The following is a 57,671-nucleotide window of genomic DNA, read 5'->3' as shown; positions in this document are numbered from 1 at the left end:
GCGGCGCCGAGGTCTACGTCTTCACGCCGAAGGGCGAAGTCATGGCGCTGCCCGCGGGGTCGACGCCGGTCGACTTCGCCTACGCCGTGCACACCGAGGTCGGGCACCGGACCATGGGCGCGCGCGCAACGGGCGCCTCGTCCCGCTCGACTCGACGCTGGAGAACGGCGACGCCGTCGACGTGCTGACGTCGAAGTCGGAGAACGCCGGACCCAGCCGGGACTGGCTCGCGTTCGTCAAGAGCCCCCGCGCGCGCAACAAGATCCGCCAGTGGTTCTCCAAGGAACGCCGCGAGGAGGCGGTCGAGCACGGCAAGGACGCGATCGCGAAGGCGATGCGCAAGCAGAACCTGCCGATCCAGCGCCTGCTGTCCCACGAGTCCCTCGTCGCGCTCGCGAACGAGATGCGCTACGCCGACGTCACGGCGCTCTACGCGGCGATCGGCGAGGGCCAGGCGTCCGCCGCGAACGTCGTGTCCAAGCTCGTCCAGTCGATGGGCGGCGAGGAGGGGACGGTCGAGGACCTCGCCGAGACCGCCCGGCCGGGCCAGACGGCGCGTCGCGTGCGCACGGGCGACCCCGGCGTCATGGTCAAGGGCGTCGAGGACATCTGGGTCAAGCTCGCCAAGTGCTGCACCCCGGTGCCCGGCGACGAGATCATCGGGTTCGTCACCCGCGGCCAGGGCGTGAGCGTGCACCGCGCCGACTGCGGGAACGTCGTGGGTCTGCGCACCCAGCCCGAGCGCATCGTCGACGTCGCGTGGACCACGGGCAGCAACACAATGTTCCTCGTCCAGATCCAGGTCGAGGCGCTCGACCGGGCGCGCCTGCTCTCGGACGTCACGCGCGTCCTGTCCGACCATCACGTGAACATCCTGTCGGCGACCGTCTCCACCTCGAACGACCGTGTGGCGCTCTCGCGCTTCGTCTTCGAGATGGCGGAGCCGGGCACCTCGCGCAGGTCCTCAGCGCGGTCCGCAAGGTCGACGGCGTGTTCGACGTCTACCGCATCACCGGGTCGCGGGCGGAGCAGGCGCCGCCGCTGCCGGCCTGACCCGGGCGGCGTCGCCGTCGGGCGGCCGTGGGTCCCCGGTGGCAGCATCGGGCGCATGGACCTGCCCGTGATGCCGCCCGTGCTGCCCATGCTCGCCAAGTCGGTCCCCGACGTGCCCGAGCCGGACGCCGTGGCGGGCGGCTACGTCTACGAGCCAAGTGGGACGGGTTCCGGGCGATCGTCTTCCGCGACGGCGACGAGGTGCGTCTCGACAGCCGCAACGCGCGCCCGATGGAGCGGTACTTCCCGGAGCTGGTGGACGCGGTCCGCGCCGCGCTGCCGCCGCGGTGCGTGGTCGACGGCGAGATCGTTGTCGCGCAGGGCGGGCGGCTGGAGTTCGAGGTGCTCCAGCAGCGCATCCACCCGGCCGCGTCCCGGGTGCGGCTGCTCGCCGAGGAGACGCCCGCGAGCCTCGTCGTCTTCGACGTCCTGGCGCTCGGCGACGACGACCTCACCGGTGAGCCGCTCGCGCGCCGCCAGGAGGCGCTCGACACCCTCGGTCTCGACGGTCCGCAGGTGCACGCGACGCCGCGCACGGGCGACGTCGACGTGGCGCGCGAGTGGTTCGACACGTTCGAGGGGGCCGGCCTCGACGGTGTGGTCGCCAAGCCGCTCGACGGCCGCTACCAGCCGAACAAGCGCGCGATGGTCAAGGTCAAGCACGGGCGCGACGCCGACGTGGTGCTCGCCGGGTACCGGCTGCACAAGACCTCGACCGCCGCGAAGCCCCTGCTCGGCTCGCTGCTGCTCGGGCTCTACGACGACGCGGACCAGCTGCAGTTCGTCGGTGTCGCCGCGTCGTTCCCCGCCGCGCGGCGCGCCGCCCTGGTCGACGAGCTCGCGCCGCTCGTCGTCGAGCCCGGGTCTCCGCAGGCGGACGCCCACCCGTGGGCGGGCTGGGAGAACCCGGCCGCCGAGACGGGCGACCGCAGGCCCGGCGCCCAGTCGCGCTGGAGCGCGGGCAAGGACCTGTCGTTCACGCCGTTGCGACCCGAGCGCGTGCTGGAGGTCGCCTACGACCACATGGAGGGCACGCGCTTCCGCCACACCGCGCAGTTCCGGCGCTGGCGCGAGGACCGCGAGCCGCGCTCGTGCACGTACGAGCAGCTCGAGGAGCCGGTGCGCTACGACCTCGGTGGGCTGCTGCCCGGCGCGCCGGGCGTCTGACCCGGCGCCGGCCCGTCGGCGGGCCTGCCGCCGCCGGCGTCGCTCAGGTCCCGGGCACCGGGGTCGGTCGCGGTCCTTGCTCGGCTGCACCCGCTTGGGCTCGCCGGGCATCTTCGGGTACTCCGGGGGGTAGGGCAGGTCGCCGAGCCCGTGCTCGGCCTCGTCGCGGCGCGAGAGCTCCAGGGCGGGCTCGAGCGAGGCACCGGGGTCGTCGCGGTCAGCGCGCAGCGGCGCGAACAGGTCGCCGACCTCGGCGAACCGGGCCGCATCGTCAGCACGTCGAAGTCGTCGGGATGGACGTCGCCGAGCTCGTCCCAGCGCAGCGGGGCCGAGACCGTGGCCCGCTGGTTCGCGCGGATCGAGTAGGCCGACGCGATGGTGCGGTCGCGCGCCATCTGGTTGTAGTCGACGAAGATCTTCGCGCCGCGCTCCTCCTTCCACCACTTCGTCGTGACGCGGTCCGGCATCCGCCGCTCGAGCTCGCGTCCGATCGCGATCGTCGCCCGGCGCGCGGCGACGAAGTCCCACTCCGGCGCGATCGGCACGAACACGTGGATCCCGCGCCCGCCCGACGTCTTGGGGTGACCGGGCAGCCCGAGCTCGTCGAGGAGCTCGCGCAGGTGCGGGGCGACGCGCACGGCGTCGTCGAAGTCGGTGCCAGGCTGCGGGTCGAGGTCGATCCGCAGCTGGTCGACCGCCTCGACGTCCTCGCCGCGCACCGGCCACGGGTGGAACGTCAGGGTCCCGAGGTTCGCGGCCCACGCGACGACGGCGAGCTCGGTGGGGCACACCTCGTCCGCGGTGCGCCCGCTCGGGAACGCGATCCGCGCCGTGCGCACGTAGTCCGGCGCGCCCTTCGGGATGCGCTTCTGGTAGAAGGCGTCACCGCTGTTGTCGGTGCGCGTGCTCATCCGGGCACCCTCGAACACGCCCTTCGGCCACCGTTCGAGCGTCGTGGGCCGGTCGACGAGCGCACCGAGGACGCCGTCCCCGACGGACAGGAAGTACTCGACGACGTCGAGCTTGGTGACCCCCCGCGCGGGGAACACGACGCGGTCGGGGCTCGTCACCCGGACGGTGTGTCCTTGGACGTCGAGCTCCACCGGCGGCGTCGTGGCAGCGGCCATGGCGACCAACCTAGCCCGGGTGGCCCTCCGCGGCGAGCAGGCGGGCGAGCACGATGCGTGCCCGGTCGCGCCCCGCCCAGCGGTAGCGCAGCTCGAGCGCGCGCGACACCGCTGCGAGGTCGAGACCACGGGCGTCGCGCAGCCGCCCGAGCAGCGTGGCCGCGTGGTCGGCGTCGCAACGGCTCGCGACGTCGAGCGCGGTGCGCCGCGGGTCCGTCACGCGCACGCCCGCGACGAGCTCGGTCTCGGATGCCAGCAGGGCGGCCTGGCGCGGGACCCGGCCGTGCCGCGGGGCAGGGCGGTGCGCCCCCGGGGGGTACACGACCTCGAGGCGCGGCGGCGGCGGGCCTCCGCACAGCACCCAGGCGGCGCTGGCCCCGGCGACGACGCACGACGGCGGGACGTCGTCGCGCACCGCGAGCGCGCGCAGCGTCGGCGTGACGGGCACGCGGGCCGGCGCGGCGACGCCGTCCCGGACGGCGACGAGCGAACCCCGACGCAGCAGCTCCTGGTACGCGCCCGCGCCCCCGACGTCCGCCGGGCGCACGAGCAGCCCGACCTCGGTGTCGCGCGGCGCGAGCAGGCGGTCCAGCGGCGGGTAGACGGTCACGCCCCTACAGTGCCGCACACCGCGCGGCACGAGGAAGGGGCCGGCGCCCGCCTGTGGACGAGCGCCGGCCCCGGGACACCGGTCACGGCATGTCTCAGCCGCGCGAGTCCTCCGCCGCGCGCACGACCTGCTCGAGCCACGCCCGCCGGGCGGTGAGCGCGGTCTCGAGCTCGGCCACGGTCCGCGAGTCGCCGCGGTCGCGGGCCGCGGCGAGGTCCGCCTCGAGCGCGGCGATCGCCGACTCGAGCTGGGCCGCGGCGCCCTCCGCGCGGGCGCGCGTCTCCGGGTTCGACCGCGTCCACTGCGCCTGCTCGGCGTCGCGCACCGCGTTCTCGACCGCGCGCAGACGGCCCTCGACGCGCTGGAGGTCGCCGCGCGGGACGCGGCCGGCCTCCTCCCAGCGCTCCTGGATGTCGCGCAACGCGTTCTTCGCCGCCGCGAGGTCCTTGACCGGCACGAGCGCCTCCGCCTCGGTCAGCAGCGCCTCCTTGACCTCGAGGTTGGCGGCGTACTCCGCGTCGGTGGCCGAGTTCGCGGCGTCGCGCGCCTGGAAGAACGTGTCCTGCGCGGCGCGGAACCGCGCCCAGAGCGCGTCGTCGTCCTTGCGGCTCGCGCGGCCCGCCGCCTTCCAGCGGGTCATGAGGTCGCGGTAGGCGCCGGCGGTGGGGCCCCAGTCCGTGCTCGACGACAGCGACTCCGCCTCCTCGACCAGCTTCTCCTTGGCCGCCTTGGCGGCGGAGTTGCGCTGCTCGAGCTCGGCGAAGTAGTGGCGGCGCTCGCGGTCGAACGCGGTGCGCGCGTGGCTGAACCGCTTCCACAGCGCCTCCTCGCTCGCGCGGTCGATGCGCGGGCCGGAACGCTGCGCCTCCTTCCAGCGCTCGAGCAGGGCGCGCAGCTCCTCGCCGGCGGGTCGCCACTGCATGCGCGCGGGGTCCGTCGCCGCGATCTTCTCGGCGGCCTCGATGATCTCGGTGCGCGCGGCGAGGGCGGCGGCCTTGGCGGAGGCGCGCTCGGACTCGATCAGGGCGCGCCGCTCGGCGGCGACGCCGCGCAGACGCTCGACCTGGGTGCGCAGGGCGTCGAGATCGCCCACGGCCGACGGCTCGGCGGTCTCCTCGCCGAGGCGCGAGAGCGTCTGGTCGATCTCCCGCACGGACAGGTCGGTCGCGGTGAGCCGCGACTCGAACAGGGCGACCTTCGCCTGCAGGTCGAGGTAGCGGCGCACGTAGAGCGTGAGGGCCTCGTCGGCGTCGACGCCGGGGAACTGCCCGACGGCGCGCTCGCCGGCCTCCTCGCGCACGTACACGGTGCCGTCCGCGTCGACGCGCCCGAACCCGGCCGCGGCCCTCGCCGCCGCGGAGTCGTCCGCGAGGGCCGGGACGGCCGGGACCTCGGGCGCGCAGCGGCCGGGGCGGCTGACCCGGGCGCCGCGGCGGGTGCGGGCCGGCGCGGCGGGTGGGGGACCGCCGAGGGCTTGGGCCGCGGTCCGGGCCGCGGCGCTGCGGCGGGTGCCGCGGCGGGAGCTGCGTCCTGGACCTCGGGAGCGGCAGCGGGCGCAGGAGCGGGGTCCTGGGGCTCGGCCGGCTCGGCGGGCTCGGCCGGCTCGGCGGGCTCGGCCGGTTCGGCGGGCTCGGTGCTCGTGCCGGCGGCGGTCGCCCGGTCTCCGGCTCGGTGCTCGTGCCGGCGGCGGTCGCCCCGGTCTCCGGCTCGGTCGCCTCCGTCCCGGTGGTCTCCACCTCGCTCGTCTCCACCTCGCTCGTCTCGACCCGTTCGGTCGCGTCCGCCTGCGCGGGCTCCGCGGCCGGGACGCTCGCCTCGTGGTTCGCGGGATCGCTCACTGGGTCTCAACTCCTTCGATGGTGACCGGGGTGGCGGGGGATCCGTCGCCGGATCCGTCCACCGTCCCCGCGTCAGCGACTGCCTGGACGACGTCCAGGCCGGACGTGATGGTGCCGAACACCGTGTAACCACCCGCCGCGTCGGACGGGATGGTCGAGTCCTCGTAGACGAGGAAGAACTGGGAGCCCATCGACTCGGCGTCACCGCCCTGCCGGGCCATCGCGACCGTGCCGGCCGGGTAGACGTCGTCGGCCGGGGCGTTCTCGATCGGGCCGAAGCCGTACCCGGGGCCGCCGGTGCCCGTGGCGGTCGGGTCCCCGCACTGCAGGACGAAGATCCCGGACGTCGTCAGGCGGTGGCAGCGGGTGTCGTCGAAGTAGCCCGCGTCGGCGAGAGCGACGAAGCTCGCGACGGCCTGCGGCGCGGCGGCGCCGTCGAGGCTCAGCGTCAGGTCGCCGGCGCTCGTCGTCACGGTGGAGGTCCACTCGCGCCCCTCGGCCGCCGACGGCGGGGGCAGCGTGTACTGGCCGGGCGTGGCGTCGGCGCGCGGGGCGGGCTGCCCCGCCGGGTCGGTCCCCGTGTCGGGGTCCTGCGCCGCGGACAGCGCCCACCAGACCGCGACGCCGACGAGCGCGAGGGCGACGACGACGCCGACGAGGGTCCAGGTGCGCTGACGCCGTGCCCGGAGCTGGGCGACGTGGCGCTCCCACTTCTCCTCGCGGCGGCGTGCCTGCTCCCGCTCCTTGTTCTTCGTCGACACCCCAGCTCCTTCGTCGTCCGCCGTGGCGGCGCGCGTGCGCGACCGCGGTCAACCCGCGGTCGGTACCGGACAGTCTAGGCACCGCCCACGCGATCCCCCCGTGGTTTCGGGCCCCGGAGGTCACGGTCCGGTATCGACCGGTGCTGGACGGGGCAACCGGAGGGCTAGGCTCGGCGGTCGTGGACGAGCACGCGGACGAGCACGTGGACGGCGGCCCGGTCGGGGACGACGAGCGGGCGGCGGGCGGCTCGGCCGCCGTCGCGGTGCACGTGGTCGTGGCCCCGGTCTTCGGCACGAACTGCGCGGTCGTCGTGCTCCCCGAGGGCGAGTGCGTCGTCGTGGACGCCGGGGCGGGCGTCGCGGACCGGGTGGTCGCGCTCGTGGAGCGCGAGGGGCTCGTGCCGCGCGCGGTCCTCGCGACGCACGGGCACGTGGACCACACGTGGGACGCCGCCGTGGTGTGCGAGCGCCTGGGGGTCCCGCTGCTGCTGCACGAGGCGGAGGCGTACCGGCTCGCGGACCCGTTCGGCACCATCGAGATCCCGGAGCGGGGCGCGGGCGCGGCGACCGGCCTCGTGTCCGGGCCGCTCGGCGCGGCGCTGCGCGACGCCGGCGCCCGGCCGGAGGACTACCGCGAGCCCGCCGACGTGCGAACGTTCGACGGCGCGCCCGGTGCGACGGTCCCGCTCGGCACCCCCGCCCTGCGCGCGGTGCCGGCCCCGGGGCACACCGAGGGATCGAGCCTCTACCTCGTGGGGGAGCCGGCCGCCGGCGTCGTGCTGAGCGGCGACGTGCTGTTCGCCGGGTCCGTGGGCCGCACCGACCTGCCCGGCGGGGACGGCGCGACGATGGCTCGGACGCTGCGGGACGTCGTCGGGCGCCTGGACCCGCGGTGGGACGTGCTCCCCGGCCACGGCCCCGCCACGACCGTCGCCCGCGAGCTCGCGGGCAACCCGTACCTGGCGCGCGGCTGACCGACGGAGCCGACGCCGCGGGGGTCGCCACGCGACCGCGATTGCCCCGCCCGGCGGCCGGTCTGGAAAGATCGGGTCCCATGGCCAGGCCCACACCCCTCTCCGGTTTCCCCGAATGGCTCCCCGACGGGCGCGTCGTCGAGCAGCACGTCCTCGACACGCTGCGCCGCACGTTCGAGCTGCACGGGTTCGCGGGGATCGAGACGCGGGCCGTCGAGCCGCTCGACCAGCTCCTGCGCAAGGGCGAGACGTCCAAGGAGGTGTACGTCCTGCGCCGGCTCCAGGAGGAGCCGGGGGAGGGCGACGACGGCCGCAGCGGCCGACCGGACAAGCAGCTCGGCCTCCACTTCGACCTCACCGTGCCGTTCGCGCGCTACGTGCTGGAGAACGCCGGGCACCTCACGTTCCCGTTCAAGCGGTACCAGATCCAGAAGGTCTGGCGCGGCGAGCGCCCCCAGGACGGCCGCTTCCGCGAGTTCGCCCAGGCCGACATCGACGTCGTCGGCGCGGGTGAGCTGCCGTACCACTTCGAGGTCGAGCTGCCGCTCGTCATGGCCGAGGCGCTGGGCGCCCTGCGGGACGTCGGCGTGCCGCAGGTCCGCGTGCTCGTCAACAACCGGCGCGTCGCCGAGGGGTTCTACCGCGGCCTCGGGCTCGACGCGGTCGACGACGTGCTGCGCCAGATCGACAAGCTGGACAAGGTCGGCCCGCAGACGGTCGCCGAGCTCCTCGTCGCCGAGGCCGGAGCGACGCCGGAGCAGGCCGACGCCTGCCTCGCGCTCGCGTCGATCAGCGGCTCGGACACCTCGGTCGTCGACCGGGTGCGGGCGCTCGCGGCCGAGCACGGCGTGACGAGCGAGCTCATGGACACGGGCCTCGCCGAGCTCGCGGCCGTCGTCGAGGCGGCGAGCGTGCGGCGCCCGGCGTGGTCGTCGCCGACCTGAAGATCGCGCGCGGCCTGGACTACTACACGGGCTCGGTCTACGAGACGGTGCTCGTCGGCCACGAGCAGCTCGGCTCGATCTGCTCCGGCGGCCGCTACGACACCCTCGCGTCCGACGGCGCGACGACGTACCCGGGCGTCGGGCTGTCGATCGGGGTCTCGCGCCTCGTGTCGCGACTGCTGTCGGCGGGCCTCGTGCGTGCGACGCGGTCCGTGCCCAGCGCCGTGGTCGTCGCCGTGACCAGCGAGGAGACGCGGCCGGCGTCCGACGCCGTGGCCACGGCCCTGCGCGCGCGGGGGATCCCCGTGGAGGTCGCACCCAGCGCCGCGAAGTTCGGCAAGCAGATCCGCTACGCGGACCGGCGCGGCATCCCGTTCGTCTGGTTCCCGGGCGGGACGGGCGAGGACGGCGCCCCCGAGCCGGACCAGGTCAAGGACATCCGCTCGGGCGAGCAGGTGGACGCCGACCCGGCGACGTGGGAGCCGCCGGCCGAGGACTGGTGGCCGCGGGCGGTCCCCGCCGGGGCATGACGGCGCGGGACGCGGCGGCACCGCCGAGGGGCGCTGCTTGACTCGCTCTCGAACACCTGTTCGAATGCTGTCGTGCGATGGGACGGCCAGGCGATCGGTGCGGACGACGGCGCGCTCCCGGGTCTGGAGCGCGCCGGGCTCGTGCGCAGCGTGCGCACGCCCGAGTTCGCGGGGATCACGTTCCACGAGGTGACGGCGAAGAGCGCGCTGTCGAAGGTCCCCGCGATGTCGCGGATGCCGTTCCGCTGGACGATCAACCCGTACCGCGGCTGCAGCCACGCGTGCTCCTACTGCCTGGACCCGGCGACGCCCGTGCTCCTCGCGGACGGGACGCACCGGCCCGTCGGCGAGCTGCGCGTCGGCGACGAGATCGTCGGGACGCAGTCGCACGGGCACTACCGCCGCTACGTCCGCACCCGGGTGCTCGACCGGTGGACCACGCGCAAGCGGGCCTACCGCGTGTCGCTCGCCGACGGGACGCGACTCGTGGCGAGCAGCGACCACCGGTTCCTCACCGAACGCGGCTGGCGCTACGTCGTCGGCGGCGCGGGGCGACGTGAGCACCTCGCGCTCGGCGACGTGCTCGTCGGGCCGGGCCGCCGCGCCACGCACGGCCCCACCGACGGCGAGGCCGCCCTCCTCGGGCAGGACGTCACCGGTGGTGGCGCGCTGCGGGTCGAGGCGCTCGAGGCCCTGGGCGGCGCGGACGACCTCGTCGAGCTCGTCGACATCACGACGGGGACCCGCGACTTCGTCGCCGACGGGGTCGTGAGCCACAACTGCTTCGCCCGGCCCACGCACCGGTACCTCGACCTCGACGCGGGGGCGGACTTCGACCGCGAGGTCGTCGTCAAGTTCAACGTGGACGAGGTGCTCCGCGCGGAGCTGTCGAGGAGGAGCTGGGCGCGCGAGGCGGTCGCGCTCGGCACGAACACCGACCCCTACCAGCGCGCCGAGGGCCGGTACCGGCTCATGCCCGGGATCATCACGGCGCTCGCGGACTCCGGCACACCGCTGTCGGTCCTGACCAAGGGCACGCTGCTGCGCCGCGACCTGCCGCTGCTCGCGGACGCGGCGACGCGCGTCGAGGTCGGCGTGGGCGTGTCGCTCGCGCTGCTCGACCCGGAGCTGCAGGCGTCGGTCGAGCCCGGGACGCCGACGCCCCGCGCGCGGCTCGACCTGATCCGGGAGATCCGCGCCGCCGGCCTGCCGTGCGGCGTCATGGTCGCCCCCGTGCTGCCCTGGCTCACCGACTCCACCCGCGCGCTGACCGCGCTCCTCGACGCCGTGCGCGACGCGGGAGCGACCGGCGTCACCGTCCTGCCGCTCCACCTCAAGCCGGGCACGCGCGAGTGGTTCATGTCCTGGCTCGCGCGCGAGCACCCCCGACTCGTCCCCGGGTACGAGCGCGTCTACGGCCGCGGCACCTACGCGTCGAAGGCCTACCGCTCCTGGCTGTGGGACCGCGTGCGGCCGATGCTCGAGGCGCGCGGATTCGGCGTGTCGGGCCACCGCGGGCCCGCCGGGGTCGAGGGTCGCTACCGCCGCGGCGAGCTCGGAGGCCTGGGCGACGGCGGTCCACCCGTCGACGGGGCGTATCCCCGCGGCAGCCTCACCGGGTCTGCGTCGCCGGCCGGCCCCGGCGCACCGCCGGCGCAGCACCCCGGCGCGCTCGCAGGCATGCCCGTCGACGGCGGCGGGCTCGACGTCGCCGGGGCCGGCGTCGAGCAGGTGCTCTTCTGAGGCTCGCCCGTCAGCCGTCCGCGAGGCGCGCAGGGAACCCGCCCGTGGCGACCGGCCCCCAGCGCGTGATCGTCACGCGCAGCAGGCACTTGCCCTGCGCCACCATCGCGGCGCGGTACTCGTCCCAGTCCGGGTGCTCGCCCGAGATCGCGCGGTAGTAGTCGACCAGAGGCTCGACGGCCTCCGGCAGCTCGATCACCTCGGCGGTCCCGTCGACCTGCACCCACGGGTCGGAGAAGCCCGGTCCGAGCGACAGCAGCGACGCCTGCGGGCGGCGGCGCAGGTTCACGGCCTTGGCCCGCTCCGGGTACGTGGACACGACGACGCGGCCCGCGTCGTCGACCCCGTACGTCACCGGGCTCAGCTGCGGCGAGCCGTCGGAGCGGGTGGTGACGAGCACGCCGTCGTGACGCGAGCGCAGCAGCTCGACGAGCTCCGGACGGTCGAGGCGGCGGGTGGTGGCGATCGTGCGCGGCACGGAGGTCTCCCTGGGTCGGGCGTGGACGGTCAGCGACTAGACTCGCACGGGCGCTCGACGCGCCCCACCCCACGCGACCCCTCGCACCCGGACCGTCGCACCACAGACCCTCGCCACGACATGGAAGGACGAACTCCGTGCTCCGCACCCACACGGCCGGCTCACTGCGGGCCGAGCACACCGGTCAGACCGTCACCCTCACGGGCTGGGTCGACCGTCGCCGCGATCACGGGGGAGTGGCCTTCATCGACCTGCGCGACGCGTCCGGCATCGCCCAGGTCGTCATCCGCGACGAGGCCGTCGCGCACCCGCTGCGCAGCGAGTTCGTGCTCCAGGTCACCGGCGAGGTCTCCCGCCGCCCCGAGGGCAACGAGAACCCGAACCTGCCCACGGGCGAGATCGAGGTCCTGGCGAGCGACGTCGTCGTGCTCAACACGTCCGACGCGCTGCCGTTCCAGGTCTCCACGGCGCTCGCGGACACCGAGACGATCGGCGAGGAGGCACGGCTCAGGCACCGCTACCTCGACCTACGCAGGCCTGCGCCGTCTGCTGCGATGCGCCTGCGCGCCAAGGTCAACCAGGCGGCGCGCCGCGTGCTCGACGCGGAGGACTTCGTCGAGGTCGAGACGCCGACGCTCACGCGCTCCACACCCGAGGCGCGCGCGACTTCCTCGTCCCCGCGCGCCTGTCCCCGGGCTCCTGGTACGCGCTGCCGCAGTCGCCGCAGCTGTTCAAGCAGCTGCTCATGGTCGCCGGCATGGAGCGCTACTACCAGATCGCACGCTGCTACCGCGACGAGGACTTCCGCGCCGACCGCCAGCCCGAGTTCACCCAGCTCGACGTCGAGATGAGCTTCGTCGAGCAGGACGACGTCATCGCGCTCGCCGAGAAGATCCTCGTGGCGCTCTGGGAGCTGATCGGCTACACGGTCCCGACGCCGATCCCGCGCATGACGTTCCACGACGCGATGCGCCTGTACGGCACCGACAAGCCCGACCTGCGCTTCGGCAACCCGCTCGTCGAGCTCACGGACTACTTCGCGGACACCCCGTTCCGCGTGTTCCAGGCTGAGTACGTCGGCGCCGTCGTCATGGCCGGCGGAGCCTCGCAGCCGCGCCGCCAGTTCGACGCGTGGCAGGAGTGGGCCAAGCAGCGCGGCGCCCGCGGTCTCGCGTACGTGACGTTCGGGGAGGACGGCACGCTCGGCGGCCCGGTCGCCAAGAACCTGTCCGACGCCGAGCGCGACGGGCTCCGCGAGGCCACCGGCGCCCAGCCCGGCGACGCGGTGTTCTTCGCCGCGGGGAAGACCTCCGAGTCGCGCGCGCTGCTCGGCGCGGCACGCCAGGAGATCGCCCACCGCACCGGCCAGGTCGACGAGGACGCGTGGGCCTTCGTCTGGGTCGTCGACGCCCCGCTGTTCAAGCCGACGGGCGAGGCCGCGAGCGAGGGCGACGTCGCGCTCGGCAGCTCCGCGTGGACGGCGGTGCACCACGCGTTCACCTCGCCGACGCCGGACTGGGTCGACACGTTCGAGTCCGACCCCGGCAGCGCGCTCGCGTACGCCTACGACATCGTGTGCAACGGCAACGAGATCGGCGGCGGGTCCATCCGTATCCACCGCCGCGACGTGCAGGAGCGCGTGTTCGAGGTCATGGGCATCGGCCCCGCGGAGGCCCAGGAGAAGTTCGGCTTCCTGCTCGACGCGTTCAAGTTCGGCGCCCCGCCGCACGGCGGCATCGCGTTCGGCTGGGACCGCATCGTCGCGCTGCTCACGCAGTCGGACTCCATCCGCGACGTCATCGCGTTCCCCAAGTCCGGTGGCGGCTACGACCCGCTCACGCAGCGCCCGCGCCGATCACGCCGGAGCAGCGCAAGGAGGCCGGCGTGGACGCGAAGCCCGCGCCCCCCGGCGAGCCGGGCAACCTCCCGGCTGCCGCAGCGGGCTGACCGCCGGCACCGCGCGCGAGGGCGCGCCGACCGCACCGGTCGGCGCGCCCTCGCGCGTCCCGGACGTCCCCGCGGCACGGGCCCGCCACCGGACCCGCCACCTCGAGCCGCGTCGCTGACGGCGAGCGGCGGCGCGAGACCTTACCCTCGGGACCATGGGGGCGAGCACGACCGACGGCGCGAGCGTGCACGCCGGGATCTTCCTCGTCAACCTCCCCTTCGTGGCCACGGCGATGCTCGCGACGCTCGGCCTGACCGTCCTCGACCGGTCCTCGGTGCTGTCCTCCCCGTACGTCGCCGGCGTCGCGACGCTCGTCGTGGCCGTCGCGCTCACGCTCGTGGTGCCGTGGCCGCGGCTGCCGGCGCGTGCGGAGATCGTCGTCGCCGTCGTCGACCTCCTCGCGGTCGCGCTCTTCGTCGCGGCCGACACGCCGTTGTCGCTGCTCGGGGTCTTCCCGGTCCTGTGGCTCGCGCAGCGCCACGGCACGCCCGGTGTCGTGACCGGCGTCGTCGGCGCGTTCGCCGTGACGTGGCTCCCCACCGCGGTCGCCGGCGACGTCGTCACCTCGAGCCAGGCGGCCCGCGTCGGGCTCGTCCCCGTCGTCCTCGGTGCCGTCGCCCTGTCGGTCGGCGCGATCCAGCGCAGGTCCGACGCCCGCAACCTGCTCCTGCGCCGGCAGGGGGCCCAGCTGCGCCGCGCCGCGCAGGAGCTCGCGGCCGAGCGCCGGCTCCTGGACGCCGTGGTGAGCACCACGGGCGTGGGCATCGTCCTGCTCGACGACCGGGGCACGGTCGTCCTCGCGAACCGGCTCGCGCAGGAGGCCACGGACGGGGCCCTGCGGGCCGGGACCACCCGGGCCGAGCTCCCGCAGGTCCGCAGCGCGTCGCTCGACGGCGTCCCGCACGAGCGCGGGGCGGTCGCGCGAGCCCTGGCCGGCGAGGAGGTCCGCGGCGAGGTCGGGTGGTGGCACCTGCCGGGCGGCCGGTACGCGCTGCGCGTCTCGGCGATACGGCTCGAGGGCGCGGCGAGCGGCGCCGGTGAAGGGCTCGTCCTCGTCACGCTCGAGGACCTCACGGACGAGGTCGTCGCGCTCGAGCTCAAGGAGGACTTCGTCACCGCGGCCTCGCACGAGCTGCGCACGCCGCTCACGTCGATCGTCGGCCACCTCGAGCTCGCCGCCGACGACCCGTCGGCGTCGCGCACCGTGGCGCACCACCTCGACGTCGCGACCCGCAACGCCGACCGGCTCCTCGACCTCGTGGACGGCCTCCTCACGGCCGCGGCGACCCGTGGTGCGCGCCTCGAGCTGGAGCGCGCGGACGTCGACCTCGCGACCGTCGTCGACGAGGCCGTCGCCGCGATCGCGCCGCTCGCGCGCGCCGACGCGCTGGTCGTCGCGTGGTCCCGGCCGCCGGACGGCGCCGTGGTGCGCGGTGACCGCGTGCGCCTGCGACAGGTGGTGGACAACCTGCTGTCGAACGCGGTGAAGTACTCCGACGGTGGCACCGTCGAGGTCGTCCTCTCGGTCGACGCGAGCGCCGGCGTCGCCGTGCTGCGCGTGCGGGACGAGGGCGTCGGCATCGCCGCGACCGACGTCGACCGGGTCTTCACCCGCTTCTACCGCGCGGCGTCCGCCCGCCAGGGGCCGCGCCACGGCACCGGTCTCGGCCTGCACCTCGTGCAGGAGATCGTGCACGCGCACGGCGGCTCCGTCGCGCTCACGAGCGAGCTCGGCGCGGGGACCGTGGTCGAGGTGCGCATCCCGGCGGGAGCGGCCCCGTGAGCGCGCTCGACACGACGACCGTCCTCGTCCTGTCGTCCGTGCTCGTCGTCGTGGTGGCGGCGCTGTTCGTGCTCGGGGTGTGGCGCCGCGGGCGGACCGACCGGGTCGACCGGTGCTGGAGCCTGACGTTCCTCGCCGCGGTCCTCACGACGTTCGCCTACCTCGCCGCGGAGTCGCCGCGCCTGTGGTGGGCCACCGCCCTCGGGAACGGCGCGTTCGTGCTGTCCCTCGGCGCCATCTGGTCCGGGGCCCGCGCCCGCGAGGGCCGGCGACCGCTCGTCGTCGTCGTCGCCGCGAGCGCCGTCCTCGTCGCCGTCCTCGCGCTCGCCCGGGGCCCGGCCGGTGGTCCGTGGGCCGGGGGGCTGCCCTACCTGCTCGCGGTCGCGACGTGGTCCGTGCTGGCCGCGGCCGAGCTGCTGGGACGCGCTCGCCCCGGGGCGGTGCACGCGAGCGTCCTCGCGTCGTGTGCGCCGTCGCGGGCGCGTACTACGCCGGACGCGCGGTCGCGTTCGCCGCCGGGGGCCCCGGGTCCGCGACGTTCGAACGCTTCTTCCCGACGTCGACGACGACCGTCGTCAACGTCGTGCTCGTCGTGGTCGGCGCGTTCGCCATGATGGCGCTGCGCACCCGGGAGACCGCGGAGGCGGCCGTCTCGCGGTACGACGCCGTCCTCGGGACCCGGACCATGCCCTACCTCGAGGCCTCGCTCGCCGAGCGCGTGCGCCGCGGACGGCTCGGCCCGGCCGTGCAGGTGGCGGTCGTGCGCCTGCGGGACGCGGCCGCGCTCGCGGACGCCTTCGGCGGCGGGGGGCGCGAACAGGCCCGCGCGCACCTCGCCGCGGTGGTGCTCGAGACCCTGCCCGGCGGCGCGCTGGCGGGGCACGACGGCGCGCAACGGGACGACGTCCTCGTGGTCCTGCCGGCGCACGCCGACGCCGGCGGCTGGCTGCGCGAGGTCGAGCGCGCGCTGGTCGAGCAGCCGCTCGACCTCGACGGCGATCCCGTGGTGCTCGACGTGCGGCACGGGGTGCTGGCGGGCCCGGCCGACGAGCTGCGCGCCCTCGTCGCGCGGGCCCGGACGGCCGCCGCGGAGCGGGACGTGGCGTCCTGAGGTGATCCTGAGGTGTTCCTGCGCCGAACCCGGTCCGGCACCGAGGCGGGCGGCGCAGGATGCATCTCGTTGAAACCGCAACTATCGACGAGGTGCCCTCCATGACCGCGCTGCTGACGGACCCGCTGCTCGACCTCCGCGTCACGGACGCCCTCGCGCTCGACCTGCTGGGCCCCGGTCCGGGCCGGTACGCGTTCACCCCCGACGAGCTCGTCGTGCCGGAGCAGCAGCGGCGCGCGACGATCGGCGCGGTGGTCCCCGCCTACAACGAGGAGTCGACCATCAAGGCGGTCCTCAAGGGGCTGCTGCGCCAGACGCGCCTGCCGGACGTCGTGCACGTCGTCGTCAACAACACGACCGACCGGACGTTCGCGAGGGCGTCGAAGCTGGCGGGCGAGCACACCGTCGTGCGCAAGGGCGTCGAGCAGGTCACCCGGGTCTACGTGCACGACCTGGGCCGGCTCGCGGACAAGAAGGTCGGCGCCCTGAACTACGGGTTCCGGCTCGTGCGCGGCGCGGACTACCTGCTCGGCGTCGACGGCGACACCGTCCTGGCGAAGGACGCCGTCGAGCGCCTGGAGGCGGAGATGTCGTCCGACCCGCGCATCGGCGGGATCTCCGCGATCTACACCGTCGACAACACCGACGCGCCCCGCGGGCTCCCGCGCTTCCTGCTCACCGGGCAGCGTGCCCAGTTCGCCGCGTTCAACCTGCAGAACCTGCTGCGCGGCCGCAACATGGCGGTGCTCGGCGGGCAGGCGTCGCTGTTCCGCACGAGCGCGCTCGAGGCCGTCATGACGGCCCACCACCAGGCCAGCCCGTGGGTGTCCGACTCGGAGGTCGAGGACTCCCTGCTGAGCCTGCAGATCAAGTCCCTCGGCTACTCGACGAAGATCTCCGCGACCGCGCGCGCGACGGTCGGCGGCATGACGACGCTGCGCGCCCTGGACGGTCAGCAGGTCAAGTGGAACTACGGCGCCATCGACCTCATGTGGCCGGGCCAGCGCGGCGACACCCAGGGGCAGCCCTTCCACCCGAACCTGCGCCTGCGCTGGATGGAGAACGCCTCGATGGTGGTCAACGCGCTCACGCGCGTCGTGTTCGGCCTGCTCGTCGCCGGCGCGGCGAGCATCGGGGCGTTCGAGTTCTCGCCCGTCTGGCTCGTCCCCCCGGCGGTCGCCGTCGCCCTCAACGTGCGCACCGCGCTGTCGATGCGCGACCGCAACTGGCGCGACGTGCTGTTCGCGGCGACGCTCGTGCCCGCCGAGGTGTACATGTGGATCCGCATCGGGCACTTCGTGCGCGCCTGGGCCAAGTTCCTCTCACGGTCCCGCACGGATAACTGGGCCGCGCAGGCGAAGGCCGAGCGCGGCGCCGGGTGGGCGTACCTGAGCCCCGTCGTCGTCGGCGTGTCGACGCTCGCGGCCACCGGGTGGGCCTGGACCCTCCTGCCCGTCGAGGCGCGCTCCGCGGTCCTCGCCGTCGGCTGGCCGGTGCTCGGGGTCGTCACGGTCGTGCAGACGCTGTTCATGCTGCGTCGCGTCGTGCGCCGCCAGCACGGCTTCCGGGCGTGACCCGCGAGCCCGCACTCCGGCGGGCGTGGGACGCGCTCGCCGCCGACCTCGGCGGTGACCGGGAGGCGGTGGGCCGGTTCGTCGCCGCGTGGACGGGGGCGCTCGGGCCGCGCCTGCTGCGGCTGCGCGCGGCGCTCACCGCCGGCGACGTGGGCGACGCCGAGGCCGTGCTGCTCTCGCTGCGGTGCACGTCCACGATGGTCGGCGCGCACGAGCTCGCCGCGCTCGCCGGGCGCGAGCTCGCGGTGGTGCGCGGGTCGGGCGGGGAGGGCGACCCGCGCTCGCCGGACCGCCGCCTGGCCGACCTGACCACGGCCGCGGTCGTGGCGGTGACCCGGACGGCGGCCGTGCTCCCGGCGTGGTGCGACGGCGAGGCGCCGGCGTCCGTGACGCCCGGGTCCGCGGCGCGGGTCAGCCGTGCCCGTCGAGGCGGTAGCCCACCCCGCGCACGGTGCTGATCCACCGTGGCCGGGTGGGGGAGTCGCCGAGCTTGCGGCGCAGGTTCGCGAGATGGACCTCCACGCTGCGCCGGTCGGCGTCGGTCACGAGCGTCCCGGTGTCGTACGCGTCGCCCCACAGGACCCGCACCAGCCGGTCCTTGGACAGCACGCGCCCGGGGGTGTCGCCGAGGGCGGCGAGCAGGTCGAACTCGCTGCGCGTGAGGTGCACCTCGACGCCGTCGACACGCACGCGGCGCGCGTCCGCGTCCACCTCGAGCCCGTCCGCGACCTGCGCGGACGACGCGGGCGCCGGACGCACGGGGTCGGGCGCGGGGCCCGGCGGCGCGGCGGCCGTCGCGGGGCGCGACGAGGCGTCACCGGCGACCGGGACGCGCGGGCGGCGCAGGAGCGCCTCGATGCGCGCCCGCAGCTCGCGCGGACGGAACGGCTTCGTCTGGTAGTCGTCCGCGCCGGCGTCCAGGCCCATGAGCGCGTCGATCTCCTCCGAGCGCGCGGTGAGCATGACGACGTACGTGTCGGACACGGCGCGGATGCGCCGGCACACCTCGAACCCGTCGATGTCGGGGAGGCTGACGTCCAGCGTCGTCACGAGCGGGTCCGTGCGGTGCACCAGCTCGACGCCGTCGCGCCCCGTCGCGGCGGTGTGCGTGGTGAACCCCGCCTGGCCGAGCACCGTCACGAGCAGCTCGCGGATGTCCGGGTCGTCCTCGACGACGACGGCGGTGCGCTCGACGGTGTCGTGACCTGCGGACATGGCGACCAACCTACGTGCCGGGCGCGCGCGGCGCAGCACCCCGCGCCGTCGTCGCGCGGTCAGTGGACGATCGACGCCCGCGCGTGCAGCCGGCGCAGCGGGGCCGGCGCCCACCAGTTCCAGCGACCGAGCAGGGTCATCGTCGCGGGGACGAGCAGGAGCCGGACGATCGTCGCGTCGACGAGGACCGCCACGGCGAGGGCGAACCCGACCTCCTTGATGACGAGCAGGTCGCCGAGCACGAAGCGGCGAACACCACGACGATGATGGCCGCCGCCGAGGTGATGATCCGCCCCGACCGCTGCAGCCCGAGGCGGACCGCCTCGTCGTCGGGCACGCCGGCGTCGTGCAGCTCCTTGCGCGCGCGAGCAGGAACACCTCGTAGTCCATCGCGAGGCCGAACGCGAACGCCACCACGAGCGCCACGACGTACGTCTCGATGCCGCCCACCGCGGTGAAGCCGAGCAGCCCCTCGAGGTGCCCGTCCTGGAACGCCCACACGAGCACGCCGAGGGACGCGGCGAGCGACAGCGCGTTCGTCAGGAGCGCCTTGACGGGGATCACCACCGAGCCGGTCATGAGGAACAGCAGGACGAGCGTCGCCACGACGACGATCCCCACGGCCCACCACACGCGCTCGCCGAGCGCGTCGACGAAGTCCACCTGCCCGGCCGCCTGCCCCGTGACCCAGACGTCGAAGCCGGGGTCGAGCGCGCGCACGTCCCGCACCGCGGAGGCCGCCTCGGGACCGCCCGCGTCGTCGGTCTCCAGGTGGATCCCGACGACCGCGTACCCGTCGAGCGGCGCGACGGGGTCGACGCTCTCGACGCCGTCGAGCCCCGCGACCTCCTCGTCCACCCACGCCTGCACCGCGTCGGGGGCGGCGTCGGCCACCGCGACGACCTGCGCGCTCTCGCTGGCCGGGTACTCGGCCGCGAGCTCGTCGACGAACTCGCGCTGCGGCGCGGACTGCGGCAGGAGCTCGATGCCCGAGTTGCGCAGGTGCACGCCGAGCACCGGCAGCGCCAGCACGACGAGCACCACCACCGTGGCGACGAGGACCCACGCCGGGTGGCGCTGCACCCGTGCGGCCAGGCGGGAGAACACGCCCTCGTCCGACTGCACGTCGGCCGTGCGCGCGAGCACGGCCGGCAGGCCGGGCACGCGACCGAGCAGCCCCGGCCGCACCAGGCGCCGGCCCGAGAAGGCGAGCAGCGCGGGCACGAGGGTCAGCGCCGTCGCGACCGCGACGAGCACGACGGCGAGCGCACCCGCCCCGATCGAGCGCAGGATGTCGGGACGGAACACCATGAGCCCCGCGATGGAGATCGCGACCGTGAGCGCGGAGAACGCGACGGTCCGGCCGGCCGTCGCCATGGTGCGCTCGAGCGCGGCGTGGACCACGCCGTCCACGCGGCGGCGCCGCAGCGCCGGGTCCTCACCCACCGCGACGAGGCGGTGCAGCTCCTCGCGGTACCGCGACACCACCAGCAGGCCGTAGTCGATGGACAGGCCCAGCCCCAGGACGGTGACGACGTTGACCACCGAGGCGTCCACGTCGAGCAGGTACGTCAGCCCGAGCAGCGCGCCCAGGCCCGCGCCGATGGACGCGACCGCCCCCGCGAGCGGCATCGCGGCGGCGAGGAAGCCGCCGAAGACCAGGACCATGACGAGCAGGGCGACCGGCAGCGCGACCGCCTCCCCCGTGGTGAGGTCCTCCTCGACCTGGTCGGTGATCGCCTCGACGATCAGCGCGTTCGAGGCGACCAGCCCCGACGCGTCGCCCGCCGCCGCCGGCGCGGCCTGCGCCAGCTCGCCCGGGACCGCCTCGAGCCGCTCGACGACCCGTCCCGCGACGGCGTCCGTGCGCTGCGCGTCGAGGTCCGTGCGGAGCGTGACGACCGTGAGGAACCCGTCACCGCCCTCGGCGAGCAGCGGCTGCGCCGCCTCGTCCTCGACGCCGCCGGGCAGCACGTAGGGGTTGATGACCGACTCGACGCCCTCGATCCCGACGAGCTCCGCGTCGATCTCGGACATCGCCTCGACGACCGCCTCCTCCGCGGGCTGCACGCCGTCCACGAGCAGCGTGATCTCCGGGCCGCCCTCCTCGTTCTCCGCGAGGATCTCGTCCGCGCGCTCGCTGTCCGACCCGGGGACCGCGGGCGCCCCCGTCGTGACGCGGTCGAACAGGCCCTCGCCCGCGGGACCGAGGAGCGCGAGCGCCAGTCCCAGCGCGGTGACGACGACCCAGACGAGGACCGTGAGGCGTGGGTGACGGGCGACGCGACGGCCGAGGCTGGAGAACACGAGCGTCAGCATCCCACCCGCCGTCGCGCCCTGTCAGATCGCTCCGCGCGGCGCCGGCGACCTTCACCCGACCTCCCCGCACGGGCCGGTCCGGGCGCGGCGCGGCGCGTGGGCGGCGGTGCGTAGGCTCCTCACATGTCCTCCGCGTCCACGGCCGACCTGTTCGGCGGTGACCTCTTCGGGGCGGCCGCGTCCGGCAGCCACGGCACGCCGCGTCCCGGCCCCGGCGCGCCGCTCGCCGTCCGGATGCGCCCCGCGACCCTCGACGAGGTCGCCGGCCAGGCGCACCTGCTCGTCGCCGGCTCGCCGCTGCGGCGCCTCATCGAGGCCGCCGCACCCGGCGGCGCGACCCGCGCCGCACCGGGGTCCGTCATCCTCTGGGGCCCGCCGGGCACCGGCAAGACGACCCTCGCCTACCTCATCGCGACGGCGTCCGGGCGCCGGTTCGTCGAGCTCTCCGCCGTGACCGCGGGCGTCAAGGACGTGCGCGGCGTCGTCGAGGACGCCCGCCGGCGCCTCGCCACCGGCGGGGAGGAGACGGTCCTGTTCATCGACGAGGTCCACCGGTTCTCCAAGTCCCAGCAGGACGCGCTGCTGCCCAGCGTCGAGAACCGCTGGGTCACGCTCGTCGCCGCGACCACGGAGAACCCCAGCTTCTCCGTCAACTCCCCGCTGCTGTCCCGCTCGTTGCTGCTCACGCTCCAGCCGCTCGACGACGGCGACGTGCGCGCCCTCGTCCGACGCGCGGTCGCCGACGAGCGCGGGCTGGGCGGCCTGGTCGAGCTCACCGACGAGGCCGAGGACCACCTGGTCCGGCTCGCCGGCGGCGACGCCCGCAAGGCGCTGACCGTGCTCGAGGCCGCCGCGGGCGCGCGCTCTCCGGCACGGGGGACGAGCCGGCCGGCCCCGGAGCGGGCGCCTCGGAGGACGACGACCCGGCCGGCCGCGCCGCGACCACCGTCGACCTCGACGCCGTCGAGCGGGCCGTCGACGTCGCCGCCGTGCGCTACGACCGGGACGGCGACCAGCACTACGACGTGGTGTCCGCGTTCATCAAGTCGGTGCGCGGCTCCGACGTCGACGCCGCGCTGCACTACCTCGCGCGCATGATCGCCGCGGGGGAGGACCCGCGCTTCATCGCCCGCCGCATCGTCATCGCCGCCGCCGAGGACGTCGGCATGGCCGACCCGTCCGCCCTGCAGACGGCGGTCGCCGCGGCCCACGCGGTCCAGCTCATCGGCATGCCCGAGGGACGCATCGTCCTCGCGGAGGCCGTCGTGCACCTCGCGACCGCCCCCAAGTCGAACGCCGCCTACCTCGGCGTCGACGCGGCGCTCGCGGACGTGCGCGCGGGCCGCGCGGGGACGGTCCCGGCGCACCTGCGCGACGCGCACTACCCGGGCGCGAAGCAGCTGGGCCACGGCACGGGCTACCGGTACGCGCACGACGCGCCGCACGCCGTCGCGCCGCAGCAGTACCTGCCGGACACCCTCGTCGGGGCGCGCTACTACACGCCGTCCGACCGGGGGTTCGAGCGTCAGGTCGGCGACCGGCTCGCGCGCGTGCGCGAGATCCTCGGCCAGGCGCCGCCCCCGGGGCGACGGGCCGACGGGCCCGCGACGGCCGAGGACGGCTGACCCCCCGCGTGCGGTAGACTGCTGCGGTTGCCCTCGCGGCGACCACCTGGGACCTCGGCCCCGACCTCGACGCTCGACGAGCCGTCGGCGGTCCATCGGCTGGTCCCGCACCCGGTTCCTCCCGGCGTCCGCCGGTGGGCACGGTGTGACGTCAGCACCCGAACGACAGGAAGAAGACACCGCTGTGACTGCAGTCAAGCGTTCGCGCCGCCAGGTCCGCCTGAGCCGCGCCCTCGGCATCGCCCTCACCCCGAAGGCCGTCAAGCACTTCGAGAAGCGCCCGTACCCGCCCGGCGAGCACGGCCGTGCGCGCCGCCGCACCGAGTCCGACTACGCCGTGCGTCTGCGCGAGAAGCAGCGTCTGCGCGCGCAGTACATGCTGCGCGAGAAGCAGCTCGCGAGCGCGTACGAGGCCGCCCGCAAGGCCCCGGGCCTGACCGGTGAGGCGCTGGTCGAGAACCTCGAGACGCGTCTCGACGCGCTCGTCCTGCGTGCCGGTTTCGCCCGTACGATCCTCCAGGCGCGCCAGGCCGTCACGCACCGCCACATCCTCGTGGACGGCAAGATCGTCGACCGCCCGTCGTTCCGCGTGAAGCCGGGCCAGACGCTCCAGGTCAAGCCGAAGAGCCAGGCCACCACGCCGTTCCAGGTCGCGGCCGCGGGCGCGCACCGCGACGTGCTCCCCGCCGTCCCGGGCTACCTCGACGTCCAGCTCGAGAAGCTCACCGCGGTGCTCACGCGCCACCCGAAGCGTGCCGAGGTCCCCGTGACCTGCGAGGTCCAGCTCGTCGTCGAGTACTACGCGCGCTGAGTCCCGCCCCGGACGCCTCGCTCACCGCTTCGCCGGCGAGCGGGGCGTTCGTGCGTCCGGGTGGGCGCCGCGGCGGCAGGGCGTGCCGCCACCTCCTCGCGGACGGGGGGGCGACGGCCCCGCCGGGCGCCCCGCGGCCGCCCCGGGCGGGTAGTGTTTCGCGCAGCCCCGCCCGTGGCGCCACCGGCGTCGCGACCCGCCCGCCGCGGGCCAGACCGTCATCAGGCATGGAGGAAGAATGTCCCTGGGAGATGTGGCCGGCCTCATCGCAGCCGTCGCGTTCGTGCTGCTCGTCGGTCTGCTCGCCGTGCCGCTCCTCAAGCTCGGCCGCGTGCTCGACGAGGCGCGCACGAGCATCAAGGAGGTCACCGACCACTCCGTGCCGATCCTCGACGAGGCGGCGACCACGGTGGCCACGACCAACAGCCAGCTCGTCAAGGTCGACACGATCACGACGTCGGCCGCGCAGGTGAGCGAGAACGTCTCCGCCCTGACGGGGCTCTACGCGGCGACGTTCGGCGCGCCCCTGGTCAAGGTCGCGGCGTTCACCTACGGGGTCCGGCAGGCGGTCGCGAGCGCGTTCGGCGGCGGACGGTCCGGCGGGAGCGCGCGCTGATGCGCCGCGTCCTGTGGGTCGGCGTCGGCGTCGCGATCACCGTGGTCGTCGTCGTGCGCGGCCGGCGGATCCTCGCCCGGTACGCGCCCGCGTCGCTCGTGGACCAGGCGACGGGACGGGTCGACGAGCTCGGCGCACGCACCCTGCACCTCGCGAAGGACCTGCGGGCCGAGTTCACCGCGGCGCGCGACGCCCGCGAGCGCGAGCTCATGGCGGCGCTGCTCGCGGAGGGTCAGGAGGACCCGGACGCCGTGCGTGCCCGGCGGGCCGGGGGCCGTCACGCCCGCGACGCGGGCGACACCGGCGACACGGACGACGTCGAGGACCTGCTCGGCTACTCCTTCTAGCCCCCGCGGCCCCGACGCCGCACCGGCCCCGCCGGGGCCGCACCTGCCGGTCGAGCACCGGCACGACCAGCGAAACCCGCTGCAGGACCACCGGTCCCGCAGGACGACCACAGCCGAAGGACACCATGCGCACCGCCGAGATCCGCAAGCGTTGGCTCGACTACTTCGCCGACCGCGATCACACCGTGGTCCCCTCGGCGTCGCTCGTCTCGCCCGACCCGTCGACGCTGTTCACCATCGCCGGCATGGTCCCGTTCATCCCGTACATGACCGGGCAGCAGACCGCGCCGTGGGACCGGGCGACGAGCGTCCAGAAGTGCGTGCGCACGCTCGACATCGACGAGGTCGGCAAGACCACGCGCCACGGCACGTTCTTCCAGATGAACGGCAACTTCTCCTTCGGCGACTACTTCAAGGAGGGGGCGATCACCTACGCTGGGACCTCATCACGAGGTCGCAGGCGCAGGGCGGCTACGGGTTCGACCCGGAGTCGGTCTGGGTGACCGTCTACCACGAGGACGACGAGGCGCGGCAGCTGTGGAAGCAGATCGCCGGCCTGCCCGACGAGCGGATCCAGGCGCGCGGGAAGAAGGACAACTACTGGTCCACGGGTCAGCCGGGACCTGCCGGCCCGTGCTCGGAGATCTACATCGACCGCGGCCCGGAGTACGGCGCCGAGGGCGGCCCGGTCGTCGACGAGGACCGCTACCTCGAGATCTGGAACCTCGTGTTCATGCAGTACGCGATCGACGACGTGCGCTCCAAGGAGGAGTTCCGCGTCGTGAGCGAGCTCGCGCGCAAGAACATCGACACGGGGATGGGCCTCGAGCGGGTGGCGTACCTGCTCCAGGGCAAGGACAACCTCTACGAGATCGACGAGGTGTTCCCGGTCATCGCCGCCGCCCAGGAGCTGTCCGGCAGGACGTACGGCGCGGACCACGGCGACGACGTGCGCCTGCGCGTCGTCGCGACCACGTGCGCTCGGCCCTCATGATCATCAGCGACGGCGTGCGCCCGTCGAACGAGGGCCGCGGGTACGTGCTGCGCCGCCTCCTGCGCCGGTCGGTGCGCGCCATGCGCCTGCTCGGGGTCGAGGACGCCGCGCTGCCCGCGCTGCTCCCGGTGAGCCGGGACGCGATGGCGCCGTCCTACCCGGAGGTCGCGACGGACTTCGAGCGCATCTCCGCGGTCGCGTACGCGGAGGAGGACGCCTTCCGGCGCACGCTGACGTCCGGGACCACGATCCTGGACACGGCCGTGTCGCGGGCCAAGGCGGCCGCGGGTGCCGGGGGCACGCCGCTGCTCGGCGGCGACCAGGCGTTCGCGCTGCACGACACCTACGGCTTCCCGATCGACCTCACGCTCGAGATGGCCGCCGAGCAGGGCGTGCAGGTCGACGAGAAGGCCTTCCGGTCGCTCATGGCCGAGCAGCGTCAGCGTGCCCGCGCCGACGCGCTCGCCAAGCGCTCGGGCGGCGTGGACACGGCCGCGTACGAGTCGCTCGCGTCCGAGCTGTCCGCGCCGGTCGAGTTCCTCGGCTACACCGAGGCGTCGTCGGCCGTGACGGTGGCGGGCCTGCTCGTCGACGGCGTGCCCGCCCCGGCGGCGACCGCGCCGGCGGACGTCGAGGTCGTGCTCGACCGCACGCCGTTCTACGCCGAGGCCGGCGGTCAGCTCGCCGACCACGGCACGATCGTGCTCGACGGCGGCGCGACCATCGAGGTCGACGACGTCCAGCGGCCGATCAAGGGGCTGTCCGTGCACCGCGGCCGCCTGGTCGAGGGCACGGCTGCGCTCGGCGACCCGGGCGCGGCGACGATCGACACCGAGCGGCGCAAGGCCATCAGCCGTGCGCACTCCGCGACCCACATGATCCACAAGGCGGTCCAGGAGTCGCTCGGCAAGGACGCGACGCAGGCCGGGTCCGAGAACGCCCCCAGCCGGATCCGCTTCGACTTCCGCCAGTCCTCGGCCGTGCCGGCGGGCGCGCTGTCGGAGATCGAGGAGCGCGTCAACACGCGGCTCCAGGACAACCTCGAGGTCACCGACCGGCTCATGCCGATCGCCGAGGCGCGTGCCCAGGGCGCGATGGCGCTCTTCGGCGAGAAGTACGGCGACGTGGTGCGCGTGGTGTCCATCGGCGGCGACTGGTCGCGCGAGCTGTGCGGCGGCACGCACGTGCAGCAGACGGGCCAGCTCGGCCTGGTGACGCTGCTCGGCGAGTCGTCGATCGGCTCGGGCGTGCGGCGCGTCGACGCGCTCGTCGGCGAGGGCGCGTACGGCTTCCAGGCCAAGGAGCACGCGCTCGTCGGTCAGCTCACGGGGATGCTCAACGTGCGCACGGAGGAGCTGCCCGACCGCGTCGGGTCCCTCGTGTCGCGCCTGCGCGACGCCGAGAAGGAGCTCGCCCAGCTGCGCCAGTCCCAGCTCCTCGCGACGGCGGGCTCGCTCGCCGCGGGCGCGGAGCGCGTGGGCGACGTCCGCGTCGTCGCCCACGACGCCGGCGAGGTCGCCTCCGCCGACGACCTGCGCGCGCTCGCGCTCGACGTGCGCGGCCGCCTCGGCGAGGCAGAGGCTGCGGTGGTCGCGGTCGGCGGCGTCGCGAAGGGCCGACCCCAGGTCGTCGTCGTGACGAACGCGACGGCGCGCGGCGCAGGGCTCCGCGCGGGCGTGCTCGCGAAGGCCGCGGCGCAGACCCTCGGTGGCGGTGGCGGCGGCAAGGACGACATGGCGCAGGGTGGCGGCACGGACGTCTCCGCGCTGCCTGCGGCGCTCCAGGGCGTGCGCGACGGCGCCGCCGCGGGAGCCGCGTGACGGTGCCGCCCGCAGCGCCCCCGGACGACCGCGGCGACGACGCCGGGCGCGCCCCCTCCCGCGGGGGGCGCGTCTCGCCGTCGACGTCGGCAGCGTGCGCGTGGGTCTCGCCGCGAGCGACCCCGACGGACTCGTCGCGACGCCGGTCGAGACGCTCGCGCGGGTCACGGCGTCCGGCGCGGCCGTCCCCGCGGACGTCGCGCGGATCGCGAGCGAGGTGGCCGAGCGCGCGGCCGGCGTGGTGTACGTCGGCCTCCCGCGGCACCTGTCGGGCAGCGAGGGTGCGGCCGCACTCGAGGCGCGGGCGTACGCTGGGACGGTGGCCCGCGCCGTCGCACCCGTGCCCGTGCACCTCGTGGACGAGCGGATGACGACGGTCAGCGCCCACCAGGCCCTGCACGCCGCGGGGCGCAAGGGGCGCAAGCACCGCAGCGTCGTGGACCAGGCCGCAGCCGTGATCATCCTCCAGACCGCCCTCGACGCCGAGCGAGGTGCGGGGGCCCGTGCCGGAGAACCTGTAGACCCGACAGGAGACCAGCGACCGTGACCGACCTGTTCGACCGTCCCGCCGTGCGCGGCGACGAGCCACCCTCGCGATCTTCGCGCTCCGAGCAGCGGGCGCGGCGGGCGGCGAAGAAGCGCCGGCAGCGCCGCCGCCGCCGTGCGCTCGTCGTGGTGCTCGTGTCCCTCCTCGTGGTGGGCGGTGCGGGCTACCTCGTCGCGACGAACGCCAGCGGCCTGCTCGGGTTCGACAACCCGCTCGAGGCCAAGGACTTCGAGGGGCCGGGCACCGACCCCGTCGACGTGACGATCGAGCCGGGGTCCACGGGCCGCGACATGGGCGCCACGCTGGTGGAGGCCGGCGTCGTGGCGAGCACGGCCGCGTTCGTCACGGCGTTCGAGGAGAACCCGAGCGCCGGCACCATCCAGCCCGGCACGCACACGCTGCTCACCGGCATGAGCGCCGAGGGCGCCGTCGCGCGCCTCGTGGCGAACGACAGCCGGGTCGAGACGAAGATCACGATCCCCGAGGGGTGGACGGTCGAGCAGGTGCTCGAGCGCGCGTCGTCGGTCACGGGCATCCCCGTCGAGGAGTTCCGGACGGCGATGGAGGACACCGCGGCGACGGGCCTGCCCGCCGAGGCGAACGGGAACTACGAGGGCTGGCTGTTCCCGACGACGTACGTGCTCCAGCCGGACGAGACCACCGCGGTCGGCATCATCGGGCGCATGGTGAGCCAGATGATCATGAAGCTCGACGAGGCGGGCGTGCCCCCGGCCGACCGGGAGACGGTCCTCATCAAGGCGTCGCTCATCGAGCGCGAGGCGAAGTTCGCCCCGGACCGGCCGAAGATGGCGCAGGCCATCGAGAACCGTCTCGAGGACGGCATGCCGCTCGAGATCGACGCCGCCGTCGCCTACGGCGCGGGCAAGCCCGGCACCGAGCTCACGCGCGCCGACCTCGACGACGCGTCGAACCCGTACAACACGTACGAGAACCAGGGGCTCCCGCCCTCGCCGATCGCCAACCCGGGCAGCGAGTCGATCCAGGCCGTGATGAACCCGGAGCCCGGCGACTGGATCTTCTGGACGGCCGTCAACCTCGACACGGGCGAGACGAAGTTCGCCACGACCTACGCCGAGCACCAGCAGAACGTCCTCGAGCTGCGGGCCTGGCAGGAGGCGAACGGCGGGTGAGCGTCGCGTCCTCGCCGCGGCGGGCGGCCGTCCTCGGTCACCCCGTCGCGCACTCCCTGTCGCCCGTCCTGCATCGCGCCGCGTACGCCGCTCTCGGCCTGGACGACTGGCGGTACGAGGTGATCGACACCACCGAGGACCAGCTCCCGGCGTTCGTCGCGTCGCTCGACGCGTCGTGGGCCGGGCTGAGCCTGACGATGCCGCTCAAGCACGCCGTGATCCCGCTGCTCGACCACGTGGAGCCGCTCGCGGAGGCCGTGGGCGCCGTGAACACGCTCGTCGTCCAGCCGGTGGGGTCGGGCCGCCCGACGCTCGTCGGCGCCAACACCGACGTGTACGGCCTCGTCACCGCGCTGCGCGAGGGGCTCGACGCGCGTGGGGCACGCGCCGCGCGCCAGGCCGGGCTCGCCCCGGACATGGCGTCCTTCGACGGCTCAGCGGGTCGGGTGAAGGCGTCGTCGGGCCCGGTGTCGTCCGGCTCGTCGTCGTCCGCCTCGGTCCCGTCGCCCGTGGCCGCCGGCGCGGACGTCCGGTCGCGTCCGGGCGCCGACGTGCGTTCCGCCGTCGTGATCGGGGGAGGGGCCACGGCAGCGTCGACGCTGGCCGCGCTCGCCGAGCTGGGCTGCCCGTCGCCGACGGTGCTGGTGCGCTCCCTCGGGCGGACCGGCGAGCTGCAGCGGGCCGCGCACCGCATGGGCGTCGAGCCGCGCTACGAGGTCCTCGACGTCGACGCGCCGCGCCTCGTCGAGACCCTCGCCGCGGCCGACGTCGTCGTCTCCACGCTCCCGGCGCACGCGGCCGACCCGGTCGCCGCGGCCCTCGCCCGGGCGGCCGCCATGCCCGAGGGGGTGCTGCTCGACGTCGCGTACGACCCGCGCCCGAGCGCGCTGTCGCTCGCGTGGACCGCGGGCGGCGGGGGCGAGGCCGTCGGCGGCGAGCGCATGCTCCTGCACCAGGCGGTCGAGCAGGTGCGCCTCATGACGGGGCGGCCCGGTCCGGTCGCGACGATGGACGACGCGCTCGCGACGGCGCTCGTCGGCGCCTGACGGCGCGCGGGCGCCGCCGGGCGCACGGCGGTCAGGCCAGGGCGTAGGCCGCGGCCACCGTCTGGCCCCCCACGGCGCCGACGACCGCGCCGAGCACCATGAACGGGCCGAACGGCACCGCGGTGGTGCGCGACGCGCGGCGCCGGACGAGCAGCACGACGGCCCACGCACCGCCCAGGAGGAACGGCGCGACGAGCCCGACGACGAGCGCGGCCCAGCCGAACCACCCGAGGACGGTGCCGAGGAGCCCGGCGAGCTTGACGTCGCCGAAGCCGAGCCCGGGCGGGTGGGCGAGGCGCAGCGCGGCGTAGGCGGCGAACGCGACCACCCCGCCGCAGGCCGCGCGGGCGAGCGCGCCGACGTCGCCCGTGGCGAGCGCGGCCACGGCGAGCAGGGCGAGCGACCCGGCCCAGGCGGGGAGCACGACCGCGTCCGGCAGCCGGTGCGTCCGTGCGTCGATCACGGCGAGCAGACCTGCCGCGGCGGCGACGAGCACGACGGCGGGCGTGTGCCACGACGCCCCCACCCACCACGCGGCGACCGCGGCGGCGAGGACGGTCACCACGACGCCCGTCCGGCCGCCGACGCGCAGCTCCGAGCGCAGGCGCACGCGCCAGGGGTCGCGGGCGACGGTGGGCGGGGTCACGCCCGGCACGGTAGCGGACCGCGCGGGTGCCGCGGTCGTCGTCCACAGGCGTTCGGCGCGCGGGTCCGCAGTGCGGGCGGCCCACGGACGGTGCCGGGGCCCGTGGGAGGATGGCGACCATGCTGCGTTGGTTGACATCGGGTGAGTCGCACGGTCAGGCGCTGGTCGGGATCCTCGACGGGCTGCCCGCCGGCGTCGAGCTCACGACGGCCGACGTGCAGGCCGCGCTCGCGCGCCGCCGGCTGGGCTACGGGCGCGGCTCGCGGCAGAAGTTCGAGCAGGACGAGCTGCGCATCCTCGGCGGGCTCCGCCACGGCGTGACGCAGGGCGGTCCGCTCGCGCTCGAGATCGCGAACTCCGAGTGGCCGAAGTGGGTGGACGTCATGTCGTCCGACCCGGTGCCCGCGGAGGCGCTGCTCAAGGACGCGGGGACGGGCGACCAGCGCGAGATCGCGCGCAACCGCCCCCTGACGCGCCCGCGCCCCGGCCACGCCGACCTCGTCGGCATGCGCAAGTACGGTTTCGACGACGCCCGCCCGGTCCTGGAGCGCGCGTCCGCGCGCGAGACGGCGACCCGCGTCGCGCTCGGCACCGCCGCGGCGCGGTTCCTCGAGCAGGCGCTCGGCGTGCGCCTCGTCTCGCACGTCGTGGCCATCGGCCCCGTCGAGGTGCCCGAGGACGCACCCGCACCCGGTCCGGACGACGTGTCCGCGCTCGACGCCGACCCGGTGCGCTGCTTCGACGCGGCGACGAGCGCCGCCATGGTCGCCGAGATCGACGACTGCCAGAAGGCCGGCGACACGCTCGGCGGCGTCGTCGAGGTGCTCGCCTACGGCGTGCCGTCGGGGATCGGCACGTACGCCCAGAGCGACCGGCGCCTCGCGCGCGGCTCGCGGCCGCGCTCATGGGTATCCAGGCGATCAAGGGCGTCGAGGTCGGCGACGGCTTCCGCACCGCCGCGCGTCGGGGCTCCGCGGCGCACGACGAGATCGAGCGGCGCGAGGACGGGCGCATCGCCCGGCGCAGCAACCGCGCCGGCGGGATCGAGGGCGGCATGAGCAACGGCGAGGTCGTGCGCGTGCGCGCCGCCATGAAGCCGATCTCCACCGTGCCGCGCGCGCTCGCGACCGTCGACGTCGCCACGGGCGAGACCGCCACCGCGCAGCACCAGCGTTCCGACGTGTGCGCCGTGCCGCCCGCCGCCGTCGTCGCCGAGGCGATGGTCGCGCTCGTGCTGGCCGAGCAGGCGCTCGAGAAGTTCGGGGGCGACTCCGTCGCGGAGGTCCGGCGCAACGCCGAGGCGTACCTCGACGCCGTCCCGGAGCTGCAGCGCTGATGACCCCCGTGGCCCCCGGCACGCGGCCGGTCGTCGTCCTGCTCGGACCGCCCGGCAGCGGCAAGTCCACCGTCGCCCGGCACCTCGCCGACACGCTCGGGCTCGCGCAGCGCGACACCGACACCGACGTCGAGCGCGTCGCGGGCATGCCCGTCGCCGACATCTTCGTCGAGCACGGCGAGCCGCACTTCCGCGAGCTCGAGCGCGAGGCGTCACGACGGCGCTCGCGACCCACGACGGCGTCCTCGCCCTCGGGGGCGGCGCGGTCCTCGACCCGCACTCCCAGACCGCGCTGGAGGCCTACGCCGCGGCGGGCGGCGTCGTCGTGTTCCTCGACGTGAGCCTCGCCCACGCCGCCCCCCGCGTCGGGTTCAACCAGTCCCGCCCGCTCCTGCTCGGCAACCCCCGCGCGCGCTGGGCGGCGCTCATGGAGGAGCGGCGCCCCGTGTACGAGCGCCTCGCGACGCTGCGCGTCGACACCGACGCCCGCACGCCCGCGCAGGTGGCGGCCGAGATCGCCGCGCACCTCGACGACCGGACCAGCGACCGCACCCACGCCGCTGCGCCCGCGCACGCGGCCCGCACCGCTCCCGACACCACCACGGAGGACCCCGCGTGACCCACGACCCCGTCGACCCCGCCGCCGGCGCCCCCGCCCCGCAGGGCCCGCCACGCGCGTGCGCGTGCCGGGGGACCGGCCGTACGACGTCGTCGTGGGGCGGCACCTGCTCGGCGAGCTCCCCGCCCTGCTCGGCGACCGCGTGCTGCGCGTCCTCGTGATCCATCCCGCCGCGCTCGCCGCGACGGCGGAGGTGGTCCACGAGGACCTCAAGGCCTCGGGCTACGACGCCTACGTCGCCGAGGTGCCGGACGCGGAGGAGGCGAAGACCGCGCAGGTCGCCGCGTTCCTGTGGGGGGTCCTCGGTCAGGCGGACTTCACGCGCTCGGACGCGGTCGTCACGGTCGGCGGCGGCGCCACCACGGACCTCGGCGGGTTCGTCGCCGCGACGTGGCTGCGCGGCGTCCAAGTGGTCCACGTGCCGACCACGCTGCTCGCGATGGTCGACGCCGCGGTCGGCGGCAAGGCGGGGATCAACACGGCCGAGGGCAAGAACCTCGTCGGGGCGTTCCACCCGCCGGCGGGCGTGCTGTGCGACCTGGCGGCCCTGGAGTCGCTCGGGCGGTGGGACTTCGTCGCCGGTCTGGCCGAGGTCGTCAAGACGGGGTTCATCGCCGACGAGCGCATCCTCGAGCTCGTGGAGGAGCACGCCGACGCGCTGCGGGAGTGGGGCGTGCGCCCGACGACGCCCGGGACGTGGGACGTGGTCGCCGAGCTCGTCGAGCGGTCGGTCGCGGTCAAGGCGCGCGTCGTGGGGGAGGACCTCACGGAGACGGGCCTGCGGGAGATCCTCAACTACGGCCACACGCTGGGCCACGCGGTCGAGCTCACCGAGCGCTACCAGTGGCGGCACGGCGCCGCGGTGTCCGTGGGCATGGTGTTCGCGGCCGAGCTCGCGCGCCTCGCCGGCAAGCTCGACGACGACGTCGTCGAGCGGCACCGCGCGATCCTCGGCTCCCTGGGACTGCCGCTGACCTACCGGGGCGACCGCTGGGAGCGGCTGCTGTCGGCGATGCGCCGGGACAAGAAGTCCCGCGGCGACCTCCTGCGGTTCGTCGTGCTCGACGGCGTGGGGCGGCCCACCCGGCTCGAGGGCCCCGACCCGACGCTGCTCGCCGCCGCGTACGCCGAGATCAGCGCGGACGCGCCGACCGGCACCGGACCCGTCGCCCTCTAGCACCCGGCGCGTCCCGCCCGGATCACGACACGCCGGGCCACGCGCCCCGTCCGCCCGCACCTGCCTCGCTAGCGTGTGGCCGACGCCGACGAGATCGGCTCGGGTGCCGGGCGGAGGAACCGTCGATGGACGCGACGAGCACGAGCAGGTCCGGGCAGGACGGGACGCGGCCGCGCGTGCCGCGGCAGGCACGGGGACGTGCGCGGCCCGGACGGCGCCGCGTCGGGGCCGTCCTCGTGACCGCCGGCGTCGCGCTGGCGGTGGGGGCGTGCACGCCCACGCCGGCGCGCGCCCCCGGGATGTCGCCCGGCGCGGGAGCCGTCACCGCCGCGCTGACCGGGGACGCACCGGCGCCGACGTCCGCGCCCCCGCCGCCTCCCGCACCCGCGCCCACGGCACCACCGCGTGCGGAGACCAACGTGCCCCTGACGCGTCTCGCGCCGGGCGAGCAGCCGCCGCAGTTCGTCCTCTTCTCGTTCGACGGCGCCGGCTGGCACGACCGCTGGCACGAGTTCATGAGCGCGGCCGACCAGGTCGACGCGCGGTTCACCGGCTTCCTCACCGGCACCTACCTGCTCACCGACGAGCACCGGGACGCGTACACCGGGCCGGGCCACGCGCCGGGCCGGGCGTCGGTCGGGTTCGGCGGGTCCCGGAGACGGTCGTGCAGCTGGTCCACGACCTCAACGAGGCGTACGCGCGGGGGCACGAGATCGGCACCCACTACAACGGGCACTTCTGCTCGGACAACCCGCCCGGAGGCAACCAGTGGACGGCGGCCGGCTGGGACGCCGAGCTCGACCAGTTCTTCACGTTCCTCGCCGAGTGGGACGCCATCAACCGGATCGAGGACGCCCCCGAGCTCGTGGTGCAGCGCGAGGACGTCCAGGGTGGACGCACGCCGTGCCTCGAGGGCGTGTGGCCCGAGATCGCCCAGGCGTGGGCCACCCACGGGCTCACCTACGACTCGTCGAAGGTCGCGGCCGGCATGGCGTGGCCCCGCGTCGAGGACGGGGTGTGGCAGTTCCCGGTCCCGACCGTGCAGTCCCCGGCGTTCGGCACCGTGCTGGCGATGGACTACAACTTCTGGGTCAAGGCCAACGGCGGCACCGACGATCCCGGGGCCGCCGACGCGCTGCGCGCCGGCACGCTCGACACGTACCGCCACATGTACGCCGTCGCGCGCGACGGCAACCGCGCGCCGGTCGTCGTGGCCAACCACTTCAACCGGTGGAGCGGGAACGCGTTCAACCCCGCGGCGCGCGACTTCATGCTCGAGGTGTGCGACGACGAGGGGACGGTGTGCGCCACGTACTCCGACGTCGTCGCGTGGCTCGAGCGGCAGGACCCCGCGGTGCTCGCGGAGCTGCAGGGCCGCGCGCCGGTCTCCTGAGCGGCCCCGGCGGCGATCACACGGCGCCGCGCCACAGCCCTCGTCGCACGAGGACCGCGCGCAGCACGTCGGCGCGGTCGGTGACCAGCCCGTCGACGCCCAGGTCCAGGAGCCGTTCCATGTCGGCCTGCTCGTTCACGGTCCACACGTGCACCTGGCGCCCCGCCGCGTGCACCGCGTCGACGAACCGCGCGTCGACCACCCGCACGACCCCCTGCTGCTCGGGCACCTGGACGCAGTCCACGCCGCGCAGCGCCCCGCGGACGGCGCGCACCCCGCCTCTGCCCGACCGCGCGCCCAGCACCGCGGCCACGACCTCCGGCCGGCCGGCCGACGTCGCCACGCGCCGCGAGAGCCGCGCCAGGGTCGCGCGCCGACGCCGGGCCGAGAACGACGTCACGCACACGCGGTCGTGCGCTCGCGTGCGCTCGATCGCCGCCGCCACAGGTCCGACCGCGGCGGCCGCCTTCACGTCGACGTTCACCCGCAGGCCGGGCCACGTGCCCAGCACGTCCTCGAGCTGCGGGACGGGCTCGACGCCACCGATGCGGGCGCCGCGCACGCGCCGCCAGGGCAGCGCGGAGATCGCGCCCGACCCGTCGGTCGTGCGGTCGAGCGTCGCGTCGTGCAGCGCGACCGCGACGCCGTCCGCCGTCGCGTGCGCGTCCGTCTCCACGTACCGGAAGCCGAGGTCCACCGCGGCGCCGAACGCCGCCAGGGAGTTCTCCAGCCCATCCACCGAGAACCCCCGGTGCGCCAGCGCCACGAACCCGCCCGGCGGGTCGAGGTACGGGTGATGCGGCCCGGCGTGCGCGTGCGTCGCGGTCGTCACACCTCCAGGGTGCGCCCTGCCCGCGCTCCTGTCGCGCCGTCGGGCGCCGGCACGCGCCGCGCGGCTGCCGGCGCCCGGACGTCGGACCGCGTGCACCCCCTCACCGCGTCGACGCTAGGGTCGGGCGTCATGGAACGCGTGCTCGTCCTCAACGGACCCAACCTCGGCCGGCTCGGCGTGCGCGAGCCGGAGATCTACGGCGCCGCGACGCTCGAGGACCTGCGCTCCGCCACGACGGGGTGGGGCGCCGAGCTCTCCCTCGACGTCGACGTCCGCCAGACCGACGACGAGGCCGAGCTCCTGTCCTGGCTCCACGAGGCCGTGGACACCCGTGCGCACGTGGTGCTCAACCCGGCCGCCTTCACGCACTACTCCTACGCCGTGCGCGACGCCGCGGCGCAGGTCACCACCGCCGGCCTGCTCCTCGTCGAGGTGCACCTGAGCAACCCCGCCGCGCGCGAGGCCTTCCGCAGCCACTCGGTCGTCGGTGCCGTCGCGACGGGCACCGTCGCCGGGTTCGGCGTCGACTCCTACCGCCTGGCCCTGCAGGCGCTCGCGGCGCGCCTGGGAGGCGGCGCGCCGGGTGCTGCCTGAGTTCGTGCCGATGACCTTGATCGAGCCTGATCAAGCTTCTGGGCTTGATCAGGCCCGATCAAGGCTCTAGCCTTGATGCATGTTCGTCCTCACCGTCGACCAGCGGGGGAGCACCGGGCAGCCCGACCGCGTCCCGGAGCTCCTGCAGCACCTGCGCGCCCTCCTCGCGGACCGGCCGGGCGTCGTCGTCGGCTTCGACCGCACGGTCGGCGACGAGGTGCAGGGCGTGCTCGACGACCCGGCGACGGTCGTCGACCTCGTGCTCGACCTGCTGCGTGACGGCGGGTGGAGCGTCGGACTCGGCGTCGGGCCCGTCGACGAGCCGCTGCCGCGCGCGTCGAGGGAGGCCTCGGGCGAGGCCTTCGTCCGCGCGCGGGACGCGGTCGAGCAGGCCAAGTCCCGGGCCGCGACCGCGCCCGTCGCCGTGCGGGGCGGTCCGCCCGGCCGCTCCGAGGAGGTCGAGGCCCTCCTGCGCCTGCTCGCGGCCGTCGCCGCGCGCCGCACCGAACCCGGCTGGGAGGCGGTCGACGCGCTCGCGGATGTCGGCGGCACGCAGAAGGATGTGGCACGCCGGCTCGGCGTGACCGAGCAGGCGGTGAGCCAGAGGCTGCGCTCCGCGCTCTGGCCGGAGGAGACGGCGGTGCGACCCGTCGTCGCGAGACTGCTGGGGGAGAGCGACGCATGACGATCGACCCGGTCACGGTGGTGCTGACCGTCGCGGTGTGGGTGGTGGCCGTCGGGCTCAGCGTGCTCGTGGGCGCGCCCGTGACGCAGGGCGTGCTGCGCGCGGCCGCCCGGCCCGGGCGCCGGGGCGCGCCCCGCCGCCGACCCGGCCTCGGTGCCGGTGCCGCCACCGCCGAGCACGGGGACGATCGGGACGGAGGCGGTCCGCGCGCTGCGCGGCGGCACGTGGATCGGGTTCCTCGAGCGCTTCGCGATCACCGGGTGCCTGCTCGCCGGGTACCCGTCCGGGATCGCGTTCGTCGTCGCGATCAAGGGGCTGGGCCGCTACCCCGAGCTGCGCGAGCACCCGGTCGCGTCGGAGCGGTTCGTCGTGGGCACGCTCGCGTCGATGTCGTGGGCCGCGACGGTCGGGGTGGTCGCCGACGCCGCGCTCGGCGCCCTCCGGTAGACTCGACGAGGCCCGTTCGCCGGTCGACCGGCCTCGACCGAGGGCTCGGGCGGCCGGGCGCGCGGACGCCCCCGACGACCCCTTCGACAGGAAGACCACCGTGGCGACGACCAACGACATCAAGAACGGCACCGTGCTCCGGATCGACGGCCAGCTGTGGAGCGTCATCGAGTTCCAGCACGTCAAGCCCGGCAAGGGTGGCGCGTTCGTCCGCACGAAGATCAAGAACGTCCTCACCGGCAAGACGGTGGACAAGACCTTCAACGCCGGCATCAAGATCGAGACGGCCAACGTGGACCGCCGCGACTTCCAGTACCTGTACATGGACGGCACCGACTACGTGTTCATGGACACGTCCACGTACGACCAGATCACCGTCCCGCCGGAGGTCGTCGGCGACGCGAAGGACTACCTCCTCGAGAGCCAGAACGTCCTCGTCGCCTCGAACGACGGGCAGCCGCTGTACGTCGAGCTGCCCGCGTCCGTGGTGCTGGAGATCACCTACACCGAGCCGGGCCTGCAGGGCGACCGCTCGACCGGCGGCACCAAGCCCGCCACGCTCGAGACGGGCGCGCAGATCCAGGTCCCGCTGTTCCTCGAGCAGGGCACCAAGGTCAAGGTCGACACGCGCGACGGGTCGTACCTCGCCGCGTCAACGACTGACGGGCCGGGCGTCACGCACATGGCCGCACGCACCAAGGCGCGCAAGCGCGCGCTCGACGTCCTCTTCGAGGCGGAGCAGCGCCAGGTGGACCCCACGACGCTGCTCGCGGAGCGGGTCGCCGACCCGGGCGTCGCGCAGTCCGCCGTGCCGCAGTACGCGGTCGACATCGTCGAGGGCGTCCTCGCGCACCGCGACCGCATCGACGAGCTGCTCGAGACGTACTCGCACGGCTGGACGCTCGAGCGCATGCCCGCCGTCGACCGGGCGCTGCTGCGCATCGGCGGCTGGGAGATCCTCTTCAACGACGACGTGCCCGACGTCGTCGCCGTGGACGAGGCGGTCGACCTCGCCCGGTCGCTGTCGACGGACGACTCGCCGTCGTTCGTCAACGGGCTCCTGGCGCGCATCGTCGAGATGAAGCCGACGATCACGGCCTGACCGCCCCCGACCGCCCCGGCCCCGGGCCGGGGCGGTCCCGCCACGCACGACGCGGCGTCGGTCGCTGCGACCGACGCCGCGTCCGCCGTCTGTGACCGACGTCGCGTCCCACGTCCCGGACGCGCCGCCGGCCCGCCGACCGGCGCCCGGTAGGGTGGGCCCGTCAGACATCCTTTAAGGCCCGTCCTGTGAGGCGGGGAAGGAGGTCGCCGGACATGAGCTCTGGCCCTGCTGTGCCCACATCCTCGTCGACGCCCGCGTCGACCCCGCCCGCCGACGCGGCGGACGGCACCGTCGTCATGACGGCCGCGGACATCTCCCGCGCCCTGACCCGCATCGCGCACGAGATCGTCGAGCGCAACAAGGGCACCGACGACCTCGTCCTCCTCGGCATCCCGACGCGCGGCGTCCCGCTCGCCGACCGGCTGGCCGAGCGGCTCGCGGCGATCGCCGGCGACGACGCGTCGTCCGGACCCGGTGCTGCCGCTGCACCCGGCGAGCTCGTCGGCGAGCTCGACGTGACGATGTACCGCGACGACCTGCACCGGCACCCCACCCGCACGATCGGGGCGACGCGGCTCCCGGCGTCGGGCATCGACGGCAAGGTGGTCGTCCTCGTCGACGACGTCCTGTACTCCGGGCGCACCATCCGCGCCGCGCTCGACGCCCTCAGCGACCTCGGCCGGCCGCGTGCCGTGCAGCTCGCCGCGCTCGTCGACCGCGGCCACCGCGAGCTGCCGATCCGGCCCGACTTCGTCGGCAAGAACCTGCCCACCTCGACGAGCGAGCGCGTGAGCGTGCGCCTCGCCGAGGTCGACGGTGCGGACCCCGGGGCCGAGGACGCCGTCGTGATCCACACGCCGCCCGCCGCGACGGGCACGCCGGAGGAGCGCGCATGAGGCACCTGCTGTCCACCCAGGACCTCGCGCGCGCCGACGCCGTGCGCATCCTCGACACCGCGGCGCAGATGTCCGCGACCCAGTCGCGGGAGATCAAGAAGCTCCCGACGCTGCGCGGGCGGACCGTGGTCAACCTCTTCTACGAGGACTCCACGCGCACCCGCATCTCGTTCGAGACGGCCGCCAAGCGGCTCTCGGCCGACGTCATCAACTTCTCGGCCAAGGCTCGAGCGTGTCCAAGGGCGAGTCCCTCAAGGACACCGCGCTCACGCTGCGGGCGATGGCGCGGACGCCGTCGTCGTGCGTCACCAGGCCTCCGGCGCGCCGCACCTGCTCGCGCACGCGGGCTGGCTCGACGCCGCCGTGGTGAACGCGGGCGACGGCACGCACCAGCACCCGACGCAGGCCCTGCTCGACGCCTACACGCTGCGCCGGCACCTGTCGGGGTCGGGGCTCTCGGCGCCGGGAGCGTCGGGGCCGGACGACGCGGCGGCGCTCGGGGCGGACCTCACGGGCCGGCACGTCGCGATCGTCGGCGACGTGCTGCACTCGCGCGTCGCCCGCTCCAACGTGCACCTGCTGCACACGCTCGGGGCGCGCGTCACGCTCGTCGCGCCGCCGACGCTGCTGCCCGTCGGCGTCGAGACGTGGCCGTGCGCCGTGTCCTACGACCTCGACGCGACGCTCGCCGGCGACGGGCCGCACGCCGGGACGGACGCGGTGATGATGCTGCGCGTGCAGCGCGAGCGCATGAGCGGCGCCGGCGCGGGCGGCGGCGCGTTCTTCCCGAACCCGCTCGAGTACTCGCGCAAGTACGGTCTCGACGCCCGGCGCCTGGAGCTGCTCGCGCCGCACGCCGTCGTGCTGCACCCCGGTCCGATGAACCGCGGCCTGGAGATCTCGGCGCAGGCCGCCGACTCCCCGCGCGCAGTCATCGTCGAGCAGGTCGCCAACGGGGTCGCCGTGCGCATGGCCGTGCTCTACCTCCTCCTCGCGGGTGCCGACGAGCCGGAGCCGGTCGCCGTGCCGACGGCCGCCTCGTCCGCGACCGCACCCTCCGCGAACCCCCACCACCACTCCAGCGAAAGGGTCGCCACCTCGTGAGCAGCGCCGCAACCAGCACGTACGTCCTGCGCGGGGCGCGGCCCCTCGACGGGGACCCGGTCGACCTCGTCCTCACGGACGGGGTCGTCGCCGAGATCGCCCCGGTGGGCGCCTCGCGGGCGGCCGACGACGCCGTCGTCGTCGACGCGACCGGCCTCGTGGCGCTGCCCGGCCTCGTCGACCTGCACACCCACCTGCGCGAGCCCGGGCGCGAGGACGCCGAGACCGTCGAGTCCGGCACGCGCGCGGCCGCCGTCGGCGGCTTCACGGCCGTGCACGCGATGGCGAACACGACGCCGGTCGCCGACACCGCGGGCGTCGTCGAGCAGGTGTGGCGCCTCGGGCGCGACGCCGGCTGGGCCGACGTCCACCCCGTCGGCGCGGTGTCCGTGGGGCTCGCGGGGGAGCAGCTCGCCGAGCTCGGCGCGATGGCCGACTCCGCGGCGCGCGTGCGCGTCTTCTCCGACGACGGCAAGTGCGTCGCCGACCCGATCCTCATGCGGCGCGCCCTGGAGTACGTCAAGGCGTTCGACGGCGTCGTCGCCCAGCACGCGCAGGAGCCGCGCCTGACCGAGGGCGCGCAGATGAACGAGGGCGTCGTGTCCGCCGAGCTCGGGCTCGCGGGCTGGCCCGCCGTCGCCGAGGAGGCGATCATCGCCCGCGACGTGCTGCTCGCCGAGCACGTCGGCTCGCGCCTCCACGTGTGCCACCTGTCGACCGCGGGCTCGGTCGAGATCGTGCGGTGGGCCAAGGCCGCGGCATCGACGTCACCGCCGAGGTCACGCCGCACCACCTCGTCCTCACCGACGAGCTCGCGCGCGGCTACGACCCGACGTTCAAGGTCAACCCGCCGCTGCGCACCGCGGCCGACGTCGAGGCGGTGCGCGCCGGCCTCGCCGACGGCACCATCGACATCGTGGCGACCGACCACGCCCCGCACCCCGTCGAGGACAAGGACTGCGAGTGGGCGGCGGCCGCGTTCGGCATGACCGGTCTCGAGACCGCGCTGAGCGTCGTGCAGGAGACGATGGTCGACACCGGCCGCATGACGTGGGCCGACGTCGCGCGGGTGCTGTCGGCGAACCCCGCGCGCATCGGCCGCATCGACACCGGCCCGACGGCGCAGGGCCGCCCGCTGGCGGTGGGCGAGCCCGCGAACGTGACGCTCGTCGACCCGGCCGCGCGCCGCGTCGTCGACGGCGCCGCCCAGGCCACGGCGTCCACCAACACCCCGTTCCGCGACCGCGAGCTGCCGGGACGCGTCGTCGCGACGTTCCTGCGCGGCCGCGCCACCGTGCTCGACGGCGCACCGGTCGCCCGCCAGGGGGTCGGCGCGTGAACCTGCCCCAGCCCGTCGCCGTCGGCATCTGGGTCGTCCTCGGCGTCGCGCTCCTCGTGCTCGTCCTCACGGGCCGCCGTCGGCTCGCGGGGCGCTCCGCCGGCATCGTGCCGGTCCCGCCGTCCGTGCCCGCGGCCGACGCGCGCGGCCCCGTCGTCCTCGGCCCGCTCGACGCGCTCTACGTGTCGAGCACCCTCGCCGGCGACTGGCTCGCGCGTGTCGGCGCGCACGGCCTGGGCGACCGGTCGCGCGCCGTCGTGACGGTCCACGAGGCGGGGCTGCACGCCGCGCGGACCGGTGCGCCGGACCTGTGGGTCCCGGCCCCGGCCGTGCTCGGCGGTGCCCTCACGCCGGGCATGGCGGGCAAGTTCGTCGGCAAGGACGCGATCGTCGTCGTCACCTGGGCGGTGGCCGGCGACGCCGTGCCCGGCGATCCCGTGCCCGGCGATCCCGGGACGGCGGACGGGACGGGACCGTCCGCGGCCCGCGCGACGCCGGAGCCCGTGCGGCTCGACACGGGACTGATGCCCCGCCACGACCACGACGTGCCCCGCCTGCTCGAGGCGGTCCGCGACCTCGCGGAGCGACGAACCACGGCGCCCGACGGCGCCACCGACGCCCCCGCAGACCCGGGCGGCCGGCCCTCCTCCCACGACCCCGGCCCGGACGCCGCCCCGAACGACAAGGAAGCCCAGTGACCAGCACAGCGACCACCACCACGGCCGACCGGGCCCTGCTCGTCCTCGAGGACGGCACGGTGCAGGACGGCCGCGCCTACGCGCCCGCGGCACGACCGTCGGCGAGATCGTCTTCAACACCGGCATGACCGGCTACCAGGAGACGCTCACCGACCCGTCCTACCACCGCCAGATCGTCGTCATGACGGCGCCGCACATCGGCAACACCGGCGTCAACGACGAGGACCCCGAGTCGCGGCGGATCTGGGTCGCCGGGTACGTGGTCCGCGACCCCGCGCGGCGCCCGTCGAGCTGGCGCTCGCGCCGCTCGCTCGACGACGAGCTCGCCGCGCAGGGCGTGGTCGGCATCAGCGACGTCGACACGCGCGCCCTCACCCGGCACCTGCGCGAGCTCGGCGTCATGCGCGGTGGCATCTTCTCCGGCGAGGCGCTGCTGCGCGACGGCCGTCCCCGCACCGTCGAGGACCTCGTGGCCGAGGTGAAGGACGCCCCCGCCATGTCCGGCGCGGACCTGGCGCGCGAGGTGAGCACGGGCGAGGCGTACGTCGTCGAGCCGGTCGAGGGCTCCGCGCCCGACGGGACGCCGGTCGCGACCGTGGTGGCCGTCGACCTCGGCATCAAGTCCATGACGCCGCAGCGTCTCGCCGAGCGCGGCGTGCGCGTGCACGTCGTGCCCGCGACCACGACCGCCGAGGAGATCGACGCGCTCGCGCCCGACGGCGTGTTCTTCTCCAACGGCCCGGGCGACCCCGCCGCGGCGACGCACGAGGTGGAGCTGCTGCGCGGCGTGCTCGACCGCCGCACGCCGTTCTTCGGCATCTGCTTCGGCAACCAGATCCTCGGCCGCGCCCTCGGCTACGGCACGTACAAGCTCGCCTACGGCCACCGCGGCATCAACCAGCCGGTGATGGACCGTCGCACCGGCAAGGTGGAGGTCACGGCGCACAACCACGGGTTCGCGGTCGACGCGCCCGTCGGTGCCGAGTCCACCGCGCCCCACGACGGCGGCCGCTACGGACGCGTCGTCGTCTCCCACGTGGGGCTCAACGACCAGGTCGTCGAAGGGCTCGAGTGCCTCGACCTGCCGGCCTTCTCCGTCCAGTACCACCCCGAGGCCGCGGCCGGCCCCCACGACGCCGCGTACCTCTTCGACCGCTTCGTCGAGCTGATGACCTCGCGCGCCGCGTCCGGCGCGGACGTGGCCGCCGCGGCCGCCGAGCAGACCACCAAGGAGAGCTGACCCGTGCCTCGCAGAACCGACATCTCCAGCGTCCTGGTCATCGGCTCGGGCCCCATCGTCATCGGGCAGGCGTGCGAGTTCGACTACTCGGGCACGCAGGCCTGCCGCGTGCTCAAGGAGGAGGGCCTGCGGGTCGTCCTCGTGAACTCCAACCCGGCCACGATCATGACGGACCCCGAGTTCGCCGACGCGACGTACGTCGAGCCGATCACCACCGAGGTGCTCACGTCGATCATCGCCAAGGAGCGCCCCGACGCGCTCCTGCCGACCCTCGGCGGGCAGACCGCGCTCAACGCCGCGATCGCCCTCGACGAGGCCGGCGTGCTCGAGCAGTACGGCGTCGAGCTCATCGGCGCCAACATCCCCGCCATCCAGAAGGGCGAGGACCGCGAGCAGTTCAAGCAGGTCGTCGAGCTGTGCGGCGGGGAGTCGGCGCGCTCGCAGATCGTGCACACGGTCGAGGAGGCCGTCGCCGCCGCGGACCTGCTCGGCTACCCCATGGTCGTGCGCCCCTCGTACACGATGGGCGGACTCGGGTCCGGCTTCGCGTGGGACGAGCAGCAGCTGCGCCAGATCGTCGGGCAGGGCCTGCACTACTCGCCGGTCACGGAGGTGCTCCTCGAGGAGTCGATCCTCGGCTGGAAGGAGTACGAGCTCGAGCTCATGCGCGACAAGCACGACAACGTCGTGGTCGTGTGCTCCATCGAGAACGTCGACCCCGTCGGCGTGCACACCGGTGACTCGATCACCGTCGCGCCCGCGCTGACGCTGACGGACCGCGAGTACCAGAAGCTGCGCGACATCGGCATCGCCGTGATCCGCGAGGTCGGCGTCGACACCGGCGGCTGCAACATCCAGTTCGCGGTCGACCCGGACACGGGCCGCGTCATCGTCATCGAGATGAACCCGCGCGTGTCGCGCTCGTCGGCGCTCGCCTCGAAGGCTACGGGCTTCCCGATCGCGAAGATCGCGGCCAAGCTCGCCGTCGGCTACACGCTCGACGAGATCCCCAACGACATCACGCAGGTCACGCCGGCGTCGTTCGAGCCCACGCTCGACTACGTGGTCGTCAAGGTGCCGCGGTTCGCGTTCGAGAAGTTCCCGGCCGCGGACCCGACGCTCACGACGACGATGAAGTCGGTCGGCGAGGCCATGGCGCTCGGGCGCAACTTCACCGAGGCGCTCGGCAAGGCGCTGCGCTCCATCGACAAGGGCGGCTCGACGTTCCACTGGGACGGCGAGCCGGTCGCCGGGCACGAGCTCGACGCGCTGCTGGAGCGGATCGCGCAGCCGACGGAGAACCGGATCATCGGCGTGCAGCAGGCGCTGCGCGCGGGCGCCAGCGTCGAGCAGGTGTTCGACGCCACGAAGATCGACCCGTGGTTCCTCGACCAGATCCAGCTCGTCAACGAGGTGGCGCAGGCGGTCGCGTCCGCCGACGCGCTGACCGAGGACGTGCTCCGCGAGGCGAAGAAGCACGGGCTGTCGGACGTGCAGGTGGCGCGCCTGCGGAACATGGGCCCGGCCGGGGAGGCGACGGTGCGCGAGGTGCGCCGCGCGCTCGGCGTGCGCCCCGTCTACAAGACGGTCGACACGTGCGCGGCGGAGTTCGCGGCGCGCACGCCGTACCACTACTCGTCCTACGACCGCGAGAGCGAGGTCGCGCCCCGCGAGCGCGAGGCCGTGATCATCCTCGGCTCGGGGCCGAACCGCATCGGTCAGGGCATCGAGTTCGACTACTCGTGCGTGCACGCGGCACTCACGCTGCGCGAGCAGTTCGAAACGGTCATGGTCAACTGCAACCCGGAGACCGTCTCGACGGACTACGACACCTCCGACCGGCTCTACTTCGAGCCGCTGACGTTCGAGGACGTCCTCGAGGTCTACGAGGCCGAGCTGGCTGCCGGTCCCGTGCGGGGCATCATCGTCCAGCTCGGCGGGCAGACGCCGCTGTCCCTCGCGCAGCGCCTCGCGGACGCGGGCCTGCCGATCCTCGGCACGAGCCCCGAGGCGATCGACGCCGCCGAGGACCGCGGCGAGTTCGGGCGCGTGCTCACCGAGGCGGGGCTGCCCGCCCCGGCGTTCGGCACGGCGCGCTCGCTCGACGAGGCGCGCGACGTCGCGGCGGGCATCGGTTACCCGGTGCTCGTGCGGCCGTCGTACGTGCTCGGCGGGCGCGGCATGGAGATCGTGTACTCGTCCGAGCAGCTCACGGAGTACGTCGAGCGCGCCCTCGCGGCGGCGGCGGCCGACGAGCGCACGGCGGGCCTCCTGCCGGCGCCGCTGCTCATCGACCGCTTCCTCGACGACGCGATGGAGATCGACGTCGACGCGCTCTACGACGGCTCCGAGCTGTTCCTGGGCGGGGTCATGGAGCACATCGAGGAGGCCGGCATCCACTCGGGCGACTCGGCGTGCGTGCTGCCGCCGGTGTCGCTGTCCGACGCGGAGATCGAGCGCATCCGTCGCTCGACCGAGGCCATCGCGGCCGGCGTCGGCGTGCGCGGGCTGCTCAACGTGCAGTACGCGCTCGTCTCCGACGTGCTGTACGTCCTCGAGGCCAACCCGCGCGCGTCGCGCACGGTGCCGTTCGTGTCGAAGGCGACGGGCACGTCGCTGGCCAAGGCCGCGGCGCGCGTCATGGCGGGGGAGTCGATCGCCGACCTGCGCGCGGCGGGCGTGCTGCCGGCGGAGGGCGACGGCGGGGACCTGCCGCTGGACGCGCCGATCGCGGTCAAGGAGGCGGTCCTGCCGTTCAAGCGGTTCCGCACCGCGGACGGCGTGGTCGTGGACACGGTGCTCGGGCCGGAGATGCGCTCGACGGGCGAGGTCATGGGCTTCGACCGGGACTTCCCGCTGGCGTTCGCGAAGTCGCAGGCCGCGGCGTTCGGCGGTCTGCCGACGTCGGGCCGGGTGTTCGTCTCGGTCGCGGACCGCGACAAGCGCTCGATCGTCTTCCCGGTCAAGCGGCTCGCCGAGCTGGGCTTCGAGATCCTGGCGACCGCGGGGACGTCGAGCGTGCTGCGCCGCAACGGCATCGCGTCGACGGTCGTGCGCAAGTTCTCCTCGGGCCGGGGTGCCCAGGGCGAGCCGACGATCGTCGACCTCATCACGGCGGGCGAGGTGGACCTCGTCATCAACACCCCGTCGGGCCAGGGCGCGCGTGCCGACGGGTACGAGATCCGGGCCGCGACGACGGCGGCGGACAAGCCGATCGCGACGACGGTCGACCAGCTCGCCGCCGCGGTCCAGGGCATCGAGGCGGTCCTGTCGGGGCCGTTCGAGGTCGCGAGCCTCCAGGAGCACATGGCCGGCGACGGGCTCGCCGCGTCGGCGTCGCGCAGCGCCGCGGCGGACCCGGCGCGGGTCGGCGCGTGAGCGCGTCGTTCGGCGCGCGCCTCGCGGCGGCGGTCGACGACCACGGCCCCTTGTGCGTGGGCGTCGACCCGCACCCGTCGCTGCTGGCGCAGTGGGGGCTGCCCGACGACGCGTCGGGGCTGCGGGACTTCGGCCTGCGCGTCGTCGAGGCGGTCGGGGGGCGCGTCGCGGCCGTGAAGCCGCAGTCGGCGTTCTTCGAGCGGCACGGGTCGCGCGGCGTGGCCGCGCTGGAGGACGTCGTGGCGGCGGCCCGCGCGGCCGGGACCCTCGTCGTGATGGACGCCAAGCGCGGCGACATCGGGTCGACCATGGCGGCGTACGCGGACGCCTACCTGCGCGACGGCTCGCCGCTCGCCGCCGACGCGCTGACGGTCTCGCCGTTCCTCGGGTTCGGGTCGCTCGCGCCGGCGGTGGACGCGGCGCTGGAGACGGGGCGCGGGCTGTTCGTGCTGTGCCTGACGTCGAACCCGGAGGGCGCGAGCGTGCAGCACGCCCGCCGCGGCGCGGGCGCGACGTGGAGACCGTCGCCGCGCACGTCGCGCGCGAGGCGGCGCGACTGAACGCCCCGGCGGTGGCGGCCGGGGACCCGATGGGGCCCGTCGGGCTCGTCGTCGGCGCGACGACCGGTGACGCCGCGGCTCGCACGGGGACGGACCTGGCCGCGGTGGCCGGGCCTCTGCTCGCGCCGGCGTCGGCGCGCAGGCGCCGGTGCGGCGGAGCTCGCGGCGGTGTTCGGCGCGGCGCGGCGCCAGGTGCTCGTCGTCGAGCTCGCGCGGCGTGCTGCGCGCGGGGCCGGACACCGGGGCGTTGCGCGCGGCCGCGCGTGCCGCGGCGGACGACGCCCTCGCGGCGCTGCGCGGCTGAGCGCGCCGCGATCGGCGCGACACCCCGGTCCCAGTCGTTGCCTGCGACCCGGGGTGTCGCTACGTTCGAGGGGTCGGCGGTGCACGTCGGCGCAGGTCGTCCGGGTCGTCCGGGCGTGCGCAGCGTGCCGGCCGGCGGTGTGGGTCCATCCGCCTGACGACGATGAGGTGACACGCGTGGCACTTCCACCCCTGACCCCAGAACAGCGCGCCGCGGCGCTCGAGAAGGCGGCGGAGGCGCGCCGGGTCCGCGCCGAGGTCAAGAACAGGCTGAAGTACTCCCAGGGCTCTCTGAAGGAGGTCCTGGAGCGCGGGCGGACGGACGACGTCATCGGCAAGCTCAAGGTCGTCGCGCTGCTCGAGTCCCTGCCCGGCGTGGGTAAGGTGAAGCCCGGGCGATCATGGAGGAGATCGGGATCGCCGAGACACGCCGGGTCCGCGGACTGGGTCCCCACCAGACCGCGGCCCTCATCGAGAGGTTTGGCTGACATTTCCGCACATCCGTCCGAGCCGGCGTCGGCGGAGCCCTCCGGGCAGCCGTCGGTGCCGGTGGCCTCGTCCAGTCCTGCCCGCCTGACGGTCCTGGCGGGGCCGACCGCCGTCGGGAAGGGCACGGTGTCCGCGGACATCCGTGCGCGCTACCCGGAGGTGTGGCTGTCGGTCTCCGCGACGACGCGCGGGCCGCGCCCGGGCGAGCAGGACGGCGTCCACTACCTGTTCGTCGGTCCGGAGGAGTTCGCCCGCATGGTCGCGGAGCACGAGCTGCTCGAGTGGGCCGTGGTCCACGGGCGCAACAGCTACGGCACGCCGCGGCGTGCGGTCGAGGACCAGCTCGCGGCGGGCGTGCCCGCGCTGCTGGAGATCGACCTGCAGGGTGCGCGCCAGGTGCGCGCCAGCATGCCGGAGGCGCGGTTCGTGTTCCTGGCCCCGCCGAGCTGGGACGAGCTGGTGCGCCGGCTCGTCGGGCGGGGGACGGAGGACGCGGAGGAGCGCGAGCGCCGGCTCGCGACGGCGCGCATCGAGCTCGCGGCGGAGTCGGAGTTCGACCACGTGATCGTCAACGACGAGGTGCACCGTGCGACGGACGAGCTCGTGCGCGTCATGGGGCTCGAGCCGCGCCCCGTGGCCGGCGCCGGCTCGGGCGGCGCCGCGGCCGCCGGCGTGCGGGCCGACGCCGAGGCGGTCAGCGAGTAGACTGGTGCGCCGGTCGTCCGCAGCCCGTCGCCGGCGCCGCGACCGCCTCGAGCACCCACCGAGCCTCACGGCTCACCACAGCCAGCTGCAGCGACCGGCTGCAGGACCCGAGAACCCACGGAGCGAACTGTGTCCGGAACCGTCGCCGCCCCCGAGGGCATCACCGACCCGCCGATCGACGACCTGCTGGGCCACGTCGACTCGAAGTACGCGCTCGTCATCTACTCGGCGAAGCGCGCGCGGCAGATCAACGCCTACTACTCGCAGCTCAGCGAGGGCCTGCTGGAGAACGTCGGCCCGCTGCTGGAGACGCGCAACCAGGAGAAGCCGCTGTCGATCGCGATGCGCGAGATCAGCGCGGGTCTGCTGACGATCGAGAGCGTCGAGCCCGCCGAGGGCTCGCAGGACTGATCACCGACCGCCCCGTCCGGCAGCCGCCGGGCGGGGCGCTCTCGTGCACGAAGGAGCCCGCATGAGGATCGTCCTCGGCGTGAGCGGCGGGGTCGCGGCGTACAAGGCGGTGCTGCTGCTGCGCCTGCTGCGCGAGCAGGGGCACGCCGTGCGCGTCGTGCCCACCGCCTCGGCGCTGCGCTTCGTCGGCGCTCCGACGTGGGAGGCGCTGTCGGGGGAGCCCGCCACGGACCAGGTGTTCGAGGACGTCGAGCACGTGCCGCACGTGGCGCTCGGCAAGGGCGCGGACCTCGTGGTCGTGCGCCGGCGACGGCCGACCTGCTCGCGCGGGCGGCGGCCGGGCGCGCCGACGACCTGCTGACCTCCACGCTGCTCACCGCGCGCTGCCCGGTGGTCATGCGCCCGCGATGCACACCGAGATGTGGGAGCACCCGGCCACGGCCGCGAACGTGGCGACGCTGCGTGCCCGCGGCGTGCACGTGATCGAACCCGCCTCCGGACGGCTGACGGGCGCGGACACCGGACCCGGGCGGCTGCCCGAGCCCGAGGAGATCGCCCGCGTCGCGCTGGGGCTCGTCGCCGGCGAGGCGTCGTCGGCCGTGCCCGGGGACCTGGCGGGGCGTCGCGTCGTGGTGTCCGCGGGCGGCACGCGCGAGCCGATCGACCCGGTGCGGTTCATCGGCAACCGGTCCAGCGGGAGGCAGGGCGTCGCCCTCGCCCGCGCGGCCCTCGCGCGCGGCGCGCACGTGACGCTGGTCGCGGCGAACCTCGCCGCGGACGTCCTCGGACCGGGCGCCGCGCCGGACGAGGTGGTCCGGGTAGAGACGACGGCGCAGCTGCGCGAGGCGGTGCGCGCCGCGGCGTCGGCGGCCGACGTCGTCGTCATGGCGGCGGCCGTGGCGGACTTCCGGCCCGCGGGCGCGCCGACGACGAAGATCAAGAAGGTCGCGGGGCACGCGCCGGCGCCGATCGAGCTCGTGGAGAACCCGGACGTCCTCGCCGAGCTCGCGCGGGACCGGCTGACCCCGGGGCAGGTCGTCGTCGGGTTCGCCGCCGAGACGGGTGACGCGACGGGCTCGGTGCTCGAGCACGGGCGCGCGAAGGCGCGGCGCAAGGGCGCGGACCTGCTCGTGGTCAACGCGGTCGGCGACGGCGTCGGGTTCGGCGTCGGCACGAACGACGTGACGTTGCTGGACGGTGCGGGCGAGGTCGTCGGGCAGGCGTCGGGCAGCAAGGAGGTCGTGGCGGACGCCGTGTGGGACGCCGTGCTGAAGGTCGTCGGGCCGGGGGCCTGACTCCGCGGTCGCGGCTCAGTGCGCCCCGACCGCGCGCGCCCGGTCGACGGCGCCCGCCGCCCCGTCGGTCCACGGCTCGCCGTGCCCGGGCAGGAGCGTCGTGGCGCCCGTCGCGGCGAGCGCGTCGAGGGAGCGCAGGGCGCGGGCGCTGTCGGCGGTCGCGGCGCCCGCGACGATCTGCGGCCCGGTGCGTGCGGTGTAGGGGTCGAGCGTGACGAGCGCGTCGCCGGTGAGGAGCACGTCCCGGTCGGGCAGGTGCAGCGCGCAGTGTCCGTCGGTGTGGCCGGGCGTCGCGACGACGCGCGGGGCGCCGGGCAGGTCGAGCTCGCCGTCGTCGGGCAGGGGGCGCAGGTCGCGCACGCCGGGCACGCGCAGCGCCCCGGCGGCGGTCATGGCGCCGAGGATGCGCACGGCCTTCGGGTAGCGCACGGGGTAGACCGCGCGCAGGTTCTCGTGCGCGTAGCGGTAGGGGTGCGCGGCGATGTGCGCGTCACCCGGGTGCAGCCAGGCGGGGACGCCGAGCGTGCGGCGCGCGCGGGCGAGGAACCCGAGGTGGTCGAAGTGGGCGTGCGTGAGCACGACGCCGGCGAGGTCGTCGGGCGTGCGGCCGAGCGTGCGCAGCGCGTGCCCGAGGTCCGGCCACATCGCGGGCAGGCCCGCGTCGACGACGAGGACGCGACCGTCGTCGCCGAGCACGAGGTAGACGTTGACGTGGGCGCGGGTGAGGCGGTGGATGCCGTCGGCGACCTCGTGGAGCACGGTTCCTCCTCGGGCGGGTGGCCGCGTCCGGGACGGTTCGGGGCGTGGACGCCCGCGACGCGGGACGTCCCCGACGGTAGGCGCGGTCTGCCCGTCCTCGCGACCGGTGGGACGGGGGCGGCGCCGCGTCTCGGTGGGCGGACCGTCCGCCCGCGCGGCGGGACGGAGGGCGTCCCGGGGCCCGTAGACTGGCGGTCATGGCTGATCTGCGTCTGTTCACGTCCGAGTCCGTCACCGAGGGGCACCCGGACAAGGTGTGCGACCAGATCTCCGACGCCATCCTCGACGCGCTGCTCGCGCAGGACCCGTCGTCGCGCGTCGCCGTGGAGACGATGGTCACGACCGGGCTGGTGCACGTCGCGGGCGAGGTCACGACCGAGGCCTACGTCGAGATCCCGCAGATCGTGCGGGACGTCGTGCGCCGCATCGGGTACACGTCGTCCGCGATCGGGTTCGACGCCGACTCGTGCGGCGTGTCGGTCTCCATCGGCCAGCAGTCGCCGGACATCGCGCAGGGGGTCGACAAGAGCCTCGAGGAGCGCGACGACGCCGGGCACCACGACCCGCTCGACGCCCAGGGCGCGGGCGACCAGGGCCTGATGTTCGGGTACGCGAGCGACGACACGCCGAGCCTCATGCCGCTGCCGGTGTGGCTCGCGCACCGTCTCGCCGAGAGGCTCGCGCTCGTGCGCCGCGACGGCACGGTGCCGGGGCTGCGCCCGGACGGCAAGACGCAGGTGACGATCGGCTACGACGGCGAGCGCGCGGCGACCCTGGACACGGTCGTGCTGTCGACGCAGCACGACCCGGACGTGGTGCAGGAGAAGCTGCACCGTCTCGTGGCCGACGACGTCGTCGCCCCGGTGCTCGAGTCGGCGGGCGTGGACCTCGACACGCGGTCCACGCGCCTGCTCGTCAACCCGACGGGCACGTTCGTCGTCGGCGGGCCGCGCGGCGACGCGGGGCTGACGGGGCGCAAGATCATCGTCGACACGTACGGCGGCATGGCGCGGCACGGCGGCGGGGCGTTCTCGGGCAAGGACCCGTCGAAGGTCGACCGGTCGGCGGCGTACGCCACGCGGTGGGTGGCGAAGAACGTCGTCGCGGCCGGGCTCGCGCGCCGGTGCGAGGTGCAGGTCGCGTACGCGATCGGCAAGGCGCACCCGGTGGGCCTGTACGTCGAGACGTTCGGCACGCACACCGTGCCGGTGGAGCGCATCACCGCGGCCATCCGCGAGGTGTTCGACCTGCGTCCGGCCGCGATCATCCGCGACCTGGACCTGCTGCGCCCGATCTACGCGCCGACCGCGGCGTACGGGCACTTCGGCCGCGAGACGCCGGAGTTCACCTGGGAGCGCACCGACCGCGTCGGGGCCCTGCAGTCCGTCGTGTGACGGTGCGTCGCGCTGCGGGCGCGAGGCAATCGTGGGGGCGGCTCGTGGTGGGATGGTCGCGTGGACGGTGAGGACGTGACGGGCCCGGGGACGGCCGCGGAGGCGGTCCAGGACGCGTTGCCGGGGATCGCCGTCCCCTCGGCGCCCCCGGCGTCCTCGGCGTCCGCACCGCGCCGGGCTGCGCGCGCGGAGGGGCTCGAGCCCGCCGCGACCCTCCCGGTCGCGCAGCTCGCGCTCGACCTCGCGCCCGCCCACCTGGACCGCCCGTTCGACTACCTCGTGCCCGCCGGCATGTCCGAGGCCGCGCAGCCGGGCGTGCGGGTCAAGGTCCGCTTCGCCGGCCGCGAGGTCGACGGGTACGTCCTCGCGCGGCTCGAGCGCTCCGAGCACGACGGCCGGCTGCAGCCGCTGCGCCGCGTCGTGTCGGCCGAGCCGGTCCTGACCCCGCCCGTGCTCCGCCTCGCCCGGGCGGTCGCCGACCTGTACGCCGGCACGCTCGCCGACGTCCTGCGGCTCGCGGTGCCGCCACGGCACGCCCGCGCCGAGCAGACGCTCGCCGACCGGGTCGCCTCGGGGGCGCTCGACGGCGCACCGGCCGCGCGGCCCGACGCTCCCGCGGACGCCGCGGAGCCGGCCCCGTCGGCGTGGGGCCGTACCGGGCGGGCGCCGCGTTCCTCGCGCACCTCGCCCGCGGCGGGGCGCCGCGCGCGGTGTGGACGGCGCTGCCCGGCCTCGCGCCCCGACCGGGTGCCGACGCCGCCCTGCCGCTCGCGCACTGGGCCGCGGCCGTCGCCGAGGCCGTCGCGGTCGTGGCCGCCCTGGGTCGGGGCGCGCTCGTCGTCGTGCCGGACGCGCGCGACGTCGACCAGGTCTGCGCCGCCCTCGAGGCCGCGGGCCTGCCGGCCTGGGACCCCGCGCGCGGGGGCCGGGTCGTGCGGCTCACCGCCGACGAGGGCCCGGCGGTGCGGTACCGGGCGTTCCTCGCCGCGCGGCAGGGCCTGGGGCCCGTCGTCGTCGGCACGCGCGCAGCCGCCTTCGCGCCCGTGACCGACCTCGGGCTGGTCGTGTGCTGGAACGACGGCGAGGCCACGCTCGCCGAGCCCCGGGCCCCGTACCCGCACGCGCGCGAGGTCCTCGCGCTGCGCAGCGAGCAGGAGGGCACCGCCTACCTCCTGGGCGGGCACGGGCGCACCGTCGCCGCGCACGCGCTCGTCACCCGCGGCTGGGCGCACGACCTGGCCGCGCCGCGCGACGGCGTGCGCGCCCGGGCCCCGCGCGTGCGCGCCCTGACGTCCGTCGAGCTGGCCGCCGAGGGACCGGGCGCCGCCGCGCGCATCCCGACCGCGGCGTGGCGCGCCGCCCGCGCCGCGCTCGAGCACGGGCCCGTCCTCGTGCAGGTGCCGCGCGCCGGATACCTGCCCGTCGTCGCGTGCGCGCGCTGCCGCACGCCCGCGCGCTGCACCGCCTGCCACGGACCGCTGTCGCTGCCGGGCCCGGGCGCGGCGCCGCAGTGCACGTGGTGCGGGGCGCTCGCGGGCGGCTGGTCGTGCCCGGAGTGCCACTGGACGGGGCTGCGCTCGGTGCGGGTCGGGTCGCAGCGCACCGCGGAGGAGCTCGGGCGCGCCTTCACCGGTGTACCGGTGCGCGTGTCCGGCGCGAGCGCCCCGGGCGGGGTCCTGGCGTCGGTCGGGCACGAGCCGGCCCTGGTGGTCGCGACCCCCGGGGCGGAGCCGGTCGCGGACGGCGGGTACACCGCCGCGCTGCTGCTCGACGCGGCGGTCAGCACGGCGCACGTCGGGCTCGACGTCGCCCAGGACGCCCTCGCGCGCTGGCTCGCCGCGGCCGCGCTCGTGCGCCCGGCCACGGCGGGCGGGCAGGTCCTGCTCGTGGGCGACGCCGCGCCGGCGCCCACGAACGCGCTCGTGCGGTGGGACCCGGCCGGGCTGGCGGACCGCGAGCTCGACGAGCGTGCCGAGCTCGCGCTCCCTCCGGCCGCGCGCGTCGCCGCCGTCACGGGGGACCGGACGGCCGTCGCCGCCGTCCTCGACCGGGTGGGGCTCGCCGGCCCGGACACCGTGCTCGGCCCCGTCGAGGTCGCCCCCGCGCGCCCGGACGAGGGCACCGACCTGGCGGGCGGCGCGGCCCGGCCCGTGCGCGCCGTCGTGCGCGTCCCGTACCGTGACGGGCGCACCCTGGCTCGCCAGCTCGCCGGCTCCCTCGCGGTGCGGTCCGCGCGCCGCGAGCCCGGGAGCGTGCGCGTCCAGCTCGACCCGAAGGAGATCCTGTGACCCGCCCCGCGTCCCGACCGCGCGCGACGTCCCCGGCGATCGACGCCGTGCTGTACGACTTCGGCAACGTCCTGGTGGGCTGGGACCCGTATCGCGCCTACGACGGGCACACCTCGCGCGACGCGGTGGACGCGTTCTTCGCCGACGTCGACTTCCCGGCGCTCAACCACGCGCGCGACGCCGGCGAGACGTGGGCGGCGGCCCGCACGCACGTCGGCGCGACGCACCCGCACCACGTCGCGCTGCTCGACCGGTACGTCGAGCACTTCCCGGCGACGCTCACGGGGCCCGTGGACGGGTCCGAGGAGCTCGTGCGCGAGCTGCGCGGCCGGGGCCTGCGGCTGTACGGGCTGACCAACTGGTCGGCCGAGCTGTTCCACCACGCCGCGACGGCCGCGCCCGCGACGGCGCTCATGGACGACGTCCTCGTCTCGGGCCGCGAGGGGCTCGCCAAGCCGGACCCGCGCATCTTCGCCCTGACGCTCGAGCGGTTCGGCCTCGACCCCGTGCGCACCCTGTTCACCGACGACAGCCCCGCCAACGTCGACGCCGCGGCCCGTCTCGGGCTGCGCACCCACCTGTTCCGCGGCACCGGCGGCCTGCGCACCGCGCTGCGCGACCTCGGCGTCGACGTCGCACCGCCCGGCTGACCGCCCCGCCCGCCACCTAGACTCGGGCCCATGCGCCTGCTGTTCGCCGGGACCCCGGACACCGCGGTCCCGACCCTCGACGCCCTCCTCGCCTCCCGCCACGAGGTCGTCGCCGTCCTCACCCGCGCCGACGCCCCCGCGGGCCGCGGGCGCCGCCTCGTGCCTAGCCCCGTGCGCGTGCGCGCGGAGGACGCGGGCGTCCCGGTCCTCACCGAACGCCCGCGCGGCGAGGAGTTCCTCGCGACCCTGCGCGACCTCGACGTCGACGCGGCGCCCGTCGTCGCGTACGGGGAGATCCTGCGCCCCGACGTGCTCGCCGTCCCGCGCCTCGGCTGGGTGAACCTCCACTTCTCCGTCCTGCCCGCCTGGCGCGGCGCCGCACCGGTGCAGCGCGCGATCATCTCCGGCGACGAGGTCACCGGCGCCACGACCTTCCTCATCGAGGAGGGCCTGGACTCCGGCCCCGTGCTCGGCACCGCGACCGAGACGATCCGGCCCCGTGACACCGCCGGCGACCTCCTCGGCCGCCTCGCGACCTCCGGCGCCGGCCTCCTCGTCGCGACCCTCGACGCCCTCGAGGACGGCACGCTGCGCCCCCGGCCGCAGCCCGCCGACGGCGTCACGCACGCCGCGAAGCTCACGCCCGCCGACGCGCACGTGCGCTGGGACGTCCCGGCGCTCGCGGTCGACCGGCTCGTCCGCGGCTGCACGCCCGCCCCGGGCGCGTGGACGACCGTGCCCGGCCCCGACGGCGCCCCGGTGCGCCTCGGGCTCGGCCCCGTGACCCCGCAGCCCGACGTGACCGACCTGGGCCCGGGGGAGGTGCGCGCCGGCAAGAGGGACGTCCTCGTCGGCACGGCCACGCACGCCGTGCGGCTGGGCGACGTCGCCCCGGTCGGGCGCAAGCACATGCCCGCCGCCGACTGGGCCCGAGGCGCGCGCCTCCCGCAGGACCTCGTGCTCGGCGCCGAGGTGGCCGCATGAGCGCGCAGGACCGTCGCGGTCGCGGCCACGACGACCACCGCGACGGCCGATCGACGCCCGTTCGAACGGGCGGGGCGGATCTGACCCCGCACGCGGCGACGACCGGCGCCGCGACGTCCGTACCGCCGGTACCGGGACGGACGTCCGCCGCGCTCGCGGCCCGGGCACCGGCGAGTGCGTGCCGGAACGGCAGCGCCCCGCCTCCGCGGCAC

The 57,671-nt window shown here is 75.5% G+C and carries 36 protein-coding genes and 18 pseudogenes (1 of these 54 running past the window's edge); 43 read left to right on the top strand and 11 right to left on the bottom strand.

All coding sequences use genetic code 11. From position 1 onward, the window contains the following. Together BJF88_RS08550 and BJF88_RS08545 are read left to right on the top strand one after the other, a co-directional pair. Positions 1–1,053: pseudogene (locus BJF88_RS08550) on the top strand (bifunctional (p)ppGpp synthetase/guanosine-3',5'-bis(diphosphate) 3'-pyrophosphohydrolase); it begins 1,293 nt to the left of the window's first position. Positions 1,054–1,108: 55 nt separating this feature from the next. Next, a pseudogene (locus BJF88_RS08545) lies at positions 1,109–2,220 on the top strand (ATP-dependent DNA ligase). Positions 2,221–2,277: 57 nt separating this feature from the next. Here BJF88_RS08545 and ligD read toward each other — a convergent pair. The 4 genes and pseudogenes from ligD to BJF88_RS08525 all read right to left on the bottom strand — a co-directional run. Further along, a pseudogene (gene ligD / locus BJF88_RS08540) lies at positions 2,278–3,347 on the bottom strand (non-homologous end-joining DNA ligase); the annotation flags it as partial. 10 nt (positions 3,348–3,357) lie between these two features. Continuing rightward, the gene (locus BJF88_RS08535) at positions 3,358–3,957 is read right to left on the bottom strand and encodes a hypothetical protein (protein ID WP_075828499.1); all 600 of its coding nucleotides are present in this window, start codon (positions 3,955–3,957) and stop codon (positions 3,358–3,360) included. 94 nt (positions 3,958–4,051) lie between these two features. After that, positions 4,052–5,263, bottom strand: a complete 1,212-nt coding sequence (locus BJF88_RS08530) for a DUF349 domain-containing protein (RefSeq protein WP_255371894.1) — start codon at positions 5,261–5,263, stop codon at positions 4,052–4,054. A gap of 528 nt (positions 5,264–5,791) precedes the next feature. Then, positions 5,792–6,556: a peptidylprolyl isomerase gene (locus BJF88_RS08525; RefSeq protein ID WP_075828498.1), complete on the bottom strand. Its 765-nt coding sequence runs from the start codon at positions 6,554–6,556 to the stop codon at positions 5,792–5,794. A 179-nt stretch (positions 6,557–6,735) separates the two neighbouring features. Between BJF88_RS08525 and BJF88_RS08520 the strand changes: the two genes are divergently transcribed. From BJF88_RS08520 to BJF88_RS08510, 3 genes and pseudogenes are all read left to right on the top strand, one after another. Beyond that, complete coding sequence (locus BJF88_RS08520) at positions 6,736–7,530, top strand: MBL fold metallo-hydrolase (protein WP_255371893.1); 795 nt, start codon at positions 6,736–6,738, stop codon at positions 7,528–7,530. A gap of 80 nt (positions 7,531–7,610) precedes the next feature. Further along, positions 7,611–9,004: pseudogene (gene hisS, locus BJF88_RS08515) on the top strand (histidine--tRNA ligase). A 72-nt stretch (positions 9,005–9,076) separates the two neighbouring features. Continuing rightward, the gene (locus tag BJF88_RS08510; RefSeq protein WP_075828497.1) at positions 9,077–10,747 is read left to right on the top strand and encodes an Rv2578c family radical SAM protein; all 1,671 of its coding nucleotides are present in this window, start codon (positions 9,077–9,079) and stop codon (positions 10,745–10,747) included. 10 nt (positions 10,748–10,757) lie between these two features. On the opposite strand, the gene BJF88_RS08505 is transcribed toward BJF88_RS08510, so the two are convergent. Next, complete coding sequence (locus tag BJF88_RS08505) at positions 10,758–11,225, bottom strand: PPOX class F420-dependent oxidoreductase (protein WP_075828496.1); 468 nt, start codon at positions 11,223–11,225, stop codon at positions 10,758–10,760. A gap of 137 nt (positions 11,226–11,362) precedes the next feature. On the opposite strand from BJF88_RS08505, the pseudogene aspS reads away from it, so the two are divergent. The 5 genes and pseudogenes from aspS (at position 11,363) to BJF88_RS08475 (ending at position 18,099) form a co-directional block, all read left to right on the top strand. Then, a pseudogene (aspS, locus tag BJF88_RS08500) lies at positions 11,363–13,172 on the top strand (aspartate--tRNA ligase). Between the two features lie 155 nt (positions 13,173–13,327). After that, complete coding sequence (locus tag BJF88_RS08495) at positions 13,328–14,956, top strand: cell wall metabolism sensor histidine kinase WalK (protein ID WP_075828495.1); 1,629 nt, start codon at positions 13,328–13,330, stop codon at positions 14,954–14,956. Positions 14,957–15,419: 463 nt separating this feature from the next. Then, positions 15,420–16,067, top strand: coding sequence for a hypothetical protein (locus BJF88_RS08485; RefSeq protein ID WP_158068911.1), 648 nt, complete (start codon positions 15,420–15,422; stop codon positions 16,065–16,067). Between the two features lie 101 nt (positions 16,068–16,168). Continuing rightward, positions 16,169–17,641, top strand: coding sequence for a glycosyltransferase family 2 protein (locus BJF88_RS08480; protein ID WP_075828492.1), 1,473 nt, complete (start codon positions 16,169–16,171; stop codon positions 17,639–17,641). Further along, positions 17,638–18,099: a hypothetical protein gene (locus tag BJF88_RS08475; RefSeq protein ID WP_075828491.1), complete on the top strand. Its 462-nt coding sequence runs from the start codon at positions 17,638–17,640 to the stop codon at positions 18,097–18,099. Before BJF88_RS08480 ends, BJF88_RS08475 begins: the two co-directional genes overlap by 4 nt. Here the strand turns inward: BJF88_RS08475 and BJF88_RS08470 are convergent. The 3 genes and pseudogenes from BJF88_RS08470 to BJF88_RS08465 all read right to left on the bottom strand — a co-directional run. Beyond that, on the bottom strand, positions 18,053–18,856 hold the full coding sequence (locus BJF88_RS08470; protein WP_075828490.1) for a response regulator transcription factor: 804 nt from the start codon (positions 18,854–18,856) through the stop codon (positions 18,053–18,055). The genes BJF88_RS08475 and BJF88_RS08470 overlap by 47 nt on opposite strands. Positions 18,857–18,915: 59 nt before the next feature. Further along, positions 18,916–19,050: a hypothetical protein gene (locus BJF88_RS23330; RefSeq protein ID WP_369824543.1), complete on the bottom strand. Its 135-nt coding sequence runs from the start codon at positions 19,048–19,050 to the stop codon at positions 18,916–18,918. Positions 19,051–19,270: 220 nt separating this feature from the next. Beyond that, positions 19,271–20,893: pseudogene (locus BJF88_RS08465) on the bottom strand (MMPL family transporter); the annotation flags it as partial. Between the two features lie 405 nt (positions 20,894–21,298). On the opposite strand from BJF88_RS08465, the pseudogene BJF88_RS08460 reads away from it, so the two are divergent. From BJF88_RS08460 to BJF88_RS08425, 8 genes and pseudogenes are all read left to right on the top strand, one after another. Next, a pseudogene (locus BJF88_RS08460) lies at positions 21,299–22,800 on the top strand (replication-associated recombination protein A). A gap of 184 nt (positions 22,801–22,984) precedes the next feature. Next, on the top strand, positions 22,985–23,611 hold the full coding sequence (gene rpsD, locus BJF88_RS08455; RefSeq protein WP_075828489.1) for a 30S ribosomal protein S4: 627 nt from the start codon (positions 22,985–22,987) through the stop codon (positions 23,609–23,611). A 238-nt stretch (positions 23,612–23,849) separates the two neighbouring features. Then, positions 23,850–24,227, top strand: coding sequence for a DUF948 domain-containing protein (locus BJF88_RS08450; RefSeq protein ID WP_075828488.1), 378 nt, complete (start codon positions 23,850–23,852; stop codon positions 24,225–24,227). Next, positions 24,227–24,574, top strand: coding sequence for a hypothetical protein (locus BJF88_RS08445; protein ID WP_075828487.1), 348 nt, complete (start codon positions 24,227–24,229; stop codon positions 24,572–24,574). The genes BJF88_RS08450 and BJF88_RS08445 overlap by 1 nt, the downstream gene beginning before the upstream one ends. Positions 24,575–24,699: 125 nt before the next feature. Further along, a pseudogene (gene alaS / locus BJF88_RS08440) lies at positions 24,700–27,388 on the top strand (alanine--tRNA ligase). Further along, positions 27,339–27,935, top strand: coding sequence for a Holliday junction resolvase RuvX (gene ruvX, locus BJF88_RS08435; RefSeq protein WP_083649000.1), 597 nt, complete (start codon positions 27,339–27,341; stop codon positions 27,933–27,935). The pseudogene alaS and the gene ruvX overlap by 50 nt, the downstream one beginning before the upstream one ends. Continuing rightward, positions 27,932–29,086 (top strand): endolytic transglycosylase MltG, encoded by a 1,155-nt coding sequence (gene mltG / locus BJF88_RS08430; RefSeq protein ID WP_075828486.1) that lies wholly within the window; start codon positions 27,932–27,934, stop codon positions 29,084–29,086. The genes ruvX and mltG overlap by 4 nt, the downstream gene beginning before the upstream one ends. Further along, a complete protein-coding gene (locus tag BJF88_RS08425; protein ID WP_075828485.1) occupies positions 29,083–30,132 on the top strand; it encodes a shikimate dehydrogenase in 1,050 nt (349 codons plus the stop codon). The genes mltG and BJF88_RS08425 overlap by 4 nt, the downstream gene beginning before the upstream one ends. A 31-nt stretch (positions 30,133–30,163) precedes the next feature. Here the strand turns inward: BJF88_RS08425 and BJF88_RS08420 are convergent, their stop codons facing one another. Further along, the gene (locus tag BJF88_RS08420; protein WP_158068910.1) at positions 30,164–30,778 is read right to left on the bottom strand and encodes an A24 family peptidase; all 615 of its coding nucleotides are present in this window, start codon (positions 30,776–30,778) and stop codon (positions 30,164–30,166) included. A 119-nt stretch (positions 30,779–30,897) separates the two neighbouring features. Here BJF88_RS08420 and aroC point away from each other — a divergent pair. The 4 genes and pseudogenes from aroC (at position 30,898) to BJF88_RS18275 (ending at position 35,303) form a co-directional block, all read left to right on the top strand. After that, a pseudogene (aroC, locus tag BJF88_RS08415) lies at positions 30,898–32,114 on the top strand (chorismate synthase). Next, a pseudogene (locus tag BJF88_RS08410) lies at positions 32,114–32,733 on the top strand (shikimate kinase). The pseudogenes aroC and BJF88_RS08410 overlap by 1 nt, the downstream one beginning before the upstream one ends. A gap of 58 nt (positions 32,734–32,791) precedes the next feature. Continuing rightward, entirely contained in the window at positions 32,792–33,910 is a 1,119-nt protein-coding gene (aroB, locus tag BJF88_RS08405) for a 3-dehydroquinate synthase (RefSeq protein ID WP_075828484.1), read from the top strand. Positions 33,911–34,574: 664 nt separating this feature from the next. Next, positions 34,575–35,303, top strand: a complete 729-nt coding sequence (locus tag BJF88_RS18275) for a hypothetical protein (protein ID WP_075828482.1) — start codon at positions 34,575–34,577, stop codon at positions 35,301–35,303. Between the two features lie 16 nt (positions 35,304–35,319). Here the strand turns inward: BJF88_RS18275 and BJF88_RS08390 are convergent, their stop codons facing one another. Then, on the bottom strand, positions 35,320–36,135 hold the full coding sequence (locus BJF88_RS08390) for a glycerophosphodiester phosphodiesterase family protein (RefSeq protein ID WP_083648991.1): 816 nt from the start codon (positions 36,133–36,135) through the stop codon (positions 35,320–35,322). A 129-nt stretch (positions 36,136–36,264) separates the two neighbouring features. Between BJF88_RS08390 and BJF88_RS08385 the strand changes: the two genes are divergently transcribed. The 16 genes and pseudogenes from BJF88_RS08385 (at position 36,265) to coaBC (ending at position 51,384) form a co-directional block, all read left to right on the top strand. Beyond that, entirely contained in the window at positions 36,265–36,729 is a 465-nt protein-coding gene (locus BJF88_RS08385; RefSeq protein ID WP_075828481.1) for a type II 3-dehydroquinate dehydratase, read from the top strand. A gap of 79 nt (positions 36,730–36,808) precedes the next feature. After that, positions 36,809–37,414: a hypothetical protein gene (locus tag BJF88_RS08380; protein ID WP_075828480.1), complete on the top strand. Its 606-nt coding sequence runs from the start codon at positions 36,809–36,811 to the stop codon at positions 37,412–37,414. A 159-nt stretch (positions 37,415–37,573) separates the two neighbouring features. Beyond that, positions 37,574–37,861 (top strand): hypothetical protein, encoded by a 288-nt coding sequence (locus tag BJF88_RS21830; RefSeq protein ID WP_255371891.1) that lies wholly within the window; start codon positions 37,574–37,576, stop codon positions 37,859–37,861. A 100-nt stretch (positions 37,862–37,961) separates the two neighbouring features. Next, positions 37,962–38,524, top strand: a pseudogene (gene efp, locus BJF88_RS21825) (elongation factor P). A 19-nt stretch (positions 38,525–38,543) separates the two neighbouring features. Beyond that, entirely contained in the window at positions 38,544–38,963 is a 420-nt protein-coding gene (gene nusB / locus BJF88_RS21820; protein ID WP_255371908.1) for a transcription antitermination factor NusB, read from the top strand. A gap of 215 nt (positions 38,964–39,178) precedes the next feature. Continuing rightward, positions 39,179–39,862 carry a bifunctional pyr operon transcriptional regulator/uracil phosphoribosyltransferase PyrR gene (gene pyrR, locus BJF88_RS08360; RefSeq protein WP_075828479.1) on the top strand — a complete coding sequence of 228 codons (684 nt, stop codon included), beginning with the start codon at positions 39,179–39,181 and terminating at the stop codon, positions 39,860–39,862. Further along, positions 39,859–40,966: pseudogene (locus tag BJF88_RS08355) on the top strand (aspartate carbamoyltransferase catalytic subunit). Before pyrR ends, BJF88_RS08355 begins: the two are co-directional and overlap by 4 nt. After that, positions 40,963–42,305 (top strand): annotated as a pseudogene (locus BJF88_RS08350) (dihydroorotase). Before BJF88_RS08355 ends, BJF88_RS08350 begins: the two co-directional pseudogenes overlap by 4 nt. Next, entirely contained in the window at positions 42,302–43,003 is a 702-nt protein-coding gene (locus BJF88_RS08345; protein WP_075828478.1) for a hypothetical protein, read from the top strand. Before BJF88_RS08350 ends, BJF88_RS08345 begins: the two are co-directional and overlap by 4 nt. Before the next feature lie 35 nt (positions 43,004–43,038). After that, positions 43,039–44,243 (top strand): annotated as a pseudogene (gene carA, locus BJF88_RS08340) (glutamine-hydrolyzing carbamoyl-phosphate synthase small subunit). Positions 44,244–44,246: 3 nt separating this feature from the next. Further along, positions 44,247–47,621 (top strand): carbamoyl-phosphate synthase large subunit, encoded by a 3,375-nt coding sequence (gene carB / locus BJF88_RS08335; protein WP_075828477.1) that lies wholly within the window; start codon positions 44,247–44,249, stop codon positions 47,619–47,621. Continuing rightward, positions 47,618–48,485, top strand: a pseudogene (gene pyrF / locus BJF88_RS08330) (orotidine-5'-phosphate decarboxylase). The gene carB and the pseudogene pyrF overlap by 4 nt, the downstream one beginning before the upstream one ends. 176 nt (positions 48,486–48,661) lie before the next feature. Beyond that, positions 48,662–48,972 (top strand): annotated as a pseudogene (mihF, locus tag BJF88_RS08325) (integration host factor, actinobacterial type). A 61-nt stretch (positions 48,973–49,033) separates the two neighbouring features. Beyond that, positions 49,034–49,678 carry a guanylate kinase gene (gene gmk / locus BJF88_RS08320; RefSeq protein ID WP_075828476.1) on the top strand — a complete coding sequence of 215 codons (645 nt, stop codon included), beginning with the start codon at positions 49,034–49,036 and terminating at the stop codon, positions 49,676–49,678. Between the two features lie 129 nt (positions 49,679–49,807). Next, the gene (gene rpoZ, locus BJF88_RS08315; RefSeq protein WP_075828475.1) at positions 49,808–50,089 is read left to right on the top strand and encodes a DNA-directed RNA polymerase subunit omega; all 282 of its coding nucleotides are present in this window, start codon (positions 49,808–49,810) and stop codon (positions 50,087–50,089) included. 61 nt (positions 50,090–50,150) lie between these two features. After that, positions 50,151–51,384: pseudogene (coaBC, locus tag BJF88_RS08310) on the top strand (bifunctional phosphopantothenoylcysteine decarboxylase/phosphopantothenate--cysteine ligase CoaBC). A gap of 15 nt (positions 51,385–51,399) precedes the next feature. On the opposite strand, the gene BJF88_RS08305 reads toward coaBC, so the two are convergent. After that, a complete protein-coding gene (locus tag BJF88_RS08305; protein WP_075828474.1) occupies positions 51,400–52,143 on the bottom strand; it encodes an MBL fold metallo-hydrolase in 744 nt (247 codons plus the stop codon). Between the two features lie 197 nt (positions 52,144–52,340). Here BJF88_RS08305 and metK point away from each other — a divergent pair, with 197 nt between their 5' ends. From metK to fmt, 5 genes and pseudogenes are all read left to right on the top strand, one after another. Continuing rightward, positions 52,341–53,537: a methionine adenosyltransferase gene (gene metK, locus BJF88_RS08300; protein WP_075828473.1), complete on the top strand. Its 1,197-nt coding sequence runs from the start codon at positions 52,341–52,343 to the stop codon at positions 53,535–53,537. Between the two features lie 291 nt (positions 53,538–53,828). Continuing rightward, positions 53,829–54,002, top strand: a pseudogene (locus BJF88_RS23325) (hypothetical protein); the annotation flags it as partial. Between the two features lie 179 nt (positions 54,003–54,181). Further along, a complete protein-coding gene (locus BJF88_RS08295; RefSeq protein ID WP_369824545.1) occupies positions 54,182–55,825 on the top strand; it encodes a primosomal protein N' in 1,644 nt (547 codons plus the stop codon). Then, a complete protein-coding gene (locus BJF88_RS08290; RefSeq protein ID WP_075828472.1) occupies positions 55,822–56,475 on the top strand; it encodes an HAD family phosphatase in 654 nt (217 codons plus the stop codon). The genes BJF88_RS08295 and BJF88_RS08290 overlap by 4 nt, the downstream gene beginning before the upstream one ends. A gap of 30 nt (positions 56,476–56,505) precedes the next feature. Continuing rightward, positions 56,506–57,459 carry a methionyl-tRNA formyltransferase gene (fmt, locus tag BJF88_RS08285; protein ID WP_075828471.1) on the top strand — a complete coding sequence of 318 codons (954 nt, stop codon included), beginning with the start codon at positions 56,506–56,508 and terminating at the stop codon, positions 57,457–57,459. Positions 57,460–57,671 lie beyond the last annotated feature (212 nt).

This window comes from Cellulosimicrobium sp. CUA-896, from assembly GCF_001942335.1.
Taxonomy (GTDB): Bacteria; Actinomycetota; Actinomycetes; order Actinomycetales; family Cellulomonadaceae; genus Cellulosimicrobium.
This window is presented reverse-complemented; position numbering and strand designations above follow the sequence as displayed.

What these genes read in the sequence shown, in the direction of transcription:
- BJF88_RS08495 (WP_075828495.1), top strand. Translation starts at nt 13,328, where the DNA reads ATGGGGGCGAGCACGACCGACGGCGCGAGCGTGCACGCCGGGATCTTC.
- BJF88_RS08480 (WP_075828492.1), top strand. Translation starts at nt 16,169, where the DNA reads ATGACCGCGCTGCTGACGGACCCGCTGCTCGACCTCCGCGTCACGGAC.
- BJF88_RS08470 (WP_075828490.1), bottom strand. Translation starts at nt 18,856, where the DNA reads ATGTCCGCAGGTCACGACACCGTCGAGCGCACCGCCGTCGTCGTCGAG.
- BJF88_RS08450 (WP_075828488.1), top strand. Translation starts at nt 23,850, where the DNA reads ATGTCCCTGGGAGATGTGGCCGGCCTCATCGCAGCCGTCGCGTTCGTG.
- BJF88_RS08445 (WP_075828487.1), top strand. Translation starts at nt 24,227, where the DNA reads ATGCGCCGCGTCCTGTGGGTCGGCGTCGGCGTCGCGATCACCGTGGTC.
- BJF88_RS08385 (WP_075828481.1), top strand. Translation starts at nt 36,265, where the DNA reads ATGGAACGCGTGCTCGTCCTCAACGGACCCAACCTCGGCCGGCTCGGC.
- BJF88_RS08380 (WP_075828480.1), top strand. Translation starts at nt 36,809, where the DNA reads ATGTTCGTCCTCACCGTCGACCAGCGGGGGAGCACCGGGCAGCCCGAC.
- nusB (WP_255371908.1), top strand. Translation starts at nt 38,544, where the DNA reads ATGGCCGCACGCACCAAGGCGCGCAAGCGCGCGCTCGACGTCCTCTTC.
- pyrR (WP_075828479.1), top strand. Translation starts at nt 39,179, where the DNA reads ATGAGCTCTGGCCCTGCTGTGCCCACATCCTCGTCGACGCCCGCGTCG.
- metK (WP_075828473.1), top strand. Translation starts at nt 52,341, where the DNA reads ATGGCTGATCTGCGTCTGTTCACGTCCGAGTCCGTCACCGAGGGGCAC.
- fmt (WP_075828471.1), top strand. Translation starts at nt 56,506, where the DNA reads ATGCGCCTGCTGTTCGCCGGGACCCCGGACACCGCGGTCCCGACCCTC.